Origin of the sequence: Paenibacillus terreus, assembly GCF_042138595.1 — a bacterium.
GTDB lineage: Bacteria > Bacillota > Bacilli > Paenibacillales > Paenibacillaceae > Paenibacillus > Paenibacillus terreus.
On the sequence record NZ_JBHIRX010000018.1, the window covers coordinates 57,672 to 115,342 of the forward strand.

The window sequence follows — 57,671 nt, forward strand, 5'->3', positions numbered from 1 at the left end:
TCTGGAACCGCCTAAAGCAATGCCTTTTACGAATGGACATTCTTGCAGTTTAGTTGCGGCTCTTTTTATTATATGCTCCACCATAGCTGTTCCACCTCCACTGAAAAATACCATATTATGCTCAGGGATAAGCGAGAAAATTTTAATTATACGATTACGAGAGCCTCTTCTAAATGATACTTGTCGTATTTTTTCATTTCAATATACTAAACACTTCGGTGGTATTTTGTATAAAATAAGGGGTTGCATCTCTGCAACCCCCTGCCATTACTTTTGATAGATAATTTTCCGAATAGTATAAACAGATAGACAATATTTATTAGCAAGATATTCAATAGTAAATCCATTGCTATATTCTTGTAATATCTTACAATTTCTTTGGTGTAATTCTTTCCGATAACCGGATAATTCTCCCCAACGTTTTCGCTGCTTAGGATTAGCAGGGACATAGATATATCCTCCTTGGATGTAGTCTTGCAGCTCTTTAAGCAATGCATCGGGAAGAATTGCTTTTGCATTTACATATTTCATACAGGCTTCCTCCTTGATTGTAAAAATCAAGCAGCAAAGCCAGTGTAATTGTTAGCGATTAGTATTACTCCATGCAAGCATCGCTAATACTGGCTTTGCATGGAGCCAAACTTGGCCTTCTATAAGCATAATATCCTTCCTTTCAATAGTGAGGTATGATCCAGAACTGAATACATTATAACTCAAAATGTTGTATCGAAGCCGCAGATCGCGCTAAAATGGCTTTAGTTGAAACGCTTCAAAAAACGGAGGCTTCGCCGTGACGATTAAATGGATCGACTTGTCCATGAATGCGATAGACTTATACGAGCAGAAGCATACGGGGGGGCATCTCGTGTCCGAGCACTATCACCAGACGCACCAGCTGTTATTTGTGCTGGAGGGAGAAGGCGCTATCCGGCTGGGAGGGAGAGTACGGAGGCTGGCGGTCGACGATACGGCGCTGATCGTGCCGTATTCCGTCCACTCGGTCATGTCCGACTTCAGGCTGACCTTGCTAGTGTTGGCGTTTGATGAGTCGGTGCTCGATCCGGATATGAGGGAGCATCTGCTCCACGCCTATTTCCCGGCCTCCTGTCTGATGAAGCCGGGATTGTTTGCCGCGAGCGAACTGCGTCAGCTGCTGAGGAAAATGCTGTTCGAGCAATCCAGGGAGCTGTCGCCGCTCGTCCGGCTTTCGCTCAAAGTCCAGCTTTCTCAGCTGCTGCTCTTGCTGGTTCGTCCGGCCGGAACGGAGGCCGCCGGAGCGGGCTCCAGCTCCAACAGGCTGCGCGCCGAGAAAATTCGCAGCTATATCGATTCGAAGTATTTTGATCCGATGACCGCGGGGGACATCGCCTCCAAGCTGGGCATCAGCACGCGGCATGTGAACAACATCTTCAAGGAACGGTACGACATGACGCCGATGCAATATTTGACCGAGGTACGCATCCGCGTCGCCCAGAAGCTGCTGGCGGAAACGGACAAGGACATTATTTCGATCTGCTTCGAGGTCGGTTACGACTCCGTATCCACGTTTTACCGGTCGTTCAAAGCTGTCGTCAGGCTGTCGCCGAAAACGTACCGGGAGCTGAACGGGCCCGCGCAAGCCGAATAGGCAGGGAGCCTTCGGGTCAAACCGACAAGCGAGCGTACAAAGGTGCGATCAAACGAACAAGAATGCGATCAGCGGACGACCGGCCGATTGATTGAAACGTAATTTCCCCTTCATCCCCCATCGGCTAAGCGCCGGCGGGGGATATTGTTTTTCGCTCGAACAATTCGCTTCCAAAATTGAGAATCGTGTTCCCGGAATCGTAAGAAAAGCGGTTTTGCATCGACTACAATACGGTTATACGAAACGAAGGGAGCAGTGGACGATGGCAGTTCGCAACATCGGCATTATTATGAACGGCGTTACCGGACGGATGGGAACCAACCAGCATTTGATCCGTTCGATTCTTGCGATTCGCAAGCAAGGAGGCGTCGCGCTACCGGGCGGAGACGTCATCATGCCCGACCCGATTCTGGTCGGCCGGCAGGAGAGCAAGCTGCAGGCGCTGGCCGCCGCCCACGGCGTCGAGCGTTGGAGCAGCGATCTTGAAGCGTGCCTCGCCGATCCGTACAATGAAATTTATTTCGACAGCCAGACGACGGTGCGCCGCGCCGAAAGCATCAAGCAGGCGATCGCCGTGGGAAAGCATATTTATTGCGAGAAGCCGACGGCCGTGGATCTCAAAGGGGCGCTCGAGCTGGCCCGCATTGCCGCCGAGGCCGGGGTGAGAAACGGCGTCGTGCAAGACAAGCTGTTTTTACCAGGATTGCTCAAGCTGAAACGCTTAAACGACTCTGGTTTCTTCGGGCGCGTCCTGTCCGTGCGGATGGAGTTTGGCTATTGGGTGTTCGAGGGCGACTGGCAGCAGGGTCAGCGTCCTTCGTGGAACTACCGCAAGGAAGACGGCGGCGGCATTATCGTCGACATGTTTGCACACTGGCGCTATGTTCTCGAGAATTTGTTCGGGGAAGTGAAGGCTGTTTCCTGTCTTGCCGCTACACATATTCCGAAACGTCTGGATGAGCAGGGCGTTCCGTACGAATGCACGGCGGACGATGCGGCGTACGCCATATTTGAGCTGGAAGGCGGCATTATCGTGCAGGCCAACTCGTCCTGGGCGGTGCGCGTAGACCGCGACGATCTGCTCACGGTTACGGTTGACGGCACCGAAGGCAGCGCCGTGGCGGGCTTGCGGGACTGCAAGACGCAGCATCGGGTCAATACGCCGAAGCCGGTATGGAATCCGGACATTCCGAACCCGTTTCAGTTCCGTGACCAATGGGTGGAGGTGCCGGACAACGCGTCATACGACAACGCGTTCAAGGTGCAATGGGAAATGTTCTTGAAGCATGTCGTCATCGGCACGCCGTTTCCGTGGGATCTGCTCGAAGGCGCGAAGGGCACCCAGCTTGCCGATCTCAGCTTGCAGTCGTGGCAGGAACGCCGCTGGATCGCCGTGCCGAAGCTGAGCCTGTAAAAATAAATACTAAAAAAATCGGCTTTTCAGCACCGAGAAGGTTGGATGAAGCTAGGGACTGAGCAACGCAGCGTAGGTGAGTCTACGTGAGTAGCGGAAGGCCCGGCTGAATTCAAGATTCGACGTCGAGTAAGCTTCATAGCTATACTTCGTGATCAAAAGCCGATTTTTTAATTACCTCTTAAGGAGGGGAATACAGATGGCCAAATCGTTGCTCTTCCCCCGCGCCGGGGGAGCGTTGTACGAATATGCTCCGGGCAAAGCCGGATCGTTTGGCGTGCCGGCCAAGCCGTTTACGGGCCGCATCGCCTTCTCGGCCGCCCATGTCGTCTGCGATCCGTTTGCGGACGCCGATCCGCTGCATCACGCGCAGATCGATTGGAACTCGACGCTCGCCTACCGGCACCATCTGTGGTCGCTCGGACTGGCCGTAGCGGAAGCGATGGATACCGCGCAGCGCGGTATGGGCCTCGACTGGAACCGCTCGAAGGAGCTTATCCGCGCTTCGATCGCGGAAGCGCGCTCGGTCGGCGGCAAAATCGCCTGCGGTGCGGGAACCGATCATCTGCTCCCGGGACCGTCGGTCACGCTCGCCGACGTGGAAGCCGCCTATGAAGAGCAAGTCGGCTTCATCGAGGGCGAGGGCGGTCAAGTCATTCTGATGGCGAGCCGCGCGCTTGCCGCTTGCGCGAAAGGGCCCGAGGATTACGAGCGGGTGTATGGGCGGATTTTGGGGCAGGTGAAACAGCCGGTCATCCTGCATTGGCTTGGCGACATGTTCGATCCCGCTCTGGCCGGCTATTGGGGCTGCAAGGACGATCCGAACGAGGCGATGGACGTTTGTCTGCGCGTCATTCGGGCAAACGCGGACAAGATCGACGGGATTAAAATCTCACTGCTCGATGCCGGCAAGGAAATCAAAATGCGCCGGCTACTGCCGGAAGGCGTCAAGATGTACACCGGCGACGACTTCAACTACCCGGAGCTGATCAAGGGTGATGAGCAGGGTTACAGCCATGCGCTGCTCGGCATATTCGATGCGATCGCACCGGCCGCCGCCAAGGCGCTTCATGCGCTCGACGCGGGCGATCTGGTCAGTTATGGGGCAATTATGGAGCCTACTGTCGCCTTGTCGCGCCATATTTTCCAGAAGCCGACGTACGCCTACAAGACGGGAATAGTGTTCATGGCCTACTTGAACGGCCGCCAACCGCATTTCCGTATGATCGGTGGAGCGGAGGGGGCACGCTCGATCGTCCATTTGGCCGAGCTGTTTGTGCTTGCCGACCGGGCCGGACTATTGGCCGATCCGGAGCTTGCCGCCGAACGGATGAAGCCTGTCTTGGCGCTGGCGGGTATTCGGCCGTAATCATTTATAACGATGTTTGAAATCCGGGAGGGATCAGCATGGAACCGCTTCGTTCCATAGATAGACTCAGCTTGAACCAGATTACGACCGATCGGCTGAATATGCTCGAGGCCGTGGAAGCATGCATTCGCGCCGAAGTGCCTTGGATCGCGCTGTGGAGGCATAAAGTGGCCGACACCGGCCTAGCCGAGAGCAAGCGGCTTGTGCGGGATGCAGGCCTGCGCGTCTCCAGCCTGTGCCGCGGCGGTTATTTTCCGGCGGCCACCGCGCCTGCACGCAAAGAGCGGATGGACGACAACCGTCGCGCTGTCGAGGAAGCGGCCGAGCTCGGCACCGACGTGCTCGTGCTCGTTTGCGGACCGGCGCCGGACCGGGACATCGATTTCGCCCGCAAGACGGTCGAAGAGGCAATCGCGGAGCTTGTGCCGTTCGCCCGCTCGCACCGAGTCAAGCTCGGCATCGAGCCGTTGCACCCGATGTACGCCGCTGAACGCTCTGTCATCAATACGCTGGCACAAGCCAACACGCTCGCGGAGCAGCACGACCCGCAGGACGTCGGCGTCATCGTCGACGCGTTCCACGTCTGGTGGGACCCCGAGCTGTACGCGCAAATTGAGCGGGCCAGAGGGCGGATACTCGGCTTCCACGTCTCCGATTGGATCGTGCCGGTACCCGACCTGCTGATGGGCAGAGGGATGATGGGGGACGGCGTCATCGAGCTGCGCCGGATCCGTCATGCCGTCGAGGCGGCCGGTTACGCGGGGGCGATCGAGGTGGAAATCTTCAATCGGCAAGTATGGGAAATGCCGGGAGACGAAGCGCTCGCGCTAATCAAGGAACGTTATTTGCAGCACGTATGAATTTGTATTTGCGGCTTTGGCGGGCCGGGAGATCGCTTCCCGGCTTGTCAAGCCATAGGTTTGGAGGGAAGGAATGTGAAAATTTGTCGCACCGCGCTGATCGGGATCGGGGGCTTCGGCGTTGAGCATGTGAATCTCATGCAGAAGCTGGCCGGAGAGGGCAGCCTGCAGGTTATTGCTTTTGCGGAGCCGAATGTCGGCGCTCATCAAGAATCTTACGGCAAGCTGACCGCGCTCGGGGCCATTCATTATACGAACTATGTGCAGATGCTCACGTTTCATCCGGACATCGATTTCGTCGTGATCGTCACGCCGATCCCCACCCACAAGCCGATGTGCATCCAGGTGATGCGGATGGGCTTTCACGTGCTGGTGGAGAAGCCCCCGGCGATAACGATTCAAGACCTGGACGAGATGATCGCCGTGCGGAGGGAGACCGGCCGCTTGTGCCAGGTAAACTTCCAGAATACGTCGGGCCAGGCGTTCCGAACGCTGCTGGAAAGGCTCGACTCCGGCGTGCTCGGGCAAGTGGAGCATGTGGTCGGCATTGGCATGTGGAAACGGCTGCGCTCGTACTACGACCGAACCCGCTGGGCTGGCAAACTGGTTAACGACGGCCAGTATGTGTTGGACGGGACGTTCACTAATCCGTTCGCCCACTTGCTGCACAATTGCTTGCTGGCGGCCGGAGTCGAAGGCGCCCCAGATTTGTACCCGGAATCGGTGCAGGCCGAGCTTTACCACGTCAACGACATCGAAGGGGATGACGTCTCCTGTATTCGCGCCGTTATGGCTAACGGTTCGAGCGTTTATTTTTATGCCATGCTTTGCCACGAAGCGAGCGAAGTGCCTTCCATTGCCGTGTACGGAACGCGCGGGGAGGCGCATTGGGATTACCAGAACAAGCTGACGATTCGCACACAGGACGGCGAAGAAGATTTGGCGTTTGGTCCGGACGATTTGATGCGCAACATGTATCTGAACCTGATGAAAGCGATCGAGACCCCGGGCAAGCCGCTCTTCTCGCCGATCGAGGCGTGCCGAAGCTTTGTACTGGTATCCAACGGCGCCTACGAGTCGGCCCGCGCCGTTCGCGCCATTCCCGGCCGATTCGTGATCGAGCAGGAGGAGGGCGACTCCACGGTAAGCTTGCTGCCCGGCTTGTCCGAGAAGATGAGGGACGCGGCGGCGAAGCGGCAACTGTACGGTGAATACCCGCTTCCTTGGGCGACGCCGACCCGTCCGTTCCGGATGGTGGGTTACAGCCGATTCGAGCTGCCTGCCGACATGCTCGCAAGTAAAGGTCGACCGACCAATTAGAGGTATCCCTTCCAGGGTCTTGTTGCCGCTTCGCGGCAGGGGCCCCTTTTCTTTGTTTCCTTCTTGCCTCTTCCTGAGCAGGGTTCTGACTCGGCTCCCATCCCCCTGCCAGTCGAGCAGATTATCCTTAATCGATACCGTGCTGAGATCAATGCAGAGGCTGAGCTGTACGTCTTTATTTGGAGGAAGGGTTAGCTTATAGAGCCCCGTTTGTAGATGAACGTTCACTCCCTCCCAACGGGGAGCTATTCTTGGCGCAGAAACTGTTATGATATGTTTGCATAAAACAAAAAATCTATAGAAAAATCTAGAGATTCTTAAGGTATGCACCAAAGAGACTGCGGTACAGTATAAACATCATCGAAAAGCAATCAACCAAGAAAGAAGGTTAGAACATGCCAACAACACCTGTGACCGCCTGAACGGACAGTGTGCCGAAGGCCAAATAAGCCTTTTATCGGTATTTTCCTATGGCAGGATCGTAATCGCTTTCAAGGTGCTCATTTGGATGGATTGGTTGAAAAAACTGAATCTGGAGGGACTGCAAATGCTCAGGAAAAGATTCAGGTATCTGCTGCTTTGTCTCGCGGTGCTGCTGATGCTGCCGCAATGGAGCGGAGCGGCTGCCGCGGCAGAGCCGTCGCCACGTGCGACAGATTCGATGTCGGCGTCGACAACGGGGGTGTCGGAGGTGTCAAATTTCTACAATATTATCATGCAGGTAGGAGCCGACCCTTGGGTTTACAAGCACACGGACGGCTATTACTACAACGTCTTTGTCAACGCCAGCGGTATCATGATCCGCAGAGCGAAGACCATCACCGGCCTTGATGCGGGCGAGAGGAGACTAGCCTGGACACCGGTTAAGGGTACCATGTACAGTTCCAATGTTTGGGCGCCCGAAATGCACTATCTCAGAGATACCGATGGCAAATACAAATGGTATATTTACTTCGCGGCTGACAACGGAACCAACGCAAACCACCGCATGTATGTGCTGGAGAACGCCAGTGAGAGTCCGATGACCGGAACCTGGGAGTTCAAAGGGAAAATAACCGATTCCACCGACCGCTGGGCGATCGACGGCACTGTGCTGACTGTAAATGAGAAACACTATTTCATCTGGTCCGGCTGGGAGGAAACGGATGGAAGTTTCCAAAATCTATATATTGCGGAAATGAGCGATCCACGGACCATCAGCTCGCAGCGGGTATTGATTTCGACGCCTGACCATGATTGGGAAACGTCCCCGGGCAGGATCAATGAAGGTCCCCAAGTCAATATACGCGGCAACACCATCAACCTGGTCTATTCCGCAAACGGAAGCTGGACAGACAGTTACTGCCTCGGACTGATCACGGCCAAGATTGGCGACGATTTGATGAACCCCAGCTCCTGGGTAAAACAGGACAAGCCGATTTTCTCCAGCGCCAACGGCGTTTACGGCCCGGGTCACCACAGTCTCACCACCTCCCCCGATGGAAGTGAGGACTGGATTATTTACCATGCCGCTCGTTGGCCAGGATCAGGGTGGACCCGCAATGTACGCGCACAGAAATTCACCTGGAACGCAGACGGAACGCCAAACCTGGGAGAGCCCGTCGATCCGAACAAACCGATCGCCACGCCTTCAGGGGAGCCGGTACGTCAGCGCTATGAGGCGGAAGCAGCCTTGTTGGTGAAAGATCCCAGCGTCGGAACCGGTCCCGGTGTCTTGTGGGAAAGTACCGCTTCCGGCGGGAAGAAGATCGCCAATATCAAGAACGCCAATGATTATGCCGAGTTCACAGTGAACGTGCCAGAGGCGGGATTTTATGTGCTGTCCGTGCGCAATGCCAACGGCTCATCGAATGGGGCGGATGCTTCCCATATCTTGTCGGTAAACGGCAGTTCCGGCGCTAATTTGAACATCGTCTATTCCGGATGGAATCGTTGGGGATCCTCCACGGAGAAAGTCTATCTGAAGCAAGGCAACAATACCATCCGTTTCTCGCCGGGTGCCAACCTTGCCGAAATTGACAGCATGGATATATTCAAGCTTGATGTTGAGCCGGAGGTTCTATTCGATTCTCCGGGGTACACGCTGGGGTTGGGTGAAAGTCGCAACTTGCCCGTGTATAGGGTAACAGGTTCTACCTATTCTACTGTTGACAGCAGAGTTTCCTTTAATTCTTCCAATAAAGAGGTCGCTGATATTGATGGGATTGGAGTCAAGGGACTCAAGGCGGGCAGCGCCACGATCACCGCGACATATAACGGAAAAACGGCCATGGCCGCGATTACCGTTACCACTGAACCGAAGGCTGTGCAGTCCATTGCCATAAGCGGCTTGAACAACATCCTGACCAGCGGGCTGAAAAGGCAACTGCGGTTAACAGCACGCTACAACACCTATGAAGTTCAGGATGTGACGGCCGACGCTACGTACTTCAGCAGCAACCCCGACGTGGCTAAGGTTACGGTGACCGGTCAGGTATATGACACTGGGCCTGGGGATACGGTGATTAAAGCCGTATACGGCGGCAAGGAAGCAAAGTTCAACTTGACGGTAACTCCTGATCCGTCTCAGGTTCCTCAGATTCTTACTCAAGTAAAGACTCCCTCCGGAGTGACACCGAGGCTGCCCGGTGTTGTTGACGTCACCTACAAGGGGGAGAGAAGCATTGCCGAGGTCAGCTGGAAGCTGGAAGGAATATACTTCAACTCACTTGGCACTGTTCAGGTGCCTGTCATCTTGACACTGAATGGCGAGAAGATTCCTGCTGCCGTTTCCGTAGAAGTTATCCCGGGATGGGGTCTTGATGAGATTGTAGATATCATGCGCAGCAGGATCGTCGGTTTCTCATATCCTTTGGGCGAAGGCTTGGGAACCTATAGTCAAGATGCGTATAATGCTCTCTTGGCTGAGCTGGATCATGCGGAAGAGTTGTCCGTAGACCCTAATCTGCGTGAAGAGCAGTTTGAAGAGGTGCTGGGTCGCCTTGCTGAAGCGGAAGCAGCCCTGTTAGGCTCACTCAACCTTACCGAGAATGGCGTGACCTATAACGCTTATCGGGATTTCTCCGACGATGAGACGGGCAAGTACCCTTACGGAATCACCACCGAAGATCTGACCAATGGCGCTACTGCCACTGTGCAAGAAGAGGACGGGAATAAATTCCTTCGGCTGACCACAACCGCTGCTTCGGGCAAGGCAAACCTGTTCCTGCCGTATGCAGGCGAGGTCAAGGCTAAGGCGGATCAGCGCATCGTCATCGAATATCGTGTCAGATTAAACAGTAACTTCCAGTACGCCAATGGCGCCATGGTGAGAAATGACAGCGGCACCGGCAATTATTCCATGGTCACAGCTTTTGATACGGGTAAAATGATCGTGCAGAATGGAGGGTCCAAGAAGCCGGTGAAGGACGTTTCCTACAATACATGGTACAAAATTAAAATGGTGGCAAACTGGGACGCCAAGACTTATACCGTTTATGTCAACAATGATCCTGTTCCGGCGGCTACTGACTTCATCTTCCGCCATACAGGCGGCGGTAAGCTGACTGGCCAGCGGTTCGGCATCGACGGCTACGCTAACGCCTCGATCGACTTTGACGATTTCAAAGTCAGGGTTACGGGAGGATCGGAAGTTGCAAGCTGACGCAAATGGAAAAGGGAGGCGCCAAAAAAGGACGCGAGCGAATTCGTGTCCTTTTTTCTGTACGCGAAAAACAAAAAATCTATAGAAAAACCTAGAGATTCTTAAGGTATGCACCGGAGGGACTGCGGTACAGTATAAACATCATCGAAAAGCAATCAACCAAGAAAGAAGGTTAGAACATGCCAACAACACCTGTGACCGTCGGAACGGACAGTGTGCCGAAGGCCAAACAAGCCTTTTACGAGACCAAGAGGTTTCGGCAGAATATTCCGCTGTTCCTCATGCTCATACCGGGGATTCTGTATTACGTGATATTCCGGTATCTTCCTATGGGCGGGCTTGTGATCGCTTTCAAGGATTACAATTTCCGCGATGGCATTTTATCCAGCCCTTGGGTGGGACTCAAGTATTTCAAGATTTTATTTCAGTCCGACGCTACGCTGCAGATCATCTGGAATACTCTCGAACTGAGTATTCTGAATCTGATTTTCGGTTTTCCCGCACCGATCATTATCGCCATCGCGCTGAATGAGGTTCGGAAAAGATGGCTGAAGCGCTGGATTCAAACGATTATTTATCTGCCCCATTTTCTGTCCTGGGTCATCGTAGCGGGGCTGGTTCTCACCTTGTTTTCGATCGACGGCGGCACCGTCAACAAGCTGCTGGAGCAATGGGGAATGGAGCCGGTGCCGTTTCTGTACCGCATCGAATCCTGGGTTGCGATCTTTATCGGCTCCGGGATGTGGAAGGAAATGGGGTTTGGCGCCATTATCTATCTCGCCGCCCTTTCGTCCATTGATCCCAGCTTGTACGAATCCGCCGCCCTGGACGGCGCGGGCAAGATGAGACAGATCTGGCATATTACGCTGCCGGGCCTCCGTCCTACGATTATCCTTTTGCTGATTCTGGGCATGGGCCGCTTGATGGAGGTAGGGTTCGACCAGGTTTACAACTTGCAGAATCCCACAGTCCTGGAAAAAGCCGAGGTCATTAGCACCTATGTGTACAAAGTGGGGCTGCAGAAGGCCCAATTCAGTCTGACCACGGCCATGGGTCTATTCGAGTCCGTTGTCGGCCTGGTGCTGCTGTTGTCGGCTAACGCACTGGCGAGGAAATTCGACCAGGGATTATTCTAGAGGGGGGAACTGCATTGAGAGTGTCGGCTAGCGAAAAGATGTTTTCGGTCTTCGTTCACACAGTTTTGATTATCATCGCACTCACCTGTATTCTGCCTTTCTTGCATTTGATCGCTTTGTCCGTAAGCGAAGGGCATGCGGTAGATCTGGGGCAAGTCTGGTTCTGGCCGGTGGGCCTTGATTTCACCGCTTATAAATATTTTTTTCAGAACACCCCGGCCTTGCGGGCGTTTGGCAACAGCGTGATCATCACATTGGGCGGAACAGCGCTTAGTATGCTGACTACGGTTCTGACGGCGTATCCTTTGTCCCGCCGTTATTTGTATGCCCGCAAGCCGTTCACAACGGCCGCGCTGTTTACTATGCTGTTCAGCGGCGGCATGATTCCCACTTATCTGGTGATGAACAGTCTGCATTTGACGAACACGTACTGGTCCTTATGGTTTGTTGGGCTGATCAGTACCTACAATATGTTAATCATGAAAAGCTTTTTTGAAAACATTCCAAGTGAAGTGACGGAATCGGCTCAGATTGACGGCTGTGGAGAGATGCAACTGCTTTTGCGCATTATTTTGCCTTTATCCCTGCCCATGCTGGCCACATTGACGTTATTCTACGGCGTTGGTTACTGGAACATGTTTATGAATGTTATTCTTTACATCAATCGGACGGAACTGCAGAATCTCACGGTAATCGTCCAGAGCATGCTGCAGATTCAGAGCATGGACAACATGATGGCGATGGATATCATGCAGCAGCAGGAGCTGGTCTCCGAGAAGCTGAAGGCGGTGGGCGTTGTGGTGATGGTGGTGCCGATGCTGGTGGTATATCCATTTTTGCAAAAGTATTTCGTTCAAGGGATTATGCTCGGTTCCATTAAAGGATAGCGGCAACGCATCTGTTCATTATAGATCATAGATCGAGAGGAGCTTGCAAATGTTTGAGCAAACATCCAAGTGGAGCAGAAGGGTCTGGTTAACCGCGATAGTGGCTATCGTGTTGACGGTGGGGACTGCCGGATGCAGCCAGCCAAAAGAAGGGGGGGGAAGCGGAGATAAACCCGTCATCACCGTATCAAACTATGACAGAGGCAATATCCCGGCAGCGGAGGGAACAGTGGAGGAGAACCGCTGGACCAAATGGATTAATGAACATTCTCCGGTGGAGGCCAGGTTTGTGCCCGTGCTCCGGTCGGAATCGACTCAGAAGTTAAATGTGATGTTCGCATCCGGCAGCGCGCCGGATATTGTCAATGATTATGATACAGGCTTCCGGGATTCCCTGTACCAGCAGAAGCAACTGCTGCCCCTGGACGATTACTTGCAGTATGCTCCCGAATATGAAAAATTGCTGAAGAAGTATCCCAAACTGCGCGAGGTGGGCACCAAGCCGGACGGCAAGCTATACGAAATCGGCAAAATTAACGAGCCCCATCTGCAAAGCGTGGCGTTTATCCGGGTGGATTGGTTGAAAAAGCTGAACCTGGAGGTGCCGAAAACGACCGAAGAGCTGATTACAGTCTTGAAGGCTTTTGTAGAGCAAGATCCTGACGGTAACGGCAAGAAGGATACGTACGGAACGAATATAAGCTATACCTCCGGAGGCATGGTGGATTCCATGTTCGGTGCGGGCGGTTGGGCCATCTCGGCTGATGACAAAATCATCCGCAGCTGGGATAATACGCTGGAGGCGACGAAATTCAAGAAGAGGCTGTTCGACGAAAAACTGATCGACCCGGATTACCTGGCGGACACGAACGGCTCCAAAGCAAAGAAGGATTATTTGAACGGCAAGGTGGGCGTTTTCCTTCCCCCGCAAATCAGCAACTGGTTTGAGAGTACAGTTACCGATATCAGGACCATCAGAAAGGTGGCCCCGGATGCGGAAATTGCGCCGATGATGCAGCCCGCGTCTCCTATGGGACTGTTTACCCATCACGTGACCAACCCGATTCAGATGACGACTGTGGTTAACGCCGCAGCCAAAGATCCCAAGGCTGTGATGGAATATATCAACTTTATGCTTCAGCCGGATACGGCGTTGACGCTGAGAAAGGGGCTGGAGGGAGAACATTGGAAGAAGGGAGCGGACGGAGCGCCCATCGTGATTGATCTCGACAAGAATATGAAGGAAGTGGATTGGGCCATGGACTACACGATGGTCTATTCACTCCCGCAGAACGAATTTTTGACCTCCCTATCGGCATTTAATGTGGAGGATCCGGATCAGAAGGCTGGGCTGGAGATGATGAAGCAAGCGGACCAGTTCTTGCTCAATCCGGACGCCAAATATCCCGCTCTGAGTCACTACGAGCATATGCCGGTTCTGCCAAGCGACCTGGTGGTCATCAATACCAACGTGAGCAAAGAAGTGAGCGACATCATTGTCAAAGGAATCATCGGCGGGTCCAAATATACGGCCGAGCAAGCTATTGCGGATGCTAAAGCAGCCTGGGAGAAAGGCGGCGGCAAGCAGATCGAGGAATACATGAATACGTGGTATCAAGAAAATAAAGACACGGCCTTCCTGGGCGATGATGTACTGGAAATGGTCCGCTCCCAACTAGAGAGGTAGTTCAAAAGGTCATCTTTCCATGACGAAGCCGTTCAAGAAGCGGATTCGACGTCGAATCTTGAATTCAGCCGGGCCTTCCGTTGCTCACGTAGCCTCCAGCTACGCTGCGCTACTCAGTCCCTAGCTTCATTCAACCTTCTCGGTCCTGAAAACCCGACTTTTTGAACACTTAACTTATTTATAGTAAAGTTCGGAGGGAGCTCCGGGAATAAAGTAAATATAGACTTGGTCCGGTAGCAGCCAGGCCAAGTTTTATTTTAAAATAACGATGAAATCGCTTACAATCGGATTACATCATCGTTAAGGGGAGGGAGGCAGACTGAATCCGATAAGCTGGCTGGGGAGTATTACAGGAAAAATGAAGGGCAGCTTCAAGTTGAAGCTGATTGTACTGCTCTCGTGTATGGTCACACTAGCCTTTGCATTAGCGGGGTGGCTGGTCTACCGCTTAAATGTCAAATTGATGGAGGACGAGATCAGCAAGCAGTTCTCCATTGCCAATGAACAGGCTTTGGCCAGATTGGAACTCACCTTCCAGGAGGTAAGCCGGGTATCCCAATCCATTATACTGAACCCTTCTATAGAATTGTTCGTCACAGAGAGCCTCGATCCCGGAGGGGATCTCTATACTCAATTCAAGAACCGTAAGTATGTGGAGGAGCAACTGATCACGCTGCAAGTGGATACGCCGTCGATCCGTTCCATCTTTCTTTTCGATGAAAACGGAGATTTGGCTATTTTCTCCCAAAATGGGGCGTCAGGAGAACCCGGACCTGAGGAAATGGCCATGTTGATGAGCAAGCTGGAGTCGCATCGGGGGAACTTGGTCTGGGGTCGGGCTAGTCTGCCCAGTGCCGTAGATCCCGGCGGGCACCGGACGGTGCTGATCGCCGCCAGACGGATGCTCAATGATAAGCTGATCCCGTACGGAACCATGGTGGTGGTCATGGAGGAAAGGCTGGTATCCAAAGTGCTGCGGGATCTTACGGAGAACGGCAACGGCAAGGTACTGCTGCTGGAGCCCCAGGAGGGACTGCTCTACTCCAATACGAATCAGGAGGAGACGGAGCAGCTCATGAGCTTGATTGAAGCCGGTGATCCCCAATATGCCAAGATGAATGGGGTCACCTATTTATTTGTCCGCCATCGTCTGGAACCGGCAGGCTTCACGTTATACGGAGGGGTTTCTCTGGAGGAGATTCAACGCAAAAACAAAGACATCATCCATATCTTTGTTTTTGCCGGAATTGGCGTCGTGCTTCTCAGCGCGCTGCTGATTACGATTTCTACCAGAACCCTGCTGAAGCCTCTGGCCGATCTGTTGCGGGGGCTGCGCAAATTGCGTTCGGGGGATTTCTCGGCTCGGATCAGCGTCCGCTCCGGCGATGAGCTCGGGTTTATCGGCGAGAGCTTCAACAGCATGGCGGAGCAAGTAAGCACTCTGATCAACAAAGTGTACCTGGCTCAGATCAGCCAGCGGGAATCGGAATTAAAAGCCATTCAGGCGCAGTTGAACCCCCATTATCTGCATAACCTGTTCAATGAACTGTATTGGAAGCTGTATAACGACGACCAGGCGGAGGCGGCTCTCCTGATCAACGCCATCTCGGAGATGCTGAAGTATTCGCTTAAGTCCGTCAAGACCGATACGACGCTGGGAGAAGAACTGCAGCAGATACGGAATTACATTAAGATTCAGACTGAATTGTTTACCGGCGAGATTGAAACGATCATTCAGGCCGAAGAATCGTTGCTGGGTCTGCGGATGATGAGATGCCTGCTGCTGCCGGTGGTGGAAAATGTGTTTGTGCATGCCTTCCGAAACATGGATGAAGACCGGGTGCTTAGGGTGAAGGCGGATTTACGGGATGGAGCGCTGCATATCGAGGTAGCTGACAACGGCTGCGGCATGGATGACAGCACTTTATATGCTTTGAAGGAAGCTAAGGATACGCTGCCGGAGAACAACAAAACGGGAATTGGCTTTAAAAGCGTGCTGCGGCGCATTGAACTGGTGTACGGGGCTCCTTACGGAGTAGAGATTTCCAGTGTCAAGGGAGCAGGAACGACCGTTCACATCAGGCTTCCCATTCAGACGATCCCGAAAGAGTACTAAGCCCATGCTTTCGAGGTGAGTTTTGCTCGAAGCTTATCAGAAGGTAATACTCACAAAACTAGGTCTATGCTTCCGCAGCGAGTTTTGCTCGAAGCTTATCAGGAGGTAACGCTCACAAAACTTTTGGGAGGGAAACGGATGAAAGCGAAGCTGTTTATCGCCGAAGATCAGCCGAATTTTCGCAAAGGATTGCTCAAGCTGGCCGGGAAACGGTCCGCCGAGTGGGTGGTGGCGGGAGAAGCGGCAAATGGCCGGGCCGCTCTGTCTTCGATGGAGCAATGCGTCCCGGATTTGCTGTTAACCGATATCCGCATGCCCCATATGGATGGGCTTGAACTTGCCGAGGAAGTCAAGACTCGCGGCTGGGGGACCAAGATTGTGATCATCACGGGATTTAAGGATTTTGCTTACGCCCAGTCCGCCCTCAAGTTTGGAGTGCTGGACTTTATCACGAAACCTTGCGTAGAAGCGGATATATTAAACATGCTCGACCGGACCTATGTACGGCTGATCGAAGAGAATCAGTCCGGGCGGCTGATGGCGGAGTGGAAGCGACAGCATGAGGACAGCCAGCTTCGCTCAGCGATTATGGGCATGTCCTGCAACAACGGAGAGGTGCAGGCTTTGCTCGGACGGATGAATGAATGCGAGCTTTACTTTCTTAGCATCCCTACCTATATTTCCGCGGAAAAACATTATTCCGCCCAGGATATGCCGCTATTGCAATTTGCACTCGGCAACATTGTCAGGGAGCATTTGCATAAATGGTATGGCGGCGGCTTCCGGCTTTTTTCCTTGAGTTCATCGGAATGGGCTTTATTGGCGAACCGGACGGATTCCCGGCCGGAAATGCCTTCTTCCTGGTTGCAGACCCTCACCGATTCGATTCAGCATTATCTGAAACTGGAGCTTGCCTGCTGCGGACAAGGACGATGCCGCACGGCGGAGGACCTGCGCCAGGCTTACGAACGGTATTGCAGCGGGCCGGGACGGGAGGTGGTTGGCAAGGGCAGTACTGCCTATGAATTTTTACTTAACCAGACGGTGCTTTACGAAAAGGAGAAGGAAATCGTATCCTGGCTTATGTCGGGAGACAACAGCCGGTTGAACAAGGAGCTTCTGGACCAAGTGGTGCGAATCAGCAGTATGCCCCCGCAAAGCGCCAAAATCGAAGCCCTGCTCCTGGCCGCGGCCCTTCTCCGACTGGTGCAAGTGCAGTTTCCCATATGGCGGATGGCCGCACGTTCCATCGAGTGGGGTTCCGTCTACAAATGCGAGACGTCCGAAGAGATTGCGGCTTGGCTGCAGGTATACATCCATGAATTCCTGCGTTCTCATAACAGCTGGCTTGCCGGCAAAATAGACAATCCGGTCAAGCAAGCCATCCAGTTTATCGAAGAGAAATATATGAACGAATGCGGCTTGGCCGAGGTGGCGGCCCATGTTCATCTCAACCCCAGCTACTTCAGCAACCTGTTCAAGAAAGAAACCGGCGAAAGCGTCACCGGTTATATCCAAAACCTGCGTGTACAGAAAGCGAAGATCCTGCTCAAAAGCACCGACATGAAAATTTTCGAAATCGCCCAAGCCATCGGCTTCAACGATTCCAATTACTTCACGCATATGTTCAACAGAATAGCAGGGCTCTCGCCAAAGGAATACCGCAAGCGGACAGCAGAGCCGCAGCAGGGAGTCACGGATGGACCTTGATGCGAAGGGGCAGTCTAATTCTCTTGACGTGGACGATAAACTAAAGGATGAACTTCGGAAAGTTCAAGATAAGCAAGCTTACTAAATTCCGTTCCCTTGGAGCGGTTTTCTTTTTTCATAGGTCGCTCATACAGCAATTTAGGGGCTTTTTGTTTTTTGGATAGATCGATTGAACTGTGTTGCTCAACATTTTTATATATGTTAAACTGTCAACTAGTTGACTATTTGTTGAGGAGCAATGATGATGAGCAGCCAAGGTATGGATGTGATTTCAGACACGATTAAAGCCGCAAACCTGTTATCCAGGAGGGGAGGTGAGATCGCTTCTAAATGTAAACTGACAAGCGTACAGCAATGGCTGATCCTGGGTGCCATCGCGCAAGCGAACAAAACTTCGTTAGGCGATCTAAGCCACAGGACGATGGTGACAAAGCAGAACATTACCAAAATGATTGAACGTATGAAGAGTTCAGGGCTTGTAAGAACGTATCAGGATATGGAGGATAAGCGTTACGTATATGTTGAGCTGACGGAAACGGGAAATGAGAAATTGGAGCAACTGGAAGAGATGCTGGCAGAGATGGATCACAAGGTTCTTAGCGCATTTACCGAAGAAGAGCTCAAGCAATTCTCACAATTTCTGAACAAGCTGATCAATCAGTTTGTGGAAGATTAAGGAGTTGTCGTAAATGGGGAAAGAAGCAAAAGTAGCGTTGATAACCGGAGCCGGGCGAGGGATTGGTGCAGCTACGGCGAAGGAATTGGCGGCGTCGGGGATGAGGGTTGCAGTCAATTATCTTTCGGACCATGCCAGTGCGGGAAGGGTTGTCGATGAAATTGAACGCCTCGGAGGAGAAGCCATAAAGATACAGGCAGATGTATGTGATGCCGGACAGGTGAATTCCATGGCAAAGCAGGTTATCAACCGCTGGGGTACCCTGGACATTCTGGTCAGCAATGCGAATATTCCCTTTCCCATTAAACCTTTCCTTGACATGGAATGGGACGAAATGGCTGAGAAGCTGAAGTCTGAAATTCAAGCCGCTTTTAATTTGACGCAAGCGGTTATTCCATTTATGAAGCAAAATGGCTACGGACGTATCATTTACGTGGCCAGCAGTGTTGCCAAGACCCCCGGAAGGGGCTTTATAGCGCATGGTACGGCAAAAGCCGCGCTGGTGCAGTTTGCGAAATTCATCGCTCAGGAATTCGGTGAGTTTGGCATTACGGCGAACATTATTTCTCCAGGGGCCGTAGAAACCGAGGCATCCAAGGAGCAAATAGAGCGGTATCGAAGCGCGATGATCGCGGAAACGCCGCTGAATAGGATCAGTCAGCCCGAAGATATCGCAAGAGCCATTGCCTTATACGCAAGCGAGCGGTCCGGATTTATTACTGGCTCCTATGTACCTGTTAATGGCGGAAAAGATATGAGTTGAAACGAATCCCCTCGGGGGCGCTTTTGGATAGCCGCCGACCGAACACAAATCGTCGCTGAACTTCCGTTCGGCGGCGATTTGCAGTTTAGGCGAAGCCTATTTTTCAGCAACGATGGCAAACATGGGTCTGTGACGGTTCAGGATTTTTTCTCCTGTACTATAAAATCCGGCATCGAATCCTTCATGAACCTGGATTTTAGTAAAACCAATAAACTTAAGCATTTCACTGTCCCATCCCGGTCTTCTTACATAGGTCAATGGCAAGGTAAGCGCCAGTTGATCGCCTTCCTCAATGTCTTTCTCTTCGCGGTATGGCAAATAACCTTGATCAATAGCCTCCTCTTTAGCCTTTCTGAAAAGCTCTGCCTCCTGGGGATTGCTCAAAAACAAATTCCAATTTGCATCGAAAATAATAACCTGGCCCCCATCATTAAGCATTCCGTACCAATTTTGATAAGCTGCAACAGGATTATATAGGAACCAAGTGACATTCCTGGAAATGACGATGTCAAATGTTTCTTCTGTCTTATATTCGATGATATCCGTCTCAATAATCTTGATATTGCAGTTATATTTTTGTGCATTTTGTTTAGCTCTGGCCACCATTTCAGGTGAGGAATCAATGGCGGTAACCTGGTGCCCCATACGACTAAGCAATACTGCAAAAAATCCGGGTCCTGTTCCAACATCCAGAATCTTTAAATTCCGTTTTTCGGATAAAAGATGACCCAGGATCGCGTTCCATTGATCATATGTATCTGTTGCAAATTCGGTATTTACGATTTCATCATAGACATCTGCTCCTTTATCCCAATAATCACGATATTGTTGTGCAAGTTTATGCTCAGCCATTAACCTCTGGTCTCCTTTATTAAAAAAATATCTTGCAAATAGTAAATATTACGATTAATAATATACAAAGATGACTTCGTATGCAAGTGATCATGATCATTTGCAACAATTTAATCACGAACATCAAAGGAGAGAAGTAGGAGGAGTAGGGATGGACAGCAGATTTCGTTTCAGTATTGCAATCGTTTTAACGCTGTTGCTGCTTGCGGGGTGCTCACAAGGCGAAAGCTCGGTTTCCGGTTCTGGCCAGGAAGCGGACAAACAAATCCTTGTAGCAGTAACCCAGGATGGTGAAGGAGATAAACTGGATGCCGCGACTTACAATGGGACACGGCAGATGCATGCCGCTGTGTATGATGCGCTTGTGGATTATAAAGGAGAAGGTAAAATTGCCCCCAGCTTGGCCGAGTCATGGGAAATCTCCGATGACGGAAAGACCTACATTTTTCAACTAAGAAAACAAGTGAAATTCTCGGACGGCAGTCCGTTGAATTCAGCGGCCGTTAAGTTTTCATTGGAGCGAGCGATCAGCAGAGAAGAGAATGCAACGCTTGAAATATCCCGTTTGCTGAAAAAAATAGAATCCCCTGATGACAACACCGTCGTACTTACATTTAAAGAAACTGCAACTCAAGTACTGTATGAGCTAAGTCAGGCAAGGCCTTTCCGGATTATGAGTCCAAACTCGGTAACTCCTGCGGGAGATGTGAACGGAGACTTTCACCAGGCGATCGGCACAGGCCCATGGAAAATAGGCAGCTATCAACAAGGAGTTGAGACCGTTCTGGTGGCAAACGAGCACTATTGGTTAGAAAAACCATCGGAATATTCGCTCGTTTTTAGAGTGATTACAGATCCACAGGCAAGGGTACTCGCGCTCCAATCCGGGGAGGTGGATCTTGCAGGCGGAGAGCTTGGCAATATCCCGCTGGAAAGTCTGAGTGTTTTTCAAAACAACGACAAGTATGTGGTGGAAACGGGCACCAGTACGATGTCCTATTTTCTGGTCATCAACCAGAACAATGCAGCTCTATCGGATAAAAATATACGCCAGGCCATCAATTATGGAAACGATACGAGTAAATATGCAGATGGTAGCAGCGAACCAGTCAAGGGACTGTTTCAGGATAAAGTTGCCTTTGTAACATCCGATAATCAGCCTTACTATCCGTATAACCCCGAGAAGGCAAAACAATTGATCGAAGCCTCGGGCTACAAATGGAATGAGAAAAAGCAGCTTTATGAGAAAGACGGACAAGTCCTGCAGCTGCGGTTGGTGATCCAAACGGAAGAATATCCGGAGTGGAAAGAGATGGCTGAAATTTTTCAGGACAACATGAAGCAGATCGGAGTGCAAATCGACATCGTGAATCAGGAAAGGGCAGCTTACTACGATACGTTATGGAGCAGCAAAGATTATGACCTGCTTATATATCGAACTTATACGGATGCTCAATTGCCCTATCGATTCCTGTCTTCTTTATTCTACAGTTCGCCATCAATGCCGGGAGCAGCTTATCAAGACCGTCCATTGTCGGACCTGCTGGATCAGATTGCTTCCACCATCTCGACAGAGAAGCAGCAGGCGTTATTTGACCAGGTGTTTCTTCGCATGCATGAGGAAGCGATGTCGGTGCCGATTTATTACGCCAAGCAAACCTTTGTTCATACTCGTGAACTTTCCGGCTTTACTTTTAATGCCATTGAAGACGATCCTGTTAAGTGGCATCACTTAAGGAAAGAAGCACAATAATGCTGCGTTCCATGACCCATCGTCTGTTGATGCTCATGACCACATTTGTCCTGTTTTCTTTGTTCGTATTCGTATTAATGCGTTTGGCGCCGGGGGATCCGGCGTCAATGATGCTGTTAGACATCGGAGCGGTGCCGGAGCAATCTCTGGTGGCTAATCTACAGGAGCAATGGGGGCTTGATCAATCGTTTATTCAGCAATACATGGCTTGGGTTGTGCAGATATTCCAGGGAGAACTGGGGAATTCTTTTATGTCCGGAGAACCGGTATTGAACGAAATCATGGACCGTTTAGATCCGACAATCAGACTGATTGCAGGCTCCTTTTTGCTTACGATGTTGATTTCCATACCGGCAGGAATTTGGTTAGGCTTGAATTCCGGCTCGATGCCGGATCGCGTGGTTTATTCGGTAACGATTTTGGGGTTGTCGATTCCTTTATACTGGCTTGCCATTCTTCTGATGTATGCTTTCGGTGTAATCTGGCCGATTCTTCCGGTTGTCGGCAGCTCTTCCATAGAACATTATGTGCTTCCGATAACAGCCATTTCCCTGGTGCAAAGTGTCTACTCCATTCGGATGGTACGCTCATACACCGTGCAATACAGTAAATTCTTCTATATTGAGGCGGCAAGAGCCAGAGGTTTGCGGGCCTCTATCTTTTATCCGGCTTATTTGTTCCGCGCCATGTTCATCCCGATCCTGACGTTAATCACGACCAGCCTGCCAAGCTTTTTTGGAGCCGCTATCATGACAGAAACGATTTTTAGTTTTCCGGGGTTCAGCAAATATATGCTTGAGGCGATTTACCGCCGTGATTTTCCCGTCATTCAGGGGAGCGCCCTGCTGGTGGCCGCTTTTATATTTGTGTTTCATTTTATGGCCGATATCCTTTATTTTGTGGCCGATCCGCGTGTTCATCTTGACAAACAGAGGTGGGAGCTATGATGAATCTCGTGCGGGCGAATAAGCTTCCAGCAACAGCTTTGTTGTTTATTGTGCTCCTTATTATTGTCGGGTTAAGCGCATCATGGATTTCACCTTATGATCCGTTCCAGACCAATCATCATGAAAAGCTCCTTCCTCCAAGCCTATCGCATCCGTTTGGAACGGATTATCTGGGAAGAGATTTGTTAAGCCGTGTGCTGCACGGGATCAGCGATTCCGTGTTCCCCGTTTTTGCAGTTCTCAGCGTTGTTATGCTGATCGGATTGCTCGTTGGCGCACTAAGTGCTTTTTGGGGGAGTAAGCTTGACATGTTGATGATGAGTGTGACGGATATTTTTACGGCATTGCCGAATGTCCTGCTCACCATTGTTGTCGTCGGCTTTCTCGGTTTTGGCATGGAAAATGTCTATTTCGCGGTGATTCTTTCCTGGTGGGCCAAGTACGTCAGATTAATTCGCGGTTTGATCCTTGATGTGAAAAAGGAGCCGTATATTATCGCGAGCAGGGTAAGCGGATCATTTGGCATGAGAACGATCATACGACATATGATACCGAACATTGCCCCGCAGATTGGGACCATGCTGATTTTGGATGTAAGCAAGGTGATTTTGACGTTATCCGGTTTATCCTTCCTGGGAATTGGCGCGCAGCCGCCTTCACCCGAATGGGGTGTGATGTTATTGGATGGGAAAAATTATTTGCAGGTTGCGCCATGGATGGGGTTTTTCCCGGGTTTTATGATTTTTCTGACAGCCTGCTCGTTCCAGATTGTTGGCGAGCGGCTCAGGAGGGGGAAGTAATGGCTGCCGCAGTGGAAATCAAAAATCTGAGTATTAGAAACGCAAATGGTCGGCCGCTTGTACACAACAGCAGTTTTTCTTTGGAGTCGGGAAAAACTTACTGCTTATTGGGAGAAAGCGGAAGCGGTAAGACGTTAACCAGTAAAGCTATTTTAGGAATGCTTCCTGAAGGGCTGCAGATGTCAGGCGATATCATGCTGCACGGCAAAGACCTGAATCGTTTATCCAAAAGGGAATGGCGCAAAATCAGGGGGAAACAGGTGGGCGTCATTTTTCAGCATCCTGAACAGGCATTACATCCATCCATCCCGATCGGCAGACAATTATGTGATCTTATGCTTAGTCATTTACCGATATCGAGATATGAGGCTGAGAAACAAGCGGAAAAGATGCTGTCTCAAGTGTTCTTGAAAGATACGGCGCATGTGATGAAAAGTTATTCTCATGAGCTGAGCGGGGGAATGAATCAACGTGTCATGATCGCGATGGCGCTTCTGTTACGGCCTGAAGTTGTCATCGCCGATGAGCCGACGAGCGCGCTTGATGTCACAACCCAGGCTGAAGTCATATCCTTACTGCACCATCTAATATTGGAACTAAACATGAGTATGTTGTTTATTACGCATGATATCCTCCTGGCAGGTTATCTTGCGGATACGATCGGTGTGATGCGTGACGGAGAAATGATAGAACAGGGAAGCGCCGCGCGAATATTAGGACAACCCGAGCATGAATATACCAGGCAATTATGCAGGTACCGATCGCAAAGGCTCCTTGGCAAAGGAGGTGCCAGCCCCAATGCTTCAAGTTCAACAGCTGTTCAAAGAAATGAATGGAAGGCAAATTCTGAATGACATTAATTTTGTGATAGAAGACGGAGGGTCCCTGGCCATCGTTGGCGAGAGCGGCAGCGGCAAATCCACGCTGGCCCAGCTGATTATGGCCTTAAAGCAACCGACTTCGGGTCACATTATATTTAACGGGCAGCACCTGCCCCGCAAAGGAATAAAAGCGTATAAAAAGTGGTATCGCGATATTCAGATTGTTTTTCAAAATACAGCCTCAACATTGAACCCGGCGCTGAGCTTGTTCAAGTGTCTGGAAGAACCGCTAATTAACTTTACAGGCTTGAATAGAACGGAACGTAAGAAGAGGATTCTGGAGTATTTAGACAAGATAGGTCTTCGGGAGGAACTTCTAACATCCCGGCCAGGAAAATTAAGCGGAGGACAGTATCAAAGAGCCTGCCTGGCTAAAGCACTGATGATCCATCCCAAACTATTGATCTGTGATGAAATCGTCTCGAACCTTGATATCGTATTGCAACAGCGGATCATAGAACTGCTTAAGTCCATTCAGCAGGAACAAGGCTTGTCTCTTCTATTCATTACCCATGATCTCTCGCTTGTGCCCGGACTGTGCCAGGATATTTTAGTGATGAAAGACGGGAGAAAGATTGAGCAATTTCATACTTCTGACCTTCATAATGAGCGAGCGCGGGACGCCTATACGATCACGCTGCTGAAATCAGCCGAAATGCTTGAATCCAAGTGGAGAATGAACGAGACTTAAGATATAACCAGCCCGCGAATTGCTGATAGAGCATTTGCGGGCCGGTTTCACTTGTTTAGATCTGTTTTCCGAGGATGAGTGCGAAATATTGGATGTTTTTTGTCAAGAAGTCTTTATTTTCAAAGGATGTATTCTGGAATTTGCTGTCCATATCTTCCAGGAACGCGGCCATATCCGAGGTGTCTGCGCCATCAAACTGATTAGCGATTTTCGTGTTTTTCAAAACCGTATCTACATGGTCGTTTTCAGTGTGGTAATCCTTCGCCCATTGCGGGTTCTTCATCAGCTTTTGATTAAAATCCAGCAGGATTTCCGCAAAGCCTGCGCCGCTGCCGCCATTCATCTTATCTTTGAGAATCTCGGTTATTTTATTGGCGGATTCCGGATCATGTTTTTTCATCAAATAGTTAATATCGACATAATCATCAGGCGCACCTTCAGGCTTGCGAGGGATATCGATATAGCTTGCCTGGCCGGTCTCTGGATCAACCGTTCTGGTTTTGGCATACGCAGCGATCTGATTCATGGTGGCAAGGAATTTCTCCGCGTCGTCACCTGTCATGTAATTGTCCGCAATAAATTTCGCCTGAGACAGCCCGCTCTCAAGCAGCGCCGCTCTTTCGCTTTCATCCGCAACGGATCCGTCAGGAACAAAGTTGGAGCTTATTAAGAAATTCACGGCTTCTTCCACTTCAGGCGGTTTTCCAGCTAGCAATTGCTCTAAGGAAGAATTTATTTCGGAAGTAAATAAGGGCCTTATCGAATTGTGCTTAACTGCGCCCACAGGCAGTTCCCGGGTGCTAATGCCTTCGGCCAACTGCCTGGCCGCCTCGCTGATTTCCACACTGTCGTGTCCCGGAAGGGCGAATCCTGTTTCCAGTTTCAATTTGTTGTTCGCTTGGTTATTATCTCGATTTTGAGTGTAAAGGCTTGGAAGCGATGAGATAACATTACTTTCGATTTTCATGTTATACCTCCTCGTGCAATCCCATTAAAAAAATATATACCTGTATATATATCGGCATATCATTCCATATCTTTAACCTAATCTTATTTATCCGTCGTATACGCTGTACGCAAATGATACATTAATTCGCTTTTGCAGCGATTTAGGAGCTTTTTGCTGTTATTACCACACATCGGGGAACGGATCAATGACTCGATGGGGTGGTTTTCTTTGTTTTTCACCGAGTTGTCAGAAAGATTTGATTCTTTTTTGAACTGAGCTCCTTTCGTGATTAATTTGAGACATTGCGTCGTTATAATAAATTTTAAATATCGGGCAAGTTTTGGCTGGATTCAATCCCGATATACGAATGAAGAGTGATTGAAAGGAGACAGTCTGGCGTGGTTATAGATACTGTGCTGTGGAGTAAATGGCTGACAGGGATGACCTTGGCGTTTCATGCCATTTTTGCCACGATTGGCGTTGGTGTTCCGTTGATGATTGCCATTGCCGAATTCGTCGGTATACGCAGGAAGGACCCTCATTACATACTCATGGCCAAAAGATGGACAAGAGGGTTCGTCATTTCCGTGGCCGTAGGTGTGGTGACCGGAACGGCGATTGGTCTGCAGCTTTCACTAGTGTGGCCGAACTTTATGCGATTGGCGGGGAATGTCATCGCGCTCCCGTTATTTATGGAGGTTTTTGCATTCTTTTTTGAGGCTATTTTCCTGGGAATTTATTTGTACACATGGAATCGGTTTCGCAATCCGTATATCCATTGGCTGCTGACGATTCCGATTGTCGTTGGGGCAGGCATGTCCGCTGTTTTTATTACGACGGTGAACGGATTTATGAATCAGCCCGGAGGTTTTGTCATGGAAGCGGGCCAATTTACGGCAGTTAACCCGCTGCAAGCGATGTTTAATACGGCAACGCCCTCCAAAGTTTTTCATGTCGTAACTTCAGCCTATTTGACAGGAGCCGCTCTGCTGGCAGGAATTGCGGCCTACACGATTTTAAGAAAAGGGCCGTCGGCGTATCACAAGAAAGCATTGAAGCTCATGATGGCGGTTGTGCTGGTGTTCAGCGTGCTGACAACTCTGGCCGGGGATGTGTCAGCCAAGTTTTTGGCAGAGCATCAGCCGGAGAAGCTGGCGGCGGCGGAATGGCATTTTGAAACGGAAAGCGGTGCGGATTTGATTTTATTGGGCTGGCTGAATGCAGAGCAGAAGGTCATGGGAGCCATTCACATTCCGAAAGTGCTCAGCTTCCTGGCCTTTGGCGACTTTAATGCCGAGGTAACGGGACTGGAGGAATTCCCCCTCGATGAACGGCCGCCGCTGCTTGTGCACTATTTATTTGATTTCATGGCCGGGATCGGTTTTGTTATGTTGGCCGTTGCGCTATTGTATTTTCTGTTTTTGTTCTGGAAGAAACGCAGTGAGCTCAACAAGTGGCTGCTGCGAGGGGTTGTTTTTAGTACATTGCTATCGTTTCTGGGCGTTGAACTGGGCTGGTTTTATGCGGAAATCGGGCGGCAGCCGTGGATTATCCGCGGATATATGCGCGTAGAGGAAGCGGCCACTTCGTCACCAAGCGTGAGGATTCTCTTTTTTCTCTTCCTGCTTTTGTATATTGTACTGGGCATCATGTGTGTCCTTGTACTAAGGCGTTTGTTCCGTAATAAACCGGCAGAAGCCGAACTGGAAAAGCTTGTGAACGAGCAGCATGTTCAATCCGTGGAAAAAGGGGTGCCGGTATGATCAGTTACGAGTTGATCGGCATCTCCGTGCTTTGGCTGTTTTTGTACGGCTATTTAATTGTTGCCTCTATTGATTACGGCGCCGGCTTTTTTGCCTTCTACGCCCGTCTCACGAAGCGGGATCATCTGATCAATCGTTTGATATCCCGTTATTTATCGCCGGTCTGGGAGATTACCAATGTGTTTTTTGTTTTTTTCTTTGTTGGCATCGTCGGTTTTTTCCCCGACACGGCTTATTATTACGGCTCTGCGCTGCTTGTACCGGGAAGCATTGCCATTATTCTGTTAGCTATTCGCGGCTCCTTTTATGCCTTTGAAAATTACGGCTCCAAGGAAAGCATCGTGTACCTGTTTCTATACGGGGCAACGGGTTTGCTCATTCCGGCTTCCTTGTCGGTGGCACTGACGCTTTCCGAGGGCGGATTTATTGTGGAGAAAGGCGGAGCTGTTTTTCTGGAATATTGGTCGCTGATCTCAAGCCCGCTGTCGTGGAGCATTGTCGCATTGGCCATCGTATCGGTGCTGTTCATTAGCGGATCGTTCCTGGCCTTCTACGCTTCCCGGGCGGACGACCAGTCAGCGCTGAAGCTGATGCGGACCTATGCCCTGTTTTGGAGCACGCCAACGATTATTGCCGCGCTTACAGCATTTATTTATCTCAGCCAACACAATGAGCGGCATTTTCAGAACATGATGGATTTATGGTGGCTGCTCGCGCTTTCTGTCGGTTTTTTCATGATAGCTCTGTGGCTGCTGTATAGCGGACGCCGATACGGACTGGCCTTTATTTGTGTCATGCTGCAATTTTTCTGTGCCTTTTTTGCGTACGGGATCGGGCAATATCCCTATATTCTGGATCCGTACATTACCATTCAAAGTGGAGCCACGCAGGAGTCGATGGGCATTGCGCTGGTAGTTGCCTTTATCGGTGGTCTGTGTCTGCTGGTACCGTCCCTTATTCTTGTCTTCAGATTATTCCTGTTTGATGCGGATTATATCAAAGGCAAAAAATGACCCAGTGTATGCATGACTGTATGTTGGAGTACCTTACAGGCGTATGTAAAAAGGAGGGAAGTCTGCGTGAAAAGGAAAACCAGTCTGATATCCGAGCTCATGTCCGCACAAAGGAAACGACTTGTTCTCCTTGGCGGCCAGTCGCTTGCCCTCGGTGCAGCCATTGCAGGACAGGCCGTGCTGCTCGCTGAAGCCGTTGAGCGGATTTTTGTGCAGCAGGCTCCCTTGTCATCGGTTGTTGTCATCCTTGGCTCACTGCTGGCCGTCATGGCTGTGCGAACGCTGCTGTCGTATGGAAACGGGCGAATCGGCTTGCAGATGGCTGCCAGTGCCAAGACGGAGATGCGGGGAAAGGTGCTGCGTAAGCTTGCCCATGCTTCCGTTCCTTCGGCGCTGCGCGGGCAAACCGGGGGCAAGGTGAGTGTGGCGCTGGATGCCGTGGATGAAGCGGACAGTTATTTCAGCCAGTATATGCCGCGTATGATGGAAGCCGCCGTCATTCCGATTCTGATCCTGATTGTTGTTTTTACTCTACATATGAATTCCGGCATCATTATGCTGGTTACCGCCCCTTTTATCCCGATATTTATGGTGCTTGTGGGGCTGAAAACGAAGAACAAATCGGAGGAGAAATTTGCACAGCTGGCCGAATTTTCCGGTACGTTTCTCGACTCGCTTCAAGGGCTGGTTTCGCTCAAGCTGTATGGCCGGGCTCATCGCCAGCAGCAGGAAATTGAACGCAGCAGCCTTGGTTACCGGGATGCGACGATGGACATTTTGCGGATTGCCTTTACCAACACCTTCATGCTGGAATCCATCGTGATGCTCAGCATTGGCATTGTTGCGCTTGAGCTGGCGCTTCAGCTGCTGGTGTTCAAATCGTTGTCCTTCCACACCGCCTTTCTGATTCTGCTGCTGGTGCCCGAGTTTTACAGCCTGTTAAAAAACACGGGAACTGCCTTTCACAGCGGCCGCACCAGCATGGGCGCAGTCCGTAAAGTGGAAGAAATGCTTGCGGAAACAAAGGAAGAGAGAGCGGCATCGGATAGGGGAGATGGTGCCGGGAAAACGGATGGAACAGGTGAGATCGGCAGGGTGGAGAAGGCGGACAAGGCGGACAAGGCGGACAAGGCGGACAAGGCGGAAAAGGCGGAAAAGGCGGTCAAGCCTGGGACTGCCCACTTGGATTTGATTCGGATGCCGCCATCCATCGAACTGAGGGATGTCCGGTTTCGGTATGCGCCGGATTCGTTCGAGCTTGCAGTTGGTTCCGTTTCGTTTGGACCGGGGGAGCAAATCGCCATCGTCGGAAAAAGCGGGTCCGGTAAAACAACCTTGCTGCACCTCATTGCTGGGCTGTTGAAGCCGATAGCGGGAGAAGTGCTGGTGAACGGGCATTCACTTGCACAATACGATGAGGCTGCATGGTTTGAGCACGTCAGCTACATTACTCAGCATCCGTATATTTTTGCCGGCACATTTGCGGACAATATTGCCATCGGGGCGGGCCGGGATGTCTCCCGGGCGGAAATTGTGCAGGCGGCAGAGGCAGCCGGTCTTGCTGCCGTTGCCGCCGAATTGGAGCAGGGCTATGACACCTTTGTCGGTGAAGGAGGCAGGGGCTTGTCAGGCGGTGAGAAGCAAAGGCTTGCGCTGGCGCGCGCTTTTTTGAAGCAGCCTGCCATCATTTTGTTTGATGAGCCAACGGTGGGATTGGATTTGCACACCGAACGCATCCTGCAGCGGTCCATTGCCGAGCTTGCCAAAAAGACGACCATGATTACCGTAGCTCACCGCCTGTACACGATACGGCATGCCGACCGGATTTTGTTTATGGATAACGGAGCGCTGCTGGATTATGGGCGTCATGATGAGCTGCTTGCCCGTCTGCCGCAATATGCCGAGATGGTGCATGTTCAGCGCAAAGGAGGATTCGCATGAATGACCTGGCTATATTAACAAAAGCGATGATTCAGGAACGTAAGGATATTGCCATGGCGATCATCGGCGGATTCATTGCCGGCATAGCTGGTGTATGCCTCTTTGCCGCAAGCGGTTATATGATCTCCCAGACGGTGTTCGCCCCGCCGCTCTATACCTTGATTGTGCTGACATCACTGGTGAAAATACTTGGCCTGCTGCGGGCGGCAAGCCGCTACGGCGAACGCTTGTATTCCCACCGGGCGACGTTCACCATACTCAGCCGTTTGCGCACCTCCTTTTTTGCCAAGCTTGTTCCTTTGACACCTGGGATATTGGGCAAAAAGCGAAGCGGAGAGCTGCTCGCACGGATCGTCGGGGATGTGGAGAGCTTGCAGCATTATTTTATACGCGTCGCTTATCCCCCTGTCGTTGTCGTGATGGTGTTTTTGGCCACGGTTTTGTTTACTTCAGCTTTTTCGTTCTGGATGGCCTGTTTGTTTGTGCTGGGCATGCTGGCAACGGCTTTTGCGGTTCCGGGGCTTGTTTTGCTTGGGCAGAGACGGATACATGGCCGTGTCCGCCAGCAGCGGGCGGTGTTCTCCACTGAAGTGACTGAATTGCTGTACGGGTTCCGTGATTTGAAAGTTTACGGGCAATTGAAAAAGCGCGAGCAGCAGCTGCAGCAAACCTCCGCCGCATTGGCAGTCGAGCAGCAAGCAGCAGCCCGGCACTTGCTGCGTGGGCAATCGCTGCATACTTTTGTGACATACCTCATTTCCTGGGGTGTGCTGGTTCTTGGCGCCTATTTGATCATGCACGGCTCCTTAGCCGGTGTATTTCTCGCCATGCTGGTCATGGCTTCGCTCACGGTGTTTGAAGAAGCTTCGGCAATGGCCACGCTGCCTGCTTACAAGCAGGATAGCGAACATGCGGCAAGGCGGCTTGCGGAAACGGTTCATGCCACGGATAAGCAGCCGCCGCAGCCAAGCGGTGTCCTCTCCGTCGAGCAGGCCTTTGCAATTGAGCTGTGCGGAGTTACGTTTCAATATGAAGATGAATGGCGTCCGGCGGTGAAAAATATTTCTCTGGAGTTTCCCCCGGGTTCCAAAACCGCCATTGTCGGGCCGAGCGGATCAGGCAAAACAACCATCATCGAATTGCTGCTCAAGCTGCGCACAACGACAGAAGGCCGGATTCGTTTAAATGGGATTTCAGTTGAGGAACTGGATGAAGCGAGCATTTGGCAAGCCTCCAATGTGGTGCTGCAGCACAGCCATTTCTTCCGGGGCACCATTCGGGACAACCTGCTGCTGAATGAGGAACAACATCATTCTGACGAAGTGCTGTCGGCTATGCTGGATAAAGTACAGCTGACGAATAAGTCTCTGGACGATGAGGTGTATGAAAAAGGGGAGAACTTGTCGGACGGAGAGAAGCAGCGTCTGGCTCTGGCACGGGCAATGCTTCGGAAAGGGCGGTTATGGCTTCTGGACGAACCGACGTCCTCGCTGGATTATGTTACAGAGCAGCGCGTTTTCCGTCACCTGCTGACTCAGGCAGTTGATGATACACTTCTGCTGATTTGCCATCGGTTGACCGGACTGGAGAAGATGGACCGGATATTGGTCATGGACCAGGGAAGAGTTATTGAAGCGGGCTCGTATGCAGAGCTGATGGAGCAAAAGGGATATTTTTATGAAATGAAGCAAATCGAGCTGCAAATGATCGGCGAAGCCGGGTCATATTGAAGAAAACAGAAATTTCATCAAGGCAAATCAAAAGCGACAAGCACTCTGAAATGGAGACTTGTTGCTTTTTTTTGTTCCTGCTGCTGGTGCCTGCGTTTTACAGTCTATTAAAAACACGAAACAGCTTTTTCGCAGCGGTCGTACCAACACGGGGACTTTACAGATCTTAGCCGAGTCCTTACCTTTATGCATGGGATGAATCGGCTTAGGACAAGAACTGTCTTTAGACAGCCTGATTGTCCTACTTTTTTTGTGGTAGTTATATATTCGAACGGATACAATCAAGATATGGAACAAGAATATAGAAGAACGAAAACTACCGTATCCCTCATCAACTATCATTTTGTGTTTTGTCCGCGATACCGAAGAAAGGTCCTTGTGAGTCAAGTCGAAGCAAGATTTAAAGAGCTTGTGCAGGAGCTGTGCCAGGAGAACGACTGGTGTATGGTTGCGATGGAAGTGATGCCGGATCATGTGCATCTATTCTTAAACGTGTTGCCAACGGATTCTCCGGCGGATATTATGGCAAAATTGAAAGGCGTGACCTCGCGGTTGTTGCGTCAGGAATTTAAACACCTGAAGCATTTGCCGAGCCTTTGGACACGTTCCTATTTTGTCAGCACGGCGGGGAATGTTTCGAGCGAGACCATCAAGCGTTATGTGGAAGAACAAAAGACAAGGGGGTGAAGCCATGCCTACCGTAACCGTTCAAATTCGAATATTCCCAAACGATGTTTCCCTGCTGAAGGAGATGGGGAACGAATACATCCAAACGGTCAATCTCCTCACCGAACAAGCGGAAGCATCGGGAACATTCCCAAAGATCACCTCCAAGGATGTCGATGCCAAGCTTCCATCTGCCGTCAAGAACCAGGCCATCCGAGACGCGCGAAGTATTCATAAAAAGGCGAAAAAGCAAGGGAAACGTCCGGTACTCAAACGCAGAGCCTACTACGTCAACAACCAGAACTATTCCCTTGGGGACAAAAGCGTTGCCTTTCCTGTGATGTTGGACGGAAAGGCACAGCGAGTCCAGATTCCGGCCTATATAACAGAACGTGAACAACATGTGTTATCCAGCGGCAAGCTGGGCCTGTTAAAATTGGTGGAGAAGTCGGGGAAATGGTATGTTCAAATTTCGATGAAGAAAAAGATAGAACCAACCACTGGCGAGGCCATGATGGGAATTGACTTAGGCTTAAAGGTTCCTGCCGTTGTGGTCACCTCCACAGGCAAGACAAAGTTTGTGGGGAATGGTAGACAAAACAAGTACATGCGCCGCAAATACAAAGAGCGCAGAAGAAAGCTAGGCAAGTTAAAGAAGCTGTCCGCGATTCGTAAGCAAGAGCATAAAGAACACCGCTACATTCAAGACCAAAACCACAAAATTAGCCGTAAGATTGTGAACATGGCGATTGAAGAGCAAGTATCGGTCATGAAGATGGAAAAGCTAACGAACATTCGCCAAACGACAAGAACAAGTCGTAAAAACGCTAAAAACCTGCACAACTGGACGTTCTATCAACTGCAAAAGTTTATCGCATATAAGGCGGACCTAGCTGGGATTAAAGTCATCGAAGTGAATCCTGCCTACACCTCCCAGACCTGTCCAAACTGTGGGAAACGGAACAAGGCCATGGACCGAACGTATCTATGTTCATGCGGGTATCGCGCACACCGCGATAGAGTTGGAGCGATCAACATTCTGCGCCAACCTGTGATAGATGGTAACAGTCTATCAGCCTAGATAGCTATAGGCTCTGATCTAGGATGAGCTAATGAGCTAGCTCTTAACTTAGCAGTCTGCACAAAACAGAAATGGCCTGCGTGCGTTAACTAGCTAAGAATCCCATGGCTTTAGCCATGTTGGAGGCTCAATACAGGGAAAAACCGTACAGGTTACAACCACCGGCAGCATTTATACTGGAACTCTCCTATCGGTTGGAACGGATTTTCTTATTCTAAGTGCCATCATTAGAGGGCGCAGAAGACGACTCATCATGCGATTAGCAGAGATTATTCTGCTCTCAAGGTTAATCCGCTAAAAATACAGATGCCGGATACAAAGACCGCTGGAATTCATGATTACCCGGATGGTGTACCTGCATGCACTGAAGGATTCCCGAATAGTAAATATACTCCCTGTCCGACGGGCCCTCCAATAAGGAGATTGCTGTCCGCCTCGGAATTACGGAGGGAACGGTAAAAAGCCATGTGCTCAGGCTGGCTATTGTCCGCGCAAGTGAGCTCCATTTACTGAAATAGCAGTACCTCACCGCTGTCTAATAAATTCTATAAATTCTGTGGCCGCTGCCGGAAGGTAGCGGTCTTTTCGCCATTTCAGGCCATCGGACGGTACAGAGGCGGAATAACAACCAAATTTCATGCCATTATGGATTCGCACGGCAATCCGTTATGGTTTGAGCCTACAACATACCTTTGAGCATGTTGTAGGCTCAAAGTCTACGTAAAGGCAAACGTGAAGGCAGACGCGAAGGTTAAACGAAAAGCCAAAAACTATATAAATAAATAGCCTCGGGACTGACTGCCCGGGGCTTATTGTGGTATAATCTGGCTTGTACAACATATCAGCTAACAGGGCGGCAGCCAAATCTCCCGGAAGGGAGGTGAGGCTATGACAGTGTTTGAAGCATTATACTTGATGCTTGCATTCGGCATGTTTGTAATTGCCATGCTGTCTTTCAATAAGCGGAAATGAGCCGCCCTGTGACTAGGACAACGGCTCATTTCCTATTTGAGTAGAGATCCTGGCTGACCGCTCTTTTAGCGGTAGTTGTACAGGGGGATCGGTTGCAGCCGATCCCTTTTTCTATTCTTATGTTACCACAATGAAATTATACAATTCAACGGATGGCTGTGCGATTCTAAATAATTCTCTGGATATGGTTAGTGTATGACTACATAAATAAATAGCTTGGGGACGACTGCCAAGGGCTTATTGTGGTATAATCTGGCTTGTACAACATATCAGCTAACAGGGCGGCAGCCAAATCTCCCGGAAGGGAGGTGAGGCTATGACAGTGTTTGAAGCATTATACTTGATGCTTGCATTCGGCATGTTTGTAATTGCCGTGCTGTCTTTCGATAAACGGAAACGAGCCGCCCTGGCAAGGTAAACGGCTCATTTCTTTTGAGTTCTTTCCATGGCTGCCCGCTCTTTTAGCGGAGGTTGTACAAGGGGATCGGTTGCAGCCGATCCCTTTTTCTATTCTTATGCTACCACAATGAAATTATACAATTCAACGGATTGCTGTGTAATTATATATATTTCTATGTGATTCTATGAATACGGTTAGTTTACTGTATATTCATTTGGTGAGAAAACATTTTCTCATAAATAGATTTTATGCGAAAAATGCATAAATCTCACTATGCTGTTTTCGCATAGTTTAAACTTAGCTTGGATGATAAATGACTGTTCACGGCTTTTTCATAATTTTTTAAAGAGGGAGTGCTGGAATGAAAAGTATTTTGGAGGAACTTTATAGAGGCAACTTGAACCCGGAAGAACGTATTGTCCCCACAGACCCGGAATATCGCCCACTTAATAGAAAAATTACTGAATCCATGGAGGAGCTCAAACAGAGGTTCTCGGAGAGGGATTTTTCAGCTCTTGAGCAAATATTGGATTTGAATGATGAATCTAATTCGATGCTTGCTAGTGAAGCTTTTGTCCAGGGATTTAGAATGGGAGCTTTGGTAATGGTTGAGGTGTTCAGAGGGGGCAAACCTGATGTTATGGGCGGAAGTTAGGAGGGCGTGACGTTACGCAAAACCTTTTTCGGGGCTCTTGAATTTCGTCGGTCTTTCTCGCTCATCATGAAAGTTGACGAATGGGCGGACGTATCATATCGTAAATTATAGGAACGTAATCGGTTAAGGGGTGGCAACAAGGTGGGAGCAAGCATTAAAGACGTCGCGCAAAGAGCCGGTGTGTCTGTTACCAGCGTGTCCAGGGTGTTGAACGGTGAGAAGTATGTGAGCAAGGCGCTGCTCGAGAAGGTCAATCGGGTCATTGAAGAGCTCAATTATTCGCCGAGTCACATCGCGCGCAGTTTAAAGTCGCAAAAGACGAGTATCATTGGCATCATTGTTCCTAATTTGACGAATCAATTTTCTTCAACGATCTTAAGCAACATCGAGGAAACCGCAAGTGCGAAAGGATATAATCTGCTTGTCGGCAATATCGCCGAGAGCTTGGAGAAAGAACTGAAGTACTTGCGAATTTTTCAAAACATGAGGGTTGATGGCATCATTGTAATGCATCAGAAGTTTGATGACCGCATTCTTGATTTTTTTGCGGGAGCCTCGATGCCGATCTTGTTTTCCAGTGTGAAGGCCCCATCATCCACATACTTGTCAGTGATGATCGACGATTATCAAGCCGCTTTCGACACGACGGAGCATCTTATTCAGACAGGGCATGTGAACGTTGCTTATCTCGGCGGTGATTTGGATGACATTACTTCCGGATTGAATCGGTATCGCGGATTTCTTGATGCGATGAAGAAGCATGGGCTGGAGCAGGACGAACGATTCGTCAAATTCGGCGATTACAAGCTGCCTTCAGGGCACAGGCTGATGGAGGAAATCATTCGACAAGATGAGTTGCCGACGGTCGTCTTTGCAGCCAGTGACGACATGGCCGTTGGGGCGCTCAATTGTGCACTGGATTACGGACTGCAGGTGCCGAAAGATATCTCCATCGTCGGTTTTGACGGGAGTCGGATAACGGAGTTGGTTCGCCCTGCGATTACCTCAATGGAGCAACCGGTGGAGGAACTTGGAAGGAAGTCGGTCGACTATATGCACCAATTGATCGTAAACCCGGAGTTCACGTTCGATTCGGATATTATATTGCAGCATCGACTCGTCGTACGTGAAAGCAGTCGAGCGTTAATGTAGTGCTCCCAGAGAACAATCTATATCACCCGAAGGGGTGATTTTTTTTCGTTTTGTGCAATTTGCATAAAGTCAAACAAAAAATAGCAATAGATTTTACATAAGCCGACTAGAATGTACACAGAATCATTTCTGGTAACGATACCATATCAATGTTGTAGAGGGTGGAACGTACGATGGACGAACTGTTGATCGCGGAGGAAATCACTGGAACTGGAACAGAATTGACCGGAGAAGGAGAGTTGGCACAATGAAACGTTATCAGATCATCGCGCATACCGGCTGCGAAGGAACCCCTTGCAACACGGCAGAATCTTGTCAAGCCGGCTTCGATGCAGGTGCCGACATGCTGGAAGTGGACGTTCGCGCGACGAAGGACGGCATAGCAGTGCTTTATCATGATGATGAACCTGACGTCTCGCTCTACACATATACGGAATGGATGAGTGCCGAACACGATCCGGTCGAGAAGCTGGAAACCGTATTGAGACAGTTCCTCAATAAGCGTATTCAATTCAACCTGGATTTGAAGACACCCGAAGCTTATGAAGCCGCAGCGAAGGTCGTGGACCGTCTGGACGCCTGGGGTCAAGTGTACTTTACGGGTGTTACCGACCATCTTGCACATGGCATCCGGGCAAAGCATGTCGTATGGAATTTGCCGCATATCCCGCTAGACACACCTGATGACGACTACGATGCGGATATCCGGCGATATTGTGAACAAGTAAAGCAAGCAGGCTTTTACGGGGTGAACGCCCATTACGAATCGTGCCGCGAAGCATTGATCAAGCATGCGGCACAGCGCGGCTTGCTCGTCTGGATTTATACGCTGCCGGCGAACGGGGCGTTGTTCCGCAGATATGTTGACAAGGGGGTAGACGCGGTGTCCGTGATGGACGTATCCGTCTGCATGGAGCTAGCGAAGCGTTGGTCGTCGGATGACGCCTATTTTCTTTGACAAATATGGTATCGATACCATATTGTCTGATCCCATGATAGAAGGGGGGAGGACAGCCGAAGTGTTGTCCGACAATCATGTTGCAGGTGAATGCAAGACAATCAAAAGCTAAGGCGTTCGGAAGATGGAGGAGCGCCTCGAGACGGGAATCGCATGCCGTATGGTATGTATTCTTGCTCCCAACATTGCTCGGCATTTTGATTTTTACCCTTTATCCTTTGATTGAGTCGCTGCGGCTCAGCTTCGTGCAGGGGGCGGAGGAACGGTTCGTCGGATTTCAGAACTACGCGGACGTGCTCTCCTCGGGGACGTTCTGGTATGCGGTTTACAACACGATATACATAACGATCTTTCAACTTCTGATCGCGATTCCGCTCGGTTTTATCATTGCTTGTCTGATTAATAGCTTGCGGCGGGCTTCGTATTTTTTCAAGGTGTTGTTCTATATTCCGAATGCAACCTCGATGGTGGCGGCGGCAACGGTGTTCCTCGCGATCCTCCATCCAGATGGGCCGTTGAATTATGTTGCTGAGCTGCTCGGATTTGAGAAGGTCGTGTGGCTGTCACAGCCCGTCTCGGCCAAATGGGGAGCGGTAATCCTGGCTGTGTGGCACTGGCTTGGCTTCGTTATCATTATTAATCTGGCGAACTTGCAAGCGATCCCGATTGAATACTATGAGGCGGCATCGATCGATGGCGCTTCGCCGTTGCAGCAATGGTGGCGGATCACTCTGCCAAATATGCTTGGAAGTCTGACCATCCTGTTCATCCTCGGCTGGATCGGAGGACTGCAGCGTTTCTCCGATGCATACATGCTCGGTGGGTTGCAAGGCAGCCCGGCCCGGTCGCTGTATACGGTCGTCGGATTCATATTCGAGCGCGGTTTCGGTGGCCATGAATACGGTATTGCATCGGCCGCAGCCTATATTTTATTTGTGCTTATTCTGATCTTCACGTATTTCAATACCAAGTTGTTGCGCATGAAAATCTAGGAAGGACGAGTGATCCAATATGATTCGCATAAAGGATAGGCAGAAAATCTCGAACGCCGTGGTTTTCCTGCTGCTGGTAGCCATTGGCTTCACCATGATCTATCCGTTCGTCTGGATGATCAGCGTCAGTCTGGAGCAAACGGCGAACGTTGCGATGCCATTCCCGCCGCGGCTTATCCCCAAGCAGTTCTCGTGGTTTCATTACGGACTTGTATTCGAGAATAACAAATTGCTTCTGGCCTATTGGAATTCGATCGTCATCGCCGTATTTTGCGTCGTTCTTAGCGTCAGTTCCGCATTGCTTGGCGGATACGCATTCTCAAGAGGTAACTTTAAGGGAAAGAGATTGTTATTCTTTGCAGTGCTGGCAACGATGATGATTCCGTTCGAAACGCGGCTCATCCCGATGTTTACAATGTTCAACGATATAGGTCTCATCAATACGAAGTATCCGCTCATCCTTCCTTCGATCGTTAATGCGCTCGGTCTTGTGCTGACGAAGCAATATTTCGATCAGCTTCCGGAGGGGCTGAGGGAATCCGCCAAAATGGACGGTGCCGGTGAATTCAAGACGTTCTTCTACATCTTCGCACCGCTGACCGGCCCGATTACGGCAACGCTTTCAATCCTGTCTTTTCAAGACAGCTGGAATTCGTTCATATGGCCGCTTGTCGTCATTAACGACCAGGATCTGAAGACCGTGCCGTTGTTCCTGTCCAGCTTCTCCACGGAGAACGGCGGACGGCTCGCCGGGGTTACAATGGCGCTGGCGGCGATGAGCATCTTGCCTATGCTGCTGGTGTTCCTGTTTTTCCAAAAATATATCATTCGAAGCATTGCATTAAGCGGATTGAAAGGAGAGTGATGGGGCTGGGGAAGAAAGGGAGAAAGTGCAGGTTCGCAGGAATGGTCCGGCGGATAACACAGGCAATGTCAGGTTCTTAAATACTTATATTTATGGAGGAATCACGATGTTCAAGGGAAAATCCAGGTTTAGCGCCATTGCTCTGTTCTTCATATTTATGACCATACTCAGCGCATGCAGCGGGACAAACAACGTCGATACCAGCGCATCGAACAACAAGTCTGCCGGTTCGGCACCCGAATCGCAGAACTCCTCATCCGAACCGGGGACTTCATCTAAGCGGGAACTGTCGGGAACACTGAAGGTGCAATTGATCGGAAGCTTCTCCTTGGAGGACACGACGGACCCTGTCACAGGAGTGACATCTAAAGGGGTTCATGTATTGAAAGAAGAGTTTGAAAAACAGTATCCCGGCGTGACGGTCGAATTCGTGCTTATGGGATGGGATAGCTACAACGAGAAGACGCAGACGATGCTCCAGTCCGGAGCAGCTGACGTATACCAAGTGCCCGGAATCGCTGCGTTCGCGGAACAAGGACTGCTGGAGCCGCTTCAGCCTTATATTGAAAAAGACAAATTCGATCTGGGTATTTATCTGAACGGTCAGGTGGACGGCTGGAGAGCGATGGGGCCGAACGACCAGGAGCCGGAAATTTACAGTTTGCCGTTCATCGGCGATGCGCGTGTCCTTGTGTATGACAAGCAGCTTTTCGACGATTGGGGTGTCGAATATTTGTCCGAATCGCCAACGATCGATGAGGTGCTGGAAAAAGCGGCGAAGATGACGGGAAACAATCCGAAAACCGGCGCACAAAACTATGGATTGACCTTTAATGGAAAGGATGCCGCAGATACTGTCATGAACGTCAACGAATCGCTTGGCGGTCAGTGGGGGACCGGGTTCTTGTGGAAAGGCATGAAGGTGGAATTCGATTCGCCGACGATGATCGAGGCGGCGGAGTGGCTGAAGGAAGCGGGCAAGTATGCTCCGGAGGGTGTGCTTGTGGACCAAGGGAGCGAGAACTTCTTGAAGGATAACAACAATGTCGCCATCAACTTGCGCGTAGCACCCGGCTTCATCGACAGCATCAAAACATTCGGCACGCAAGACCGTTACCAGGCGACGCTTCTCTTCAAGCATTCCGAGAAAGGAATGGGCGGCATGTTTGCGGGAAGCCCGTTTGCCATCGGGACAACAAGCCAGAACAAGGATCTTGCCTGGGAATGGCTGAAGTTCAGCGGAAGCGAAGTTTTTCAGAAATACATGTGGGAAGAACAACGCTCCCAGAGTATGCCTGTCCTTAAGGCAGCGGCAGATTGGGAAAGTGTGAAGGCAGAGCCGCAGATGGACATTATTCTCAAACAAATGAGCCAACTGTGGGCGCCCCGCTATCCTTATCGTTCCGGACAACCGCGTTATATTTTGTCGGAGAACGTAGAACGCATTTTATTAGGTGAATTGTCGCCTGCCGTAGGAATGAAGAGAGCGCAGGAAGAGACGGAGCGTTGGCTGGAAGGTCAGCAATAAACAAATCATTACCTTCTTCAAGCGGCGCTGCTTGATTACCATAAATCCATTGAGAGGCAAGGTGGTATAAAAATGCTTAAAAAAGCTCTTCTGTTTGTTGCCGTCGTTGTCATGTGTGTCACGTCTTTGGCGAACTCATCCATGGCTTACAGCAATTCCAACTGGATGGGGGAGATTAGCGATCAGACCGCGCTATCCGCTCTCTCGATCCCGGGAACACATGATTCCGGTGCGATGTACGAGTCTGTTTACGGTACGGCCAAGACGCAGAATCTCACAATTGCAGAGCAGTTGTCCAGTGGGGTCCGCTATCTGGATATTCGTACGAGACACTTTAAGGACGCCTTCACGATTCATCACGGCGCGGTGTATCAGAATCAAAACTTTGACGGCGTCTTGAATGCCGTAATTTCGTTCCTGAATAACAATCCGACGGAAACCGTGATTATGAGCGTGAAAGAGGAGCATACCGCTGCCGAAAATACACGTTCCTATGAAGAGACGTTTAATTGGTACATCAATAAAAATCCGAACAAATGGTTGATGACGGATCACATCCCTACTCTCGGCGAGGCCAGGGGCAAGATCGTGCTTCTTCGAAGATTCGCAGCGGACCAGCTTCCGAAAGGCATTGATGCAACGGCTTGGAAAGACAACACCTCCTTCACAATCCTTAATGCAGCCAGCTTGAACATCCAGGATTATTACAAAGTGACGGACCGGAACAAGAAGTGGACGGATATTCAGAACAAGTACAACGAAACGAATTCGTCCAATCCATCGACGTTATACATAAACTTCACAAGCGGGTACAGCCCGGGCTTGTTCGGCATTCCGAACATTCGAGCGATTTCGGACGAGATCAATCCAAAGGTCAATCAATTCTTTACCACGAACACGAGCGGCCGCTTTGGCGTTTCCGCGATGGATTTTATGACAAGTGAACTTGCTTCGAAGATTATTGCAACTAATTTTTAAATCGAAATTTTTTCAACAATCTAACAATGAAAAGCTCCTAAATTCGCTCTCGCAGCGACTTAGGAGCTTTTTTTGCATGCTCAAAATTCGCAATGTTCATGGTTATCGGCTGCTAAGAGTCCGAGAAAGGTTTGAAAAAAATTCAAGCTTATTTAATTGCCCTTCGTTTGTCATGGGAGTGCTTCAATAACCAGTATCAAAATGTATCCTACCCTACAAAAATGATCGGACCATACAAAAAAGTGCGTACTATTCAACGGTATTGGAACTTGCTAATCTACATACAGAACGAACGATCCACAAGTGGAGCGGTCGTTAAATTACTCATAGATGGGGTGCAAAATGATGCAAGAATATCAAATTGCTTTGAAAGATAAACGAATCGTATGGGGAACTGCAGTGGATATTGAGCCGCTAATCGGCAAATATCCCGGCGATTCCATCAGACAAGGCGTGAACACGGCCCTGGATTGGAATTTGCCTGCTGGTGTATATCGGGCAAAAGAAGTCGTTATGGAGCTGGATAAGCTGCTCGAGGCCATACTGGTTCAGCTTGGCGAACCGGTGAACAGTGATCCGACGGTGCTGCTGGATAGTCTTCAAGCCAATTTGGCGATTTCCGGGCGTGTATCGGCATTGCCGCTTGGTCCTTTGGCTTTGGAAGATAAGGCTGGCGCCGAGCTTACGTCTCAGGCAGTACGCATAGGGGAACAACTGGTAAGCTGGGCACGGGAGATTAACTCACAAAAGCGGGCACTCGCACAATACGGATCGGAGACGCTTGGAGCGCTGGAGTTTAGAAGCCACTGTTATGGTCATGCCTTGATTCCGGAAGCTATTGCACAGGCTTTCGGACCAACGGGCGGCCCCAGGGTCATGCAGCTCTATAATGAATACTTGCATCAATTTGTTCTGCTGCGGGATGCCTTGCTTCCGTTTGCCAATTGGGAGCAGGTGCCGTTTGAAGTCAAGGAATATACGGAGTTCAAAGGGCTGCGTTTTCTGGAGCCGGCCCGTGAGATCTTTTTAACTCAGCTGCTTGGGAAAAAGCTGACTCACAAATCGATTGTTCAGTATGCGCAAAGTGTGGTCAGCTCCGGTTTGAGCACGGCCGGTTACGGCTTCCAATATCGTTTGGGGACCGTATTGCCTGCTGGTTTGGGAGAGTCGGCCGGGACTGCGCCACGCTATTTACTGAAGTGGCATCCCGTACAAACGATACAGGCAGCAGGAACACAAGATTTGGCTGCCGTCTCATTCGATTATGAATATGCCGATTATTATGCTGCGCCGCGCAGCGAAGCAGGAACAGGTACACCGGAGAGCAAGGATACACTTCCTGTGTCTGATGAGCATTACGATCAGCTATCCATCGCCCGGCTGCTGCCGAATACAGGCTCCGACCGAACGACACTGCGTTTGAGTCTGGAATTGGAAGGCCGTGAAATTAACGTGGATCTGGGTCAGCTCTTCAGGGGACATCGCTTTTTATATCGCCCCCAAGGGGACGATAATGCGGATGGCGCCATTGTAAAGCGGACATCCATCAGCTCGCACCGGGCGATAGACATTCTCTCACATTCCGGACTGGTGACGAATACGGACGGTATTCATTTCATTCCGACTGGTGAAAATGAACTTGTCGTGTGGGCTTTGCTGGGCAAGCTTTATCCTGAAAATGTGGTGTTATTGGATAAAGGGGATAAGGAGGAGCTGGAGGCGGCTTATGTTTCCGGCAAGGGGTTCGGAACGCAATTTTTAGTGCTGTGAGCCGGGGAGGAGATTTATTTTGACTAAACAGCAAAAGTTTCTGACTTTGAATTTATTTTTATTGACCTTTGTCCTCGGCACCAGTGAATTTGTGATGGTCGGGCTATTAACCGAAGTGGCTGCGGACATGAACATCACCATATCGGTTGCAGGCTCCCTGGTGTCCGCGTTTGCCCTGTCTTTTGCCATAGGCACACCGGTCTTCACGGCGTTATTCAGCCGGTTCTCAAAGTATCCTCTCATTCTTACTTTGATCGGCATATTTATTATCGGGAATATCATCACTGCAGTATCCGGATCGTATGGCCTGCTGCTGGCTTCCAGAGTGATCACAGCTGTTGTTACTGGGGTCTTGATTGCACTCGCCATGGCTGTTGCCAGCGAAACGATGCCACTTGAAAAGCGGGGAGCGGTGATCTCCATCATCTTTACGGGCTTCACGGTTGCCAGCGTGCTCGGCGTACCCCTTGGCACATATATCGGGCAATGGGGCGGTTGGCATATGGCCTATTGGTTTACCACGCTGCTCGGAATCGTTTCTCTGCTGGCAAGCTTCGCAACGATCCCTAAAGGGCTCAAGGGAGCGCGGAGTTCATTAAAAAAACAAATCAGATTGTTCGCTTATCCCAGAATTGTGCTTGCTTTCTTTATTCCCGCATTAAGCATCGGGGCAACCTATACCGTATATACGTATTTAGCTCCTCTGCTACAGGATGTGCTGTTTGTTCCGGCACAGTATATTAGCCTCGTCTTTTTACTGTACGGCATCGTATCCATCTTCAGCACATTAATCGGAGGCAAGCTGGCCGCCCGCAACGGGATGGGAAAAATTCGATATGTATTCCTGGCTCAGGCCGTCATCCTCGCGTCGCTGTATGTTTCGTCAGGCTCGCTTGTCGGGGGATTAGTCAGCATCTCATTCATTGCTCTCGTTGTTTATCTCATGAACTCTACGATGCAGTTGTACTTCATTGATTGGGCTGATCAACATGTGCCGGAGGCCAGAGATTTGGCTTCGTCCTTGACCTCCGTAGCTGTCAATGTTGGCATTGCGATCGGATCGGCTTTGGGAGGCTTTGTCACGACAAACATGAAGCTCATTGATGTTTCCTGGTTCGGCGGCATTGTGGCTGTTTTGGCAGCCGTGCTGGCTTTTATGAATTATGGTTTGGAGCGGGGAGCCCATAAGGCAAATCAGGAGGAGGATGGACTTCAAGGTCAATACGAAGCTAAAACCTTATAATCACGGAAGACAGGGTGCGATTAACCATTAGCGAAAGTAACGACTACGCCAGAATAGCGATTCCCATTAAAAAGTCAAGAGGTGCCCGGGAGGGTGCCTCTTGACTTAAATATTCAAACGGGCAGGACGTGAACATAGTCTTTGATTGGATTTACCGAGCTGTTCTTTTATGCATGTTTATGATCGGTGTACGATACTTCATCGGGAAAACTCTCGATATACGTGGTGCCAAATTCGCATAACATCAAGAGCATGGGGGCCAGTTGCTCGCCCAGTTCGGACAGACAGTATTCCACTTTTGGCGGTGAAACCGGATAAACCTTGCGAATGATCAGTCCGTCGCTTTCAAGCATTTTCAGCTGCATCGTAAGCATGCGTTGGGTCGCTTCAGGAAGCCGCCGCCGCAGTTCATTAAACCGTACCGGGCCTTTGGCTAAATGATTTAATATAGATATTTTCCATTTCCCGCTCACCAGGCTCAATACAATTTCCGAGGTGCAGCGGTAGGATTTGTCTCTGAAATTGATCATCTATCAACACGTCCCTTTCGGAAGAATTAAGCAGCGGATTACATAAGTTTCTTCTTAAAATTGAAATGAATTGTGGATCAGTCTTTCCATATATTAAATTCAGTCAAGCTCCCTTGTCAAGAAGTTCTGGATCGATTAGTATAAAATTAAATGAAGGGGGTTTTCTTATGCCAAGAACGGGGCGTCCACGTTCATTTAACCGTGACGAGGCAGTCGCTTCTGCGATGATTCTATTTTGGGAAAACGGCTATGAGTCCACATCCCTGGCTCAGCTCCGTGCTGCGATGGGAAATATATCGGCGGCGAGTTTTTATGCGGCATTCGAATCGAAGGAAGCCCTGTTCCGCGAAGCGGTGGATCGATATATATCTACTTATGGAGAAGTTTCGGAAAGCTTCAGGGATACAAGCCTGACAGCGAAAGCAGCCATGGAGCAGGGATTGCGACGATCGGTACGAATGCAGACAGAGAACTCCCATCCCACGGGCTGTCTGTTGGTATTGTCTGCCGTGAACTGCTCTCCCGAGCAACAGCACATCCGGGAGATGCTCGCCCAGGAACGGGAGAAAGTCCACAGTTGGATGAATGAATGTATAGAACGCGCCGTAGCCAATGGGGAACTGCCCGAGTCAACGGATATCTCCATGCTGGTTACGTTATATGAAACATTTCTCCGGGGAACATCGCTGCAGGCCCGCGACGGTGTTTCATACGAGGCCATGGACGCTGCCATCACTCAACTGATGCGCGTCTGGGATGCATTATCCGCCGCGCCGGGCGATCGAGAAATTGTATGATCAGGACAAAAGAAGCGATCCTTTACCACTCACGTGATATTGGATCGCTTCTTGGTCTTTTAGGGGGAAGCTTCCAGCTTATCGGCAAACCATCTGTGTCCGGTTCTTTAAGGTGAGGGAATATAATACCTTACATGCCATGAAAGCGATTTATATTTCTATTGACGAAAACCATTTTCATATTTATTATGTAAATGAAAATAGATTTAGAAGGGTGGTCCTCATGAAACGATACTTTGAGAAGGCGCAGAAATTCGGCAAGTCCTTCATGCTTCCCATTGCGGTACTGCCCGCCGCAGGTCTTTTATTAGGCATCGGCGGCGCATTATCGAATCCAAATACGATCAACTCGTATCCGATTCTGCAAATCACCTGGCTGCAGCAAATTTTTACCGTGATGAGCAGCGCGGGAAGCATCGTGTTCGATAATCTCGCCTTGATCTTCGCCATCGGCGTTGCCGTGGGCATGGCAAGAGCGGATAAAGGAACAGCGGGTTTGGCAGCAGGTCTGTCCTACCTGGTCATGAATGCCTCGATCAATGCCATGTTGGTCAATACCGGGAAGCTGGCCGCAGACAACCTGGCGGGTGCGGGACAGGGCATGGTCCTGGGAATTCAAACCTTACAGACTGGGGTGCTGGGAGGAATTGTTGTCGGATTGGTCACGGCATGGCTGCATAACCGGTACAATAAGATAGAGCTTCCCCAGTTTCTCGGCTTTTTCGGCGGTTCGCGGTTTATTCCGATTGTTTCGTCCTTTGCGGCCATCTTCATCGGCATTGCTTTATTTTTAATCTGGCCGACAATCCAAATCGGAATCGCCAGCCTCGGCAGTCTGGTTGATAAAACAGGTTATGTCGGCACACTGTTTTACGGATTTTTCTTGCGCATGCTTGGTCCTTTGGGGCTGCATCACATTTTCTATCTTCCTTTCTGGCAAACAGGTTTGGGAGGAACGATGGAAGTTGCAGGCAAAGTATACGAAGGAACGCAAAACATCTTTTTCGCGCAATTAGGAGATCCCGCTACCGAGAAATACTTTATCGGCACATCCAGATTCATGTCAGGCCGTTTTATCACCATGATGTTTGGTTTGCTGGGCGCAGCGCTGGCTATTTATCATACGGCCAAGCCTGAACGTAAAAAGGTCGTTGGCGGTCTCATGCTGTCCGCGGCACTCACTTCATTTTTGACTGGTATTACTGAGCCTTTGGAATTTTCCTTCTTGTTCGTAGCTCCGATCCTGTATGTGATTCATGCCGCATTTGACGGTTTTGCTTTTATGCTGGCGCACATTTTCGAAATTACAATCGGGCAGACGTTCTCCGGCGGGTTAATTGACTTTATCCTGTTTGGCATTCTGCAGGGCAATGAGAAAACCAACTGGTTGCTGGTGCCGGTGATCGGTGTCGTATGGTTCTTCCTGTATTATTTCACATTCCGTATTTTGATCGTTAAACTGAATCTGAAAACGTTAGGACGAGAAGATGAAGCAGCATCTGATCCGGGAACAGCAGCTCCGGCTAACAGCGGTACTTCATCATCGTCGGGAGAGTCCAGATCCGTCGCCATATTGAACGCGCTTGGCGGCGCGGACAATATTACGGACCTCGACTGCTGCGCTACGCGGCTGCGGGTTTCCGTCATCGATAAGGATAAGGTGCAAAAGGATGCCTTTGAAGCTACAGGAGCCAAAGGTGTTGTATTTGTGGGCAATGGCGTGCAGGTCATTTACGGGCCTCAGGTCACGGTAATCAAGAATGAAATTGAAGAATATTTGGAAACGGAGTAATGGCAATGAATGAATTGGACAGATTGGGATTAAAAGGCGGCCTCGTTGTATCATGTCAAGCATTGGAGCATGAGCCCCTTCACAGTCCGTATATTATGGGCAGAATGGCTGTGGCGGCCAAAGAAGGCGGGGCTATTGGTATCCGGGCGAATACGGCGGTGGATATCAAAGAAATTAAAGAGCAGGTTGATCTGCCCGTCATCGGAATTGTAAAAAGAAATTACGGAACTAATCCCGTGTTCATCACACCAACGATGCGTGAAATCGACGAGTTGGCTGAAGTTGGAGCGGAGATCGTGGCATTGGACGCAACGCTGCGCCCAAGACCGGATGGCAAGACATTGAAGGAGCTTGTCAGCGAGATCCGCAGCAAGTATCCGCAGCTTCTGTTAATGGCAGATATCTCGACCACGGAAGAAGCGGTTTATGCGGAAAACCTTGGTTTTGATTTGATATCTTCCACATTGGTCGGTTATACAGAGGAGACTGCCGGAAGCAAGCTGTATGATGATGATTTTGCCATATTAAAAGATATTGTGTCTTCTGTGAAGACGCCCGTTGTGGCGGAAGGCAACATCATGACACCTGAGATGGCGGCAAGCTGCCTGAAAGCAGGCGTATATTGCGTTGTTGTTGGCGGAGCCATCACCCGACCACAGCAGATTACGGAGCGCTTTGTAGCGGAGATTGCAAATTTAAAGCACCCGGAATCCTCCAATCATTAATATTGCAGATTCAATCAAGCGAGTATTGGTGTCGCACTTCACACCAATACTCGCTCTTTTTTTATTTGAGACCACCCTCTCTATTCCGTTGAATACAGCGCCTCCAAAGTTCGCTGCCGAGCCTTCAATAAGTTCTCATCTTCAAGCAAGAGCAGGGACATGACGTCCAAAATATAAATGATGGCAAGCTGGCTGTTGATAAAATTCACATCGCCCGATCGTCCGATTTCCGGGGTGAACAGACAAATATCCGAAACCTCGGATAGGGGGGTATGGTCAAAGTTAGTGATTCCGATAATTTTGGCGCCTCTTTTTTTAGCCTGATTTAACGCCTGACTCACCTCTGTTGTACGTCCCGAATTGGACAATCCAATCACAAGATCCTCTTTCCCGAGCAGGGAGGCGCTCATCGTCATCATATGTGAATCCGTCACAGCGTCAACCACAAGATTCATACGGGTGAGTCTGTATTTAAATTCCAGAGCGGAGAGACCGGAGCTGCCCAGTCCGTAAACATAGGTTCTGCGGGATTTCTTAATAAGTCCAACGACTTGTTTAATTCTTTCCGTATCCAGCATTTCGGCTGTCGCATTTACGATATCATTGTACAGATGCTGCGTTTTAATAAAAAAATCCGTATCATTGCGGGGCTTTTGGGCCTCGCGGTTCAGCCGGATTTTGAAATCGACAAACGTATCGCAGCCCACTTTCTTGCAAAAACGGGTAATGGTTGACGTTGACGCATTTGTATAGGAAGCCAAATCCTTAATATTGATATTGTTAATAGATTGCCGGTTTCGCATCACATAATCAGCAATCTCTTTTTCCTTGGCTGAAAATCGTTGATATTCAAGCTGGAGTACATCTATGACACTGGACGGCATCACAAAAAGCCTCATTTCCATTAGGATTATATATCTTTCATTTTAACAGTCTGTTTCCTTGAAAACAAAACTGGACACGTTTTTGGCGGGCGAGAAGGAAAACAGGCGTTGCAAATTGCAGCGGAGTTGTTTATTATAGACATTAAGAATCCGTGTTAGTTATAAAAACGATTTTTTGTTCTAATCATGGATATAAAATATCTATTAAGGTGGTTATGGGGATGGACAAAAATATGGAAAAACAACTTCTCGATGTAGCGATTATTGGTGGCGGTCCCGCAGGGTTGAACGCAGCTCTTGTATTGGGGCGGGCTAGAAAAAATGTGGCGGTCATTGATGAAGGCCGTCCGCGCAATGCCGTGACCCGCGAGGCCCATGGGTTCCTTACCCGTGATGGAATTAGTCCGGGTGAATTTCGGCGAATTGCAAAGGAACAGATTAGCGCTTATCCTTCTGTATCTTTGATTGAGGATACGGCCGTGTCGATTACAGGAGAGGATGGTCAATTTCAAATTACGACTGCGCAAGGGACAACCTTTGCAAGCAAAAAGCTGCTGTTTGCCGTCGGAATGAAGGATCGTCCGCTGGATATTCCGGGACTTACGGAAGTTTATGGGCAAAGCGCCTTCGTTTGCCCGTATTGCGACGGCTGGGAGTTAAGAGATCAGCCGCTTGTTGTCATTAATAGGGGGGCAGACATTATGCACTTCGCGCCATTGATTTCCGGGTGGACGAGCAGCTTCACGATCTGCACGAACGGCCCGGATGAGCTGACGGATGCTCAGCGTGAAGAGCTTCAGCGGCATCAAGTTCCTGTATTCGAATCGCCGATCCGGCATATTGATTCACAGGACGGAATCGCGCAGCAGGTTGTTCTCGAAGATGGGACGGCCATTCCATGCCGGGGGATCTTTTTTAAACCTGATCTGGTCCCAGGCTCAGATTTGCCGCGAGCCATAGGATGTGATATGACGGAAGCGGGGATCGTGGTCGTCGATGAATTCGGAAAAACGAGCGTCCCGGGTGTCTATAGCGCGGGGGATGCGGCATCGCGCTTCAATCAGGCTATTGCTGCCGCTTCTATGGGCTCACTTGTGGCCGCGATGATAAATAATGAACTGAATATGGAGACCTGGAAGCGAATCGGGTGACGATGGGAATGATTCAACGGTTTAAATCAGCGCCTGAAAGTGACATAATTGGTCCAGGAGCTTGATTAAAAATCGAGGTGAAACCATGTCGGGGAACAAGCAAGAAGGGATTGCCGCACTTGACTTTGAGGGAGCTGGTTCATCCGATCTGAATTTGTTGGACCAGCTGCTCATGATGGTTGATAGCAGAACATTTTCAGAGGGCCGCAACCAAACGATCATTCCATTTCTTTCAATCTATAAGCACAGCCGGCCGACGATGCTGACACAAAGCGTGCTGTCCCCTTCCTTTTGTCTTGTTTTGCAAGGGACTAAAAAGCTATTTCTTGGTGAAGAGATCATTTATTATGGAGCGGGCGATTATTTGGCCTCTTTAATTGATATGCCTGCATCCGGACAAACCGTAAGTGCTCAAGAGAGGTCCCCGTATATCGGTCTGCGTATTGATCTATCGATGCAAGAGATCGCTTCCGTTATCATGGAAGCTGGAATTCATGCCAAGCTGAAAAATAAAAAATGGAACAGGGCGGCCTTTATCGGGAAAAGCAATTCCAATCTGCAAGATGCATTTATCCGGCTGTTGAAGCTGCTGGACGAACCGCAAAATGCCCCGTTTCTGTCCGGCCTGATCAAACGGGAAATGATCTTTCATTTATTAACAGGCGACTATGGCTTTTTGTTTCTTCAGCAAGCCTTTTTTGATCAACAGTCTGAAGGAGTAGGCAAAGCCATTACCTGGATCAGGGAGAATTACACCCGTTCGTTCACCGTTGCCGAACTGGCTAAAATGTGCAATATGAGCACCTCGGGGCTGCATCACAAATTCAAGGCGGTCACCACCATGGGGCCGCTGCAGTACCAGAAAAGTCTTCGCCTCCAGGAAGCAAGGCGTCTTATGCTGAGTGGAGCCACGGATGCGACCACTGCAGCACGGGAAGTCGGTTATGAAAGTCCAACGCAGTTTAATAGGGAATACCGGCGGATTTTTGGTCTGCCGCCGCTAAAAGATATCCATGAGATACGAAAAAACACATAAAGTCAAACAAGCAGCGAGCTTCCAGGATTTCCTGGAGGCTCGCTGTTTTTGTATGGGAATGCTGGATTGCAGTATTAGGCAAACATAGGGCAGGAATGGCCTACTTACAACTGGTATTTTGCAGGATAATAGCTTTGAACAATTTGAAGGAGGTTTCGAATAAATATGGGGAAAGTTTGGTTAATTACAGGCAGCTCTCGCGGAATGGGAAGAAATCTGGTTGAAGAAGTTTTGCAGCGGGGGGACCAAGTTGTTGCAGGGGCGCGCCGGCCAGAGCAATTGAATGATTTGACGGCGAAATATGGCACACGCATTCTTCCCGTCGCTTTGGATGTTACCGATACAGAGCAGGTGAAAACGGCGGTTCAACAGGCAGTCGATACGTTTGGCGTCCTGGATGTGCTTGTGAACAATGCCGGATATGCCAACAGTTCACCGATTGAAGAAACGGAAGAGGAGGACTTGCGAGCTCAATTTGAAACGAATTTTTTTGGTGTCGCCCATATGACGAAGGCTGTTCTCCCGATTATGCGGAAGCAGCGTTTCGGTCACATCATGCAAATTTCCTCGATAGGCGGCCGGGTTGGGGGATCGCCCGGGCTCAGTGCTTATCAAGCGGCGAAGTTTGCCGTAGAAGGCTTTTCGGAAGTGTTAGTCAACGAGGTGAAACCGCTAGGGATTCAAGTGAGCATTATCGAACCTGGAGGCTTCCGCACGGATTGGGGCGGCTCATCCATGCAAATAAGGCAAGTGGGTGAGGATTATGAGGAGACTGTGGGCAAGATGAATCGTTTCCGCAAAGAAAGAGACGGGAAGATGCCTGGAGACCCCGCTCGAGCCGCGAAGGTTATCGCGGATATTGCCAACCTGGAACAACCGCCTTTGCGCTTGCTTCTCGGCTCGGATGCGCTCAAACTCGCGCGGGAATCATCCCGGTCCCGTGCAGCCGAGGCAGAACAGTGGGCAGAGGTCACCGTTTCAACAGATTTTCCAGCGGAATAAGCTGTGTAAAGATTTAAGCGGAAAGCATGACTATGCCGAACATAAACGTGAAATAGCTGAGCTCATTGAAATGCAGCGGCGCTCTTTGCTCGAAACGAGTCAGGGAGCGCCGCTGGTTCTTTTCGGATCCGTTTTGGATCCCAGGCATCATCGTTGCTAATCTTACAATCAACCGATGTGAAGCACGGCTTTGCCGGAGAATTTCCGCTCCATTAGTTTGTGGGCGACGGTGTCAATTTCGGTCCAAGGCGCTTCCACTTCGATCCGTGGCGTCAGACGGCCGTCTGCGACCAAGCGGGCCAGCAATCCCAGATCGTCCGCGGCAGATTGACGAGTCAGTTCCTCTCCGAGAAAGAAGCTGTACAAGGTTCTTCCGCCGCTGGTCACCAAATTCATCATATCGATCGTCGCTGTATTTGAAGACGAGAATCCAACCGCGACGCAAATGCCCTGCGGCGCAAGCTGCGGCAGCAGAAGGGCAAGCGTATCGCCGCCTACCGAATCGATGATCAGATCATAGGGCCCGAATTGGGCGGCGGATGACATTGCGGAATATCCTACGATCACTTCGTTGGCCCCGGCCTCCAGCACAAGCTTGGCTTTCTCCTCCGTACTGGCCGTGCCTACGACAAATGCGCCGGACTGGGCCGCAAGCTGATGGGCGAACAGCCCGACGCCGCCGGTAGAGCCTGTAATGAAAATTCGCTTGCCGAGCAGCATGCCGCCTTTTCGCAGCGCATTAAGCGCCGTCAGGCCGGCTACGGGCAGGGTTGCCGCCTCCGCGAAGGTGAGCTTGTCCGGAATTTCGGCCAGCATCGATACGGGGGCGGCCACTTGCTCGCTCCAGGCGCCCATCGGGAGTAAACCGACAACCCGGGCTCCTTTTTGCGGACCTGCTCCGTTCTTGGCCGGATCGATGACAATTCCGGCGAAATCCCAGCCGGGTCGGCTTGATGCTTCCTGATCCTTGGCGTCTTTTACTTCACCGCGATTAAGAGAGACGGCTTTCACCTGCACGAGCGCTTCCCAAGGCTGGGCCAGTGGAGCATCAACCTCCTTGAAAGCCAAATGTGACGGAGCAAGCGGATCAACTGCAATGGCACGAATCATATTGCATCTCCTCCATGAATTGGTTGTGTGTCATTAGATGACTTTCGATTTCATTGAGGAGTATACTTTAATTAAATGATCACCCCAAGTGCAGAACTACACTTCGGAAGAAAAACGTCTATCGACGTAATTCAAAGAGGCCAGACCGCGTTTAGCAGTAGTTTTTCTTGCGATTTCAGGAAGCTTGTACCAAGAAGTTTATACTTCTGAAATCTTAAAAAAAGGGGAGAGGAAGATGGATATACATACGGAGAATTCCAGACTTAAAAACGTATTGGGAGAGATTGAAGCGCTGCGAATGAAACGCCAGCGGCAGCTTGCGGATCGGCCTCATCCGTCCTTGAAGCGGTTCACGCAACAGGAGCTGAATGACGAGGCTTTCGCTTCGTATAAAAATCTCCTGGTCGGACGTTCCCGCCGCATGCCGGATCGTCAGACGATGATGAGCATCGCCGAGTATCTTGAGTGCACTTCCGACGAATGCAACGATCTGCTTTTGGCAGCCGGTTACCTTCCAATCCAGACCGAGTTGGAGGGTCGGGCGTTGGAGCGTGCATTGGAGTGGGCGCAGCAAACGATGAGGGCCATTCTTTTTCCCGCCATGATCATAACGCATACGCAGGACATCAAAGGAGTTAATGAGCAGTTTCGCCGCTTGTTTGATATCCCTCTTGATCGTTCGTACGACGGCTTTATGAACAGGGTTGATTTTCACTTTAATCCTGATTTGCCAATCCGGCCGCGCTCCACTTTCGACAAAGCATCGTACGAGCAGTGGGAGGCGCACGCCATAAACGGAATAAATGCCTTCAAGAGGGAGCATATACTGTCCCGCTATGACGCTTGGTATCAGAAATTGCTTCACAGAGTTCAAAAATATAACATGGACGAATATTTAACTATGCCCGATGCAGGGGAAGAGGCTGATCACACGCAAACCATATTGGCCAGAATGGAAAGCTCCGGCGAGCTTGTTCCCGTTCGCTACAGGCAGGTTTCCATTTCCACAGGTGGCCGTGTATATCCGCAGATTGAGGTTTTCCTGCCGGTCGATGCGGCCGCGCGTAAAGTTTTTGAGGAACTGGGGTGTCCTGCAGAGTGCGGATTCGTCTAACCTTGTGTTAATAGTCCTAACCTGTAAACTTGTACCTGCTTCCTATATATACCATGGATAGGGTGTCATGATACACTACAAATGATTGAGAGAACAGGAGGGAGAAAGCTATGAAAATGATTGATCTGAGTGTGCCAATCAGTCCGCGCATTCGTGAGCCGCTGCCGGCACAAATCGAATATGCGTCCCATGAGAGCGGGGCGGTACAAGCGGCTGCTTTACTCGGATTGAAGCCGGAAGACTTCCCGGAGAGCAAGGCGTGGGCAACGGAAACGGTGACGATGAACACGCATGCGGGCACACATGTCGACGCGCCATGGCACTACTGGCCAACCTCGGAGGGGAAGCCAGCCAGAACGATTGACGAGCTGCCGCTTGAATGGTTTTATTCTGACGGCGTTGTGCTCGATTTCAGTGCCAGGCCGCAAGGATATGAGATTACGACAGAGGATCTGATCGTGGAACTGGAGCGGATCGGATATACGCTCAAGCCATTCGATATCGTTCTTATCAGAAGCGATGCGGACAAGCGGTTATACCAAGATCATTATGCATTCTCCCACGTGGGCGTATCGGCGGAAGCGACGGTGTGGCTGCTCGACCAGGGGATTAAGGTTGTCGGCACGGACGGCTGGGGCTGGGATATTCCGCTCAATCTGCAGGCCGAAGCGTATAAACGCGAGCCGAAGGAAGGTGTTCTGTGGGCGGCGCATTTCGTGGGCAAGGACAGGGAATATTGCCAGATCGAAAAGCTTGCCAATTTGGACAAGCTCCCCAAGCCTTACGGCTTTAAAGTCTGCTGCTTTCCGGTCAAGGTGGAAAAAGCAAGCGCTGGCTGGGCACGTCCGGTCGCTATTGTGGAGGACTAGCCCCAATAGGCCGGATTGGCTTAGACGGGTATAATACAAAAAAAGCCTAGAACAGAACTTGCGCCTGTTCTAGGCTTTTTTACCTGATCAAAAATTGCAGGAGATTGGCGATCTCTAACGGGTATTCAAGAATAATTCATAGAAATTTATTCAGATGCGGTCTGATTCTTATTAAAGTCGACTGGCGCAATGCCTTCCGCCCGCCACACGGTTCCTCTTTGCTCGTACTCAAACAAATTTTCTACGGAATTTGCGATTTGCGGACCAAGCTCACGCTCCACCAAATACAATGCCACGTCAAGCCCTGAAGTCACGCCTCCCCCGCTCACAAGGCGAGGATTATCTTCCACGACTCTTGCTTCAACGGGAACTGCCCCGGTGGCTGCCAGCGCAGGCATGCCAATTTGATTGGTAACGGCATATCTGTCTTTCAACAAACCTTCCATAGCAAGCAGCAAAGAGCCTCCACATACGGTAGCCACAGTGACTTCCTTATTAGCAAAAGCTTGCTTCATCATACCCGGCAGGGCAGTCCCGTTAGCTTTCATTAATATATTCGGGATGGAATCCTCCGCATTGCCTGCCGGTTTGCCTGCCGCTCCGGGCACCACAATAATTCCAGGACGATTCGGATCCAATGCGGCTTCCGCTTCGAGGGCAGGGCCATTCAGACCGCTCAGGACGGAGCGCTTGCCTTCTGCGGATACCAATTCCACCGTAATTGCCCCTCCGGAGTACATTCCCGCGGCAGCGAATACTTCATAGGGACCCATGACGTCCAGCAGATCGAAACCGTCGAATAATACGATTTGCACATGTATATTTTTGTTCTTGGCTGCATCATTGCTTTCTTTTGCTTGCGTACTTGCTGCA

Annotated in this window: 52 protein-coding genes (2 of these 52 cut by a window edge); 44 read left to right on the forward strand and 8 right to left on the reverse strand. The window is 50.2% G+C overall.

Annotation, left to right across the window (positions count from 1 at the left end; translation table 11 throughout):
- Nucleotides 1–84, reverse strand: the 5' end (the start) of a protein-coding gene (locus tag ACE5KN_RS24885; RefSeq protein ID WP_375527414.1) for a nucleotidyltransferase domain-containing protein. The gene continues 780 nt to the left of window position 1, outside the view; 84 of the gene's 864 nt are visible here — the first part of the coding sequence; it begins with the start codon at nucleotides 82–84; its stop codon lies off the left edge, out of view.
- A 183-nt stretch (nucleotides 85–267) separates the two neighbouring features.
- On the reverse strand, nucleotides 268–531 hold the full coding sequence (locus ACE5KN_RS24890; protein WP_375527415.1) for a CD3324 family protein: 264 nt from the start codon (nucleotides 529–531) through the stop codon (nucleotides 268–270).
- Nucleotides 532–790: 259 nt separating this feature from the next.
- Here ACE5KN_RS24890 and ACE5KN_RS24895 point away from each other — a divergent pair, with 259 nt between their 5' ends.
- The 13 genes from ACE5KN_RS24895 to ACE5KN_RS24955 all read left to right on the forward strand — a co-directional run bounded on the left by ACE5KN_RS24895 (nucleotide 791) and on the right by ACE5KN_RS24955 (nucleotide 19,208).
- Nucleotides 791–1,627: a helix-turn-helix transcriptional regulator gene (locus ACE5KN_RS24895; protein ID WP_375527416.1), complete on the forward strand. Its 837-nt coding sequence runs from the start codon at nucleotides 791–793 to the stop codon at nucleotides 1,625–1,627.
- A 262-nt stretch (nucleotides 1,628–1,889) separates the two neighbouring features.
- Nucleotides 1,890–3,041: a Gfo/Idh/MocA family protein gene (locus tag ACE5KN_RS24900; protein WP_375527417.1), complete on the forward strand. Its 1,152-nt coding sequence runs from the start codon at nucleotides 1,890–1,892 to the stop codon at nucleotides 3,039–3,041.
- Between the two features lie 199 nt (nucleotides 3,042–3,240).
- The gene (locus ACE5KN_RS24905) at nucleotides 3,241–4,410 is read left to right on the forward strand and encodes a dihydrodipicolinate synthase family protein (protein WP_375527418.1); all 1,170 of its coding nucleotides are present in this window, start codon (nucleotides 3,241–3,243) and stop codon (nucleotides 4,408–4,410) included.
- Between the two features lie 38 nt (nucleotides 4,411–4,448).
- Complete coding sequence (locus ACE5KN_RS24910) at nucleotides 4,449–5,270, forward strand: sugar phosphate isomerase/epimerase family protein (RefSeq protein WP_375527419.1); 822 nt, start codon at nucleotides 4,449–4,451, stop codon at nucleotides 5,268–5,270.
- Nucleotides 5,271–5,345: 75 nt separating this feature from the next.
- The gene (locus ACE5KN_RS24915; protein ID WP_375527420.1) at nucleotides 5,346–6,590 is read left to right on the forward strand and encodes a Gfo/Idh/MocA family protein; all 1,245 of its coding nucleotides are present in this window, start codon (nucleotides 5,346–5,348) and stop codon (nucleotides 6,588–6,590) included.
- 508 nt (nucleotides 6,591–7,098) lie between these two features.
- Nucleotides 7,099–10,233 carry a family 43 glycosylhydrolase gene (locus ACE5KN_RS24920; RefSeq protein ID WP_375527421.1) on the forward strand — a complete coding sequence of 1,045 codons (3,135 nt, stop codon included), beginning with the start codon at nucleotides 7,099–7,101 and terminating at the stop codon, nucleotides 10,231–10,233.
- A 179-nt stretch (nucleotides 10,234–10,412) separates the two neighbouring features.
- Nucleotides 10,413–11,369, forward strand: coding sequence for an ABC transporter permease (locus tag ACE5KN_RS24925; protein WP_375527422.1), 957 nt, complete (start codon nucleotides 10,413–10,415; stop codon nucleotides 11,367–11,369).
- A 65-nt stretch (nucleotides 11,370–11,434) separates the two neighbouring features.
- The gene (locus ACE5KN_RS24930) at nucleotides 11,435–12,256 is read left to right on the forward strand and encodes a carbohydrate ABC transporter permease (protein ID WP_375533174.1); all 822 of its coding nucleotides are present in this window, start codon (nucleotides 11,435–11,437) and stop codon (nucleotides 12,254–12,256) included.
- A 49-nt stretch (nucleotides 12,257–12,305) separates the two neighbouring features.
- Nucleotides 12,306–13,943: an extracellular solute-binding protein gene (locus ACE5KN_RS24935; RefSeq protein WP_375527424.1), complete on the forward strand. Its 1,638-nt coding sequence runs from the start codon at nucleotides 12,306–12,308 to the stop codon at nucleotides 13,941–13,943.
- A 358-nt stretch (nucleotides 13,944–14,301) separates the two neighbouring features.
- Nucleotides 14,302–16,059, forward strand: coding sequence for a cache domain-containing sensor histidine kinase (locus ACE5KN_RS24940; protein ID WP_375527425.1), 1,758 nt, complete (start codon nucleotides 14,302–14,304; stop codon nucleotides 16,057–16,059).
- 138 nt (nucleotides 16,060–16,197) lie between these two features.
- Entirely contained in the window at nucleotides 16,198–17,769 is a 1,572-nt protein-coding gene (locus tag ACE5KN_RS24945) for a response regulator transcription factor (protein ID WP_375527426.1), read from the forward strand.
- Nucleotides 17,770–18,013: 244 nt separating this feature from the next.
- Nucleotides 18,014–18,445 carry a MarR family winged helix-turn-helix transcriptional regulator gene (locus ACE5KN_RS24950; protein WP_375527427.1) on the forward strand — a complete coding sequence of 144 codons (432 nt, stop codon included), beginning with the start codon at nucleotides 18,014–18,016 and terminating at the stop codon, nucleotides 18,443–18,445.
- 13 nt (nucleotides 18,446–18,458) lie between these two features.
- On the forward strand, nucleotides 18,459–19,208 hold the full coding sequence (locus ACE5KN_RS24955) for an SDR family NAD(P)-dependent oxidoreductase (protein WP_375527428.1): 750 nt from the start codon (nucleotides 18,459–18,461) through the stop codon (nucleotides 19,206–19,208).
- Between the two features lie 96 nt (nucleotides 19,209–19,304).
- Here the strand turns inward: ACE5KN_RS24955 and ACE5KN_RS24960 are convergent, their stop codons facing one another.
- Nucleotides 19,305–20,060: a class I SAM-dependent methyltransferase gene (locus tag ACE5KN_RS24960; RefSeq protein ID WP_375527429.1), complete on the reverse strand. Its 756-nt coding sequence runs from the start codon at nucleotides 20,058–20,060 to the stop codon at nucleotides 19,305–19,307.
- A gap of 151 nt (nucleotides 20,061–20,211) precedes the next feature.
- Between ACE5KN_RS24960 and ACE5KN_RS24965 the strand changes: the two genes are divergently transcribed.
- Genes ACE5KN_RS24965 through ACE5KN_RS24985 form a run of 5 tightly spaced genes read left to right on the forward strand, consistent with a single transcriptional unit; the run spans nucleotide 20,212 to nucleotide 25,132 of the window.
- The gene (locus tag ACE5KN_RS24965; protein WP_375527430.1) at nucleotides 20,212–21,813 is read left to right on the forward strand and encodes an ABC transporter substrate-binding protein; all 1,602 of its coding nucleotides are present in this window, start codon (nucleotides 20,212–20,214) and stop codon (nucleotides 21,811–21,813) included.
- Nucleotides 21,814–21,824: 11 nt separating this feature from the next.
- Complete coding sequence (locus ACE5KN_RS24970) at nucleotides 21,825–22,760, forward strand: ABC transporter permease (RefSeq protein ID WP_375527431.1); 936 nt, start codon at nucleotides 21,825–21,827, stop codon at nucleotides 22,758–22,760.
- Nucleotides 22,757–23,560 (forward strand): ABC transporter permease, encoded by an 804-nt coding sequence (locus ACE5KN_RS24975; protein ID WP_375527432.1) that lies wholly within the window; start codon nucleotides 22,757–22,759, stop codon nucleotides 23,558–23,560. The genes ACE5KN_RS24970 and ACE5KN_RS24975 overlap by 4 nt, the downstream gene beginning before the upstream one ends.
- The gene (locus ACE5KN_RS24980) at nucleotides 23,560–24,414 is read left to right on the forward strand and encodes an ABC transporter ATP-binding protein (protein ID WP_375527433.1); all 855 of its coding nucleotides are present in this window, start codon (nucleotides 23,560–23,562) and stop codon (nucleotides 24,412–24,414) included. The genes ACE5KN_RS24975 and ACE5KN_RS24980 overlap by 1 nt, the downstream gene beginning before the upstream one ends.
- Entirely contained in the window at nucleotides 24,359–25,132 is a 774-nt protein-coding gene (locus tag ACE5KN_RS24985; protein ID WP_375527434.1) for an ABC transporter ATP-binding protein, read from the forward strand. Before ACE5KN_RS24980 ends, ACE5KN_RS24985 begins: the two co-directional genes overlap by 56 nt.
- Nucleotides 25,133–25,187: 55 nt before the next feature.
- Here ACE5KN_RS24985 and ACE5KN_RS24990 read toward each other — a convergent pair whose 3' ends face one another.
- Nucleotides 25,188–26,099 carry a hypothetical protein gene (locus tag ACE5KN_RS24990; RefSeq protein ID WP_375527435.1) on the reverse strand — a complete coding sequence of 304 codons (912 nt, stop codon included), beginning with the start codon at nucleotides 26,097–26,099 and terminating at the stop codon, nucleotides 25,188–25,190.
- Between the two features lie 380 nt (nucleotides 26,100–26,479).
- Here ACE5KN_RS24990 and ACE5KN_RS24995 point away from each other — a divergent pair, with 380 nt between their 5' ends.
- From ACE5KN_RS24995 to ACE5KN_RS25080, 18 genes are all read left to right on the forward strand, one after another.
- Nucleotides 26,480–27,844: a cytochrome ubiquinol oxidase subunit I gene (locus ACE5KN_RS24995; protein WP_375527436.1), complete on the forward strand. Its 1,365-nt coding sequence runs from the start codon at nucleotides 26,480–26,482 to the stop codon at nucleotides 27,842–27,844.
- A complete protein-coding gene (locus ACE5KN_RS25000) occupies nucleotides 27,841–28,857 on the forward strand; it encodes a cytochrome d ubiquinol oxidase subunit II (RefSeq protein WP_375527437.1) in 1,017 nt (338 codons plus the stop codon). Before ACE5KN_RS24995 ends, ACE5KN_RS25000 begins: the two co-directional genes overlap by 4 nt.
- A gap of 66 nt (nucleotides 28,858–28,923) precedes the next feature.
- Nucleotides 28,924–30,798, forward strand: coding sequence for a thiol reductant ABC exporter subunit CydD (cydD, locus tag ACE5KN_RS25005; RefSeq protein WP_375527438.1), 1,875 nt, complete (start codon nucleotides 28,924–28,926; stop codon nucleotides 30,796–30,798).
- Entirely contained in the window at nucleotides 30,795–32,528 is a 1,734-nt protein-coding gene (cydC, locus tag ACE5KN_RS25010) for a thiol reductant ABC exporter subunit CydC (protein WP_375527439.1), read from the forward strand. The genes cydD and cydC overlap by 4 nt, the downstream gene beginning before the upstream one ends.
- 288 nt (nucleotides 32,529–32,816) lie before the next feature.
- A complete protein-coding gene (gene tnpA, locus ACE5KN_RS25015; RefSeq protein WP_375527440.1) occupies nucleotides 32,817–33,215 on the forward strand; it encodes an IS200/IS605 family transposase in 399 nt (132 codons plus the stop codon).
- A gap of 4 nt (nucleotides 33,216–33,219) precedes the next feature.
- Entirely contained in the window at nucleotides 33,220–34,275 is a 1,056-nt protein-coding gene (locus ACE5KN_RS25020; protein WP_375527441.1) for an RNA-guided endonuclease InsQ/TnpB family protein, read from the forward strand.
- A gap of 395 nt (nucleotides 34,276–34,670) precedes the next feature.
- The gene (locus tag ACE5KN_RS25025; protein ID WP_375527444.1) at nucleotides 34,671–34,793 is read left to right on the forward strand and encodes a LuxR C-terminal-related transcriptional regulator; all 123 of its coding nucleotides are present in this window, start codon (nucleotides 34,671–34,673) and stop codon (nucleotides 34,791–34,793) included.
- Nucleotides 34,794–35,163: 370 nt separating this feature from the next.
- On the forward strand, nucleotides 35,164–35,247 hold the full coding sequence (locus tag ACE5KN_RS25030) for a putative holin-like toxin (protein WP_355318476.1): 84 nt from the start codon (nucleotides 35,164–35,166) through the stop codon (nucleotides 35,245–35,247).
- 316 nt (nucleotides 35,248–35,563) lie between these two features.
- Nucleotides 35,564–35,665, forward strand: coding sequence for a putative holin-like toxin (locus ACE5KN_RS25035; protein WP_375355449.1), 102 nt, complete (start codon nucleotides 35,564–35,566; stop codon nucleotides 35,663–35,665).
- A 343-nt stretch (nucleotides 35,666–36,008) separates the two neighbouring features.
- Entirely contained in the window at nucleotides 36,009–36,302 is a 294-nt protein-coding gene (locus ACE5KN_RS25040; protein WP_375528404.1) for a DUF6809 family protein, read from the forward strand.
- Nucleotides 36,303–36,443: 141 nt separating this feature from the next.
- Entirely contained in the window at nucleotides 36,444–37,454 is a 1,011-nt protein-coding gene (locus ACE5KN_RS25045) for a LacI family DNA-binding transcriptional regulator (protein WP_375528405.1), read from the forward strand.
- A gap of 247 nt (nucleotides 37,455–37,701) precedes the next feature.
- The gene (locus ACE5KN_RS25050) at nucleotides 37,702–38,412 is read left to right on the forward strand and encodes a glycerophosphodiester phosphodiesterase (protein ID WP_375528406.1); all 711 of its coding nucleotides are present in this window, start codon (nucleotides 37,702–37,704) and stop codon (nucleotides 38,410–38,412) included.
- 173 nt (nucleotides 38,413–38,585) lie between these two features.
- Nucleotides 38,586–39,404 carry a carbohydrate ABC transporter permease gene (locus tag ACE5KN_RS25055; RefSeq protein ID WP_375528407.1) on the forward strand — a complete coding sequence of 273 codons (819 nt, stop codon included), beginning with the start codon at nucleotides 38,586–38,588 and terminating at the stop codon, nucleotides 39,402–39,404.
- A gap of 19 nt (nucleotides 39,405–39,423) precedes the next feature.
- Nucleotides 39,424–40,269, forward strand: a complete 846-nt coding sequence (locus ACE5KN_RS25060; RefSeq protein WP_375528408.1) for a carbohydrate ABC transporter permease — start codon at nucleotides 39,424–39,426, stop codon at nucleotides 40,267–40,269.
- A gap of 106 nt (nucleotides 40,270–40,375) precedes the next feature.
- Nucleotides 40,376–41,797, forward strand: a complete 1,422-nt coding sequence (locus tag ACE5KN_RS25065; protein ID WP_375528409.1) for an extracellular solute-binding protein — start codon at nucleotides 40,376–40,378, stop codon at nucleotides 41,795–41,797.
- A 72-nt stretch (nucleotides 41,798–41,869) separates the two neighbouring features.
- A complete protein-coding gene (locus ACE5KN_RS25070; protein WP_375528410.1) occupies nucleotides 41,870–42,775 on the forward strand; it encodes a phosphatidylinositol-specific phospholipase C in 906 nt (301 codons plus the stop codon).
- Nucleotides 42,776–43,141: 366 nt separating this feature from the next.
- Complete coding sequence (locus ACE5KN_RS25075; RefSeq protein ID WP_375533175.1) at nucleotides 43,142–44,545, forward strand: hypothetical protein; 1,404 nt, start codon at nucleotides 43,142–43,144, stop codon at nucleotides 44,543–44,545.
- A 19-nt stretch (nucleotides 44,546–44,564) separates the two neighbouring features.
- Nucleotides 44,565–45,788 (forward strand): MFS transporter, encoded by a 1,224-nt coding sequence (locus tag ACE5KN_RS25080; protein WP_375528412.1) that lies wholly within the window; start codon nucleotides 44,565–44,567, stop codon nucleotides 45,786–45,788.
- 167 nt (nucleotides 45,789–45,955) lie between these two features.
- Here ACE5KN_RS25080 and ACE5KN_RS25085 read toward each other — a convergent pair whose 3' ends face one another.
- On the reverse strand, nucleotides 45,956–46,318 hold the full coding sequence (locus ACE5KN_RS25085) for a winged helix-turn-helix transcriptional regulator (RefSeq protein ID WP_375528413.1): 363 nt from the start codon (nucleotides 46,316–46,318) through the stop codon (nucleotides 45,956–45,958).
- A gap of 167 nt (nucleotides 46,319–46,485) precedes the next feature.
- Here ACE5KN_RS25085 and ACE5KN_RS25090 point away from each other — a divergent pair, with 167 nt between their 5' ends.
- From ACE5KN_RS25090 to ACE5KN_RS25100, 3 genes are all read left to right on the forward strand, one after another.
- A complete protein-coding gene (locus ACE5KN_RS25090; protein ID WP_375528414.1) occupies nucleotides 46,486–47,115 on the forward strand; it encodes a TetR/AcrR family transcriptional regulator in 630 nt (209 codons plus the stop codon).
- Between the two features lie 223 nt (nucleotides 47,116–47,338).
- The gene (locus ACE5KN_RS25095) at nucleotides 47,339–48,907 is read left to right on the forward strand and encodes a maltose/glucose-specific PTS transporter subunit IIC (protein WP_375528415.1); all 1,569 of its coding nucleotides are present in this window, start codon (nucleotides 47,339–47,341) and stop codon (nucleotides 48,905–48,907) included.
- A gap of 5 nt (nucleotides 48,908–48,912) precedes the next feature.
- The gene (locus tag ACE5KN_RS25100) at nucleotides 48,913–49,632 is read left to right on the forward strand and encodes an N-acetylmannosamine-6-phosphate 2-epimerase (protein ID WP_375528416.1); all 720 of its coding nucleotides are present in this window, start codon (nucleotides 48,913–48,915) and stop codon (nucleotides 49,630–49,632) included.
- A gap of 80 nt (nucleotides 49,633–49,712) precedes the next feature.
- On the opposite strand, the gene ACE5KN_RS25105 is transcribed toward ACE5KN_RS25100, so the two are convergent.
- Nucleotides 49,713–50,516 (reverse strand): MurR/RpiR family transcriptional regulator, encoded by an 804-nt coding sequence (locus tag ACE5KN_RS25105; protein WP_375533176.1) that lies wholly within the window; start codon nucleotides 50,514–50,516, stop codon nucleotides 49,713–49,715.
- Between the two features lie 233 nt (nucleotides 50,517–50,749).
- Here ACE5KN_RS25105 and ACE5KN_RS25110 point away from each other — a divergent pair, with 233 nt between their 5' ends.
- The 3 genes from ACE5KN_RS25110 to ACE5KN_RS25120 all read left to right on the forward strand — a co-directional run bounded on the left by ACE5KN_RS25110 (nucleotide 50,750) and on the right by ACE5KN_RS25120 (nucleotide 53,705).
- A complete protein-coding gene (locus ACE5KN_RS25110) occupies nucleotides 50,750–51,667 on the forward strand; it encodes an NAD(P)/FAD-dependent oxidoreductase (protein ID WP_375528418.1) in 918 nt (305 codons plus the stop codon).
- A gap of 61 nt (nucleotides 51,668–51,728) precedes the next feature.
- The gene (locus ACE5KN_RS25115) at nucleotides 51,729–52,703 is read left to right on the forward strand and encodes an AraC family transcriptional regulator (RefSeq protein WP_375528419.1); all 975 of its coding nucleotides are present in this window, start codon (nucleotides 51,729–51,731) and stop codon (nucleotides 52,701–52,703) included.
- Nucleotides 52,704–52,868: 165 nt separating this feature from the next.
- Entirely contained in the window at nucleotides 52,869–53,705 is an 837-nt protein-coding gene (locus ACE5KN_RS25120) for an oxidoreductase (protein ID WP_375528420.1), read from the forward strand.
- A gap of 168 nt (nucleotides 53,706–53,873) precedes the next feature.
- Here the strand turns inward: ACE5KN_RS25120 and ACE5KN_RS25125 are convergent, their stop codons facing one another.
- Entirely contained in the window at nucleotides 53,874–54,815 is a 942-nt protein-coding gene (locus tag ACE5KN_RS25125) for a zinc-binding dehydrogenase (RefSeq protein WP_375528421.1), read from the reverse strand.
- Nucleotides 54,816–55,050: 235 nt separating this feature from the next.
- On the opposite strand from ACE5KN_RS25125, the gene ACE5KN_RS25130 reads away from it, so the two are divergent.
- Together ACE5KN_RS25130 and ACE5KN_RS25135 are read left to right on the forward strand one after the other, a co-directional pair.
- Entirely contained in the window at nucleotides 55,051–55,929 is an 879-nt protein-coding gene (locus tag ACE5KN_RS25130; protein ID WP_375528422.1) for a hypothetical protein, read from the forward strand.
- Between the two features lie 110 nt (nucleotides 55,930–56,039).
- Nucleotides 56,040–56,798, forward strand: coding sequence for a cyclase family protein (locus tag ACE5KN_RS25135; RefSeq protein ID WP_375528423.1), 759 nt, complete (start codon nucleotides 56,040–56,042; stop codon nucleotides 56,796–56,798).
- Between the two features lie 146 nt (nucleotides 56,799–56,944).
- Here the strand turns inward: ACE5KN_RS25135 and ACE5KN_RS25140 are convergent, their stop codons facing one another.
- A protein-coding gene (locus ACE5KN_RS25140) for a DJ-1/PfpI family protein (RefSeq protein ID WP_375528424.1) crosses the window boundary here: on the reverse strand, nucleotides 56,945–57,671 show its 3' portion. It continues 59 nt past the right edge of the window; only the last 727 of its 786 coding nucleotides appear in the window; its start codon lies off the right edge, out of view; its stop codon occupies nucleotides 56,945–56,947.

Bases quoted from the DNA above. Each gene is read 5' to 3' on its own strand.
- ACE5KN_RS25095 (WP_375528415.1), top strand. From the start codon at position 47,339: ATGAAACGATACTTTGAGAAGGCGCAGAAATTCGGCAAGTCCTTCATG.
- ACE5KN_RS24920 (WP_375527421.1), top strand. From the start codon at position 7,099: ATGGATTGGTTGAAAAAACTGAATCTGGAGGGACTGCAAATGCTCAGG.
- ACE5KN_RS24940 (WP_375527425.1), top strand. From the start codon at position 14,302: ATGAAGGGCAGCTTCAAGTTGAAGCTGATTGTACTGCTCTCGTGTATG.
- ACE5KN_RS24975 (WP_375527432.1), top strand. From the start codon at position 22,757: ATGATGAATCTCGTGCGGGCGAATAAGCTTCCAGCAACAGCTTTGTTG.
- ACE5KN_RS25105 (WP_375533176.1), bottom strand. From the start codon at position 50,516: ATGCCGTCCAGTGTCATAGATGTACTCCAGCTTGAATATCAACGATTT.
- ACE5KN_RS24900 (WP_375527417.1), top strand. From the start codon at position 1,890: ATGGCAGTTCGCAACATCGGCATTATTATGAACGGCGTTACCGGACGG.
- ACE5KN_RS24965 (WP_375527430.1), top strand. From the start codon at position 20,212: ATGGACAGCAGATTTCGTTTCAGTATTGCAATCGTTTTAACGCTGTTG.
- ACE5KN_RS24905 (WP_375527418.1), top strand. From the start codon at position 3,241: ATGGCCAAATCGTTGCTCTTCCCCCGCGCCGGGGGAGCGTTGTACGAA.
- ACE5KN_RS25030 (WP_355318476.1), top strand. From the start codon at position 35,164: ATGACAGTGTTTGAAGCATTATACTTGATGCTTGCATTCGGCATGTTT.
- tnpA (WP_375527440.1), top strand. From the start codon at position 32,817: ATGGAACAAGAATATAGAAGAACGAAAACTACCGTATCCCTCATCAAC.
- ACE5KN_RS25135 (WP_375528423.1), top strand. From the start codon at position 56,040: ATGAAAATGATTGATCTGAGTGTGCCAATCAGTCCGCGCATTCGTGAG.
- ACE5KN_RS25085 (WP_375528413.1), bottom strand. From the start codon at position 46,318: ATGATCAATTTCAGAGACAAATCCTACCGCTGCACCTCGGAAATTGTA.
- ACE5KN_RS25000 (WP_375527437.1), top strand. From the start codon at position 27,841: ATGATCAGTTACGAGTTGATCGGCATCTCCGTGCTTTGGCTGTTTTTG.
- ACE5KN_RS25050 (WP_375528406.1), top strand. From the start codon at position 37,702: ATGAAACGTTATCAGATCATCGCGCATACCGGCTGCGAAGGAACCCCT.
- ACE5KN_RS24960 (WP_375527429.1), bottom strand. From the start codon at position 20,060: ATGGCTGAGCATAAACTTGCACAACAATATCGTGATTATTGGGATAAA.
- ACE5KN_RS24925 (WP_375527422.1), top strand. From the start codon at position 10,413: ATGCCAACAACACCTGTGACCGTCGGAACGGACAGTGTGCCGAAGGCC.
- ACE5KN_RS24935 (WP_375527424.1), top strand. From the start codon at position 12,306: ATGTTTGAGCAAACATCCAAGTGGAGCAGAAGGGTCTGGTTAACCGCG.
- ACE5KN_RS24980 (WP_375527433.1), top strand. From the start codon at position 23,560: ATGGCTGCCGCAGTGGAAATCAAAAATCTGAGTATTAGAAACGCAAAT.
- ACE5KN_RS25070 (WP_375528410.1), top strand. From the start codon at position 41,870: ATGCTTAAAAAAGCTCTTCTGTTTGTTGCCGTCGTTGTCATGTGTGTC.
- ACE5KN_RS25065 (WP_375528409.1), top strand. From the start codon at position 40,376: ATGTTCAAGGGAAAATCCAGGTTTAGCGCCATTGCTCTGTTCTTCATA.
- ACE5KN_RS25100 (WP_375528416.1), top strand. From the start codon at position 48,913: ATGAATGAATTGGACAGATTGGGATTAAAAGGCGGCCTCGTTGTATCA.
- ACE5KN_RS24990 (WP_375527435.1), bottom strand. From the start codon at position 26,099: ATGAAAATCGAAAGTAATGTTATCTCATCGCTTCCAAGCCTTTACACT.
- ACE5KN_RS24985 (WP_375527434.1), top strand. From the start codon at position 24,359: ATGCTTCAAGTTCAACAGCTGTTCAAAGAAATGAATGGAAGGCAAATT.
- ACE5KN_RS24970 (WP_375527431.1), top strand. From the start codon at position 21,825: ATGACCCATCGTCTGTTGATGCTCATGACCACATTTGTCCTGTTTTCT.
- ACE5KN_RS24890 (WP_375527415.1), bottom strand. From the start codon at position 531: ATGAAATATGTAAATGCAAAAGCAATTCTTCCCGATGCATTGCTTAAA.
- ACE5KN_RS24950 (WP_375527427.1), top strand. From the start codon at position 18,014: ATGAGCAGCCAAGGTATGGATGTGATTTCAGACACGATTAAAGCCGCA.
- ACE5KN_RS24910 (WP_375527419.1), top strand. From the start codon at position 4,449: ATGGAACCGCTTCGTTCCATAGATAGACTCAGCTTGAACCAGATTACG.
- ACE5KN_RS24945 (WP_375527426.1), top strand. From the start codon at position 16,198: ATGAAAGCGAAGCTGTTTATCGCCGAAGATCAGCCGAATTTTCGCAAA.
- ACE5KN_RS25125 (WP_375528421.1), bottom strand. From the start codon at position 54,815: ATGATTCGTGCCATTGCAGTTGATCCGCTTGCTCCGTCACATTTGGCT.
- ACE5KN_RS25130 (WP_375528422.1), top strand. From the start codon at position 55,051: ATGGATATACATACGGAGAATTCCAGACTTAAAAACGTATTGGGAGAG.
- ACE5KN_RS25020 (WP_375527441.1), top strand. From the start codon at position 33,220: ATGCCTACCGTAACCGTTCAAATTCGAATATTCCCAAACGATGTTTCC.
- ACE5KN_RS25035 (WP_375355449.1), top strand. From the start codon at position 35,564: ATGACAGTGTTTGAAGCATTATACTTGATGCTTGCATTCGGCATGTTT.
- ACE5KN_RS24955 (WP_375527428.1), top strand. From the start codon at position 18,459: ATGGGGAAAGAAGCAAAAGTAGCGTTGATAACCGGAGCCGGGCGAGGG.
- ACE5KN_RS25060 (WP_375528408.1), top strand. From the start codon at position 39,424: ATGATTCGCATAAAGGATAGGCAGAAAATCTCGAACGCCGTGGTTTTC.
- ACE5KN_RS25120 (WP_375528420.1), top strand. From the start codon at position 52,869: ATGGGGAAAGTTTGGTTAATTACAGGCAGCTCTCGCGGAATGGGAAGA.
- ACE5KN_RS25110 (WP_375528418.1), top strand. From the start codon at position 50,750: ATGGAAAAACAACTTCTCGATGTAGCGATTATTGGTGGCGGTCCCGCA.
- ACE5KN_RS25090 (WP_375528414.1), top strand. From the start codon at position 46,486: ATGCCAAGAACGGGGCGTCCACGTTCATTTAACCGTGACGAGGCAGTC.
- ACE5KN_RS25040 (WP_375528404.1), top strand. From the start codon at position 36,009: ATGAAAAGTATTTTGGAGGAACTTTATAGAGGCAACTTGAACCCGGAA.
- cydC (WP_375527439.1), top strand. From the start codon at position 30,795: ATGAATGACCTGGCTATATTAACAAAAGCGATGATTCAGGAACGTAAG.